This window comes from Flintibacter sp. SJQ-8 (assembly GCF_054108085.1).
Window position 1 is genome coordinate 336,303 of sequence record NZ_JBPJWR010000011.1, and the last position, 56,919, is coordinate 393,221.

Annotated in this window: 56 protein-coding genes, 4 pseudogenes and 1 riboswitch (1 of these 61 cut by a window edge); of the genes and pseudogenes, 54 read left to right on the plus strand and 6 right to left on the minus strand. The window is 63.4% G+C overall.

Annotation, left to right across the window (positions count from 1 at the left end):
- From ACSAMP_RS09925 to ACSAMP_RS09940, 4 genes are read left to right on the plus strand one after another with little or no spacing between them, the layout of a single operon-like run.
- On the plus strand, positions 1-1,023 hold the full coding sequence (locus ACSAMP_RS09925) for a M23 family metallopeptidase (RefSeq protein ID WP_457800354.1): 1,023 nt from the start codon (positions 1-3) through the stop codon (positions 1,021-1,023).
- Complete coding sequence (locus ACSAMP_RS09930) at positions 1,020-1,625, plus strand: zinc metalloprotease (protein ID WP_457800355.1); 606 nt, start codon at positions 1,020-1,022, stop codon at positions 1,623-1,625. Before ACSAMP_RS09925 ends, ACSAMP_RS09930 begins: the two co-directional genes overlap by 4 nt.
- 37 nt (positions 1,626-1,662) lie before the next feature.
- Positions 1,663-3,501, plus strand: a complete 1,839-nt coding sequence (locus tag ACSAMP_RS09935) for a TIGR03960 family B12-binding radical SAM protein (RefSeq protein WP_457800356.1) — start codon at positions 1,663-1,665, stop codon at positions 3,499-3,501.
- The gene (locus tag ACSAMP_RS09940; protein WP_457800357.1) at positions 3,494-4,159 is read left to right on the plus strand and encodes a TIGR03936 family radical SAM-associated protein; all 666 of its coding nucleotides are present in this window, start codon (positions 3,494-3,496) and stop codon (positions 4,157-4,159) included. The genes ACSAMP_RS09935 and ACSAMP_RS09940 overlap by 8 nt, the downstream gene beginning before the upstream one ends.
- Before the next feature lie 51 nt (positions 4,160-4,210).
- Here ACSAMP_RS09940 and ACSAMP_RS09945 read toward each other — a convergent pair whose 3' ends face one another.
- Positions 4,211-5,233 (minus strand): inorganic phosphate transporter, encoded by a 1,023-nt coding sequence (locus ACSAMP_RS09945; protein WP_457800358.1) that lies wholly within the window; start codon positions 5,231-5,233, stop codon positions 4,211-4,213.
- Between the two features lie 48 nt (positions 5,234-5,281).
- Positions 5,282-6,520 (minus strand): DNA polymerase IV, encoded by a 1,239-nt coding sequence (gene dinB, locus ACSAMP_RS09950; protein WP_457800359.1) that lies wholly within the window; start codon positions 6,518-6,520, stop codon positions 5,282-5,284.
- A 168-nt stretch (positions 6,521-6,688) separates the two neighbouring features.
- Here dinB and ACSAMP_RS09955 point away from each other — a divergent pair, with 168 nt between their 5' ends.
- Positions 6,689-7,315 carry a class I SAM-dependent methyltransferase gene (locus ACSAMP_RS09955; protein ID WP_457800360.1) on the plus strand — a complete coding sequence of 209 codons (627 nt, stop codon included), beginning with the start codon at positions 6,689-6,691 and terminating at the stop codon, positions 7,313-7,315.
- Positions 7,316-7,413: 98 nt separating this feature from the next.
- Here the strand turns inward: ACSAMP_RS09955 and ACSAMP_RS09960 are convergent, their stop codons facing one another.
- Entirely contained in the window at positions 7,414-7,992 is a 579-nt protein-coding gene (locus tag ACSAMP_RS09960; RefSeq protein WP_186878348.1) for an ECF transporter S component, read from the minus strand.
- 112 nt (positions 7,993-8,104) lie between these two features.
- Positions 8,105-8,230: riboswitch (FMN riboswitch) on the minus strand.
- A 409-nt stretch (positions 8,231-8,639) separates the two neighbouring features.
- Between ACSAMP_RS09960 and ACSAMP_RS09965 the strand changes: the two genes are divergently transcribed.
- The 15 genes from ACSAMP_RS09965 (at position 8,640) to ACSAMP_RS10035 (ending at position 24,972) form a co-directional block, all read left to right on the plus strand.
- Complete coding sequence (locus ACSAMP_RS09965; protein ID WP_147563279.1) at positions 8,640-9,632, plus strand: methionine ABC transporter ATP-binding protein; 993 nt, start codon at positions 8,640-8,642, stop codon at positions 9,630-9,632.
- Positions 9,632-10,330: a methionine ABC transporter permease gene (locus ACSAMP_RS09970; RefSeq protein ID WP_147563280.1), complete on the plus strand. Its 699-nt coding sequence runs from the start codon at positions 9,632-9,634 to the stop codon at positions 10,328-10,330. The genes ACSAMP_RS09965 and ACSAMP_RS09970 overlap by 1 nt, the downstream gene beginning before the upstream one ends.
- Before the next feature lie 81 nt (positions 10,331-10,411).
- On the plus strand, positions 10,412-11,296 hold the full coding sequence (locus tag ACSAMP_RS09975) for a MetQ/NlpA family ABC transporter substrate-binding protein (RefSeq protein ID WP_457800361.1): 885 nt from the start codon (positions 10,412-10,414) through the stop codon (positions 11,294-11,296).
- A gap of 311 nt (positions 11,297-11,607) precedes the next feature.
- The gene (locus ACSAMP_RS09980) at positions 11,608-15,678 is read left to right on the plus strand and encodes a pilus assembly FimT family protein (protein WP_457800362.1); all 4,071 of its coding nucleotides are present in this window, start codon (positions 11,608-11,610) and stop codon (positions 15,676-15,678) included.
- A gap of 36 nt (positions 15,679-15,714) precedes the next feature.
- Complete coding sequence (locus tag ACSAMP_RS09985) at positions 15,715-16,479, plus strand: type IV pilus modification PilV family protein (protein ID WP_441795667.1); 765 nt, start codon at positions 15,715-15,717, stop codon at positions 16,477-16,479.
- Complete coding sequence (locus ACSAMP_RS09990; protein ID WP_441795668.1) at positions 16,469-16,765, plus strand: type IV pilus modification PilV family protein; 297 nt, start codon at positions 16,469-16,471, stop codon at positions 16,763-16,765. Before ACSAMP_RS09985 ends, ACSAMP_RS09990 begins: the two co-directional genes overlap by 11 nt.
- Entirely contained in the window at positions 16,762-17,286 is a 525-nt protein-coding gene (locus ACSAMP_RS09995; protein ID WP_457800363.1) for a type II secretion system protein, read from the plus strand. Before ACSAMP_RS09990 ends, ACSAMP_RS09995 begins: the two co-directional genes overlap by 4 nt.
- Positions 17,287-17,302: 16 nt before the next feature.
- A complete protein-coding gene (locus ACSAMP_RS10000; RefSeq protein WP_457800364.1) occupies positions 17,303-18,997 on the plus strand; it encodes a GspE/PulE family protein in 1,695 nt (564 codons plus the stop codon).
- Positions 18,987-20,069 carry a type IV pilus twitching motility protein PilT gene (locus tag ACSAMP_RS10005; protein WP_457800365.1) on the plus strand — a complete coding sequence of 361 codons (1,083 nt, stop codon included), beginning with the start codon at positions 18,987-18,989 and terminating at the stop codon, positions 20,067-20,069. The genes ACSAMP_RS10000 and ACSAMP_RS10005 overlap by 11 nt, the downstream gene beginning before the upstream one ends.
- A 12-nt stretch (positions 20,070-20,081) precedes the next feature.
- Positions 20,082-21,290: a type II secretion system F family protein gene (locus ACSAMP_RS10010; protein ID WP_457800366.1), complete on the plus strand. Its 1,209-nt coding sequence runs from the start codon at positions 20,082-20,084 to the stop codon at positions 21,288-21,290.
- A 95-nt stretch (positions 21,291-21,385) separates the two neighbouring features.
- The gene (locus ACSAMP_RS10015) at positions 21,386-21,769 is read left to right on the plus strand and encodes a type II secretion system protein (protein WP_457800367.1); all 384 of its coding nucleotides are present in this window, start codon (positions 21,386-21,388) and stop codon (positions 21,767-21,769) included.
- Between the two features lie 148 nt (positions 21,770-21,917).
- Positions 21,918-22,727, plus strand: a complete 810-nt coding sequence (locus tag ACSAMP_RS10020) for a prepilin peptidase (protein ID WP_457800368.1) — start codon at positions 21,918-21,920, stop codon at positions 22,725-22,727.
- A gap of 26 nt (positions 22,728-22,753) precedes the next feature.
- On the plus strand, positions 22,754-23,776 hold the full coding sequence (pilM, locus tag ACSAMP_RS10025; protein WP_441795675.1) for a pilus assembly protein PilM: 1,023 nt from the start codon (positions 22,754-22,756) through the stop codon (positions 23,774-23,776).
- Positions 23,777-23,782: 6 nt separating this feature from the next.
- Positions 23,783-24,379: a hypothetical protein gene (locus ACSAMP_RS10030; RefSeq protein ID WP_457800369.1), complete on the plus strand. Its 597-nt coding sequence runs from the start codon at positions 23,783-23,785 to the stop codon at positions 24,377-24,379.
- Entirely contained in the window at positions 24,379-24,972 is a 594-nt protein-coding gene (locus ACSAMP_RS10035; RefSeq protein WP_457800370.1) for a molybdopterin-binding protein, read from the plus strand. The genes ACSAMP_RS10030 and ACSAMP_RS10035 overlap by 1 nt, the downstream gene beginning before the upstream one ends.
- A gap of 91 nt (positions 24,973-25,063) precedes the next feature.
- Here ACSAMP_RS10035 and ACSAMP_RS10040 read toward each other — a convergent pair whose 3' ends face one another.
- The 3 genes from ACSAMP_RS10040 to ACSAMP_RS10050 are packed head-to-tail and all read right to left on the minus strand — an operon-like array spanning position 25,064 to position 26,257.
- Entirely contained in the window at positions 25,064-25,576 is a 513-nt protein-coding gene (locus tag ACSAMP_RS10040; RefSeq protein WP_457800371.1) for a hypothetical protein, read from the minus strand.
- A complete protein-coding gene (locus ACSAMP_RS10045) occupies positions 25,536-26,081 on the minus strand; it encodes a DNA-methyltransferase (RefSeq protein ID WP_457800372.1) in 546 nt (181 codons plus the stop codon). The genes ACSAMP_RS10040 and ACSAMP_RS10045 overlap by 41 nt, the downstream gene beginning before the upstream one ends.
- Complete coding sequence (locus tag ACSAMP_RS10050; RefSeq protein WP_457800373.1) at positions 26,060-26,257, minus strand: hypothetical protein; 198 nt, start codon at positions 26,255-26,257, stop codon at positions 26,060-26,062. The genes ACSAMP_RS10045 and ACSAMP_RS10050 overlap by 22 nt, the downstream gene beginning before the upstream one ends.
- 346 nt (positions 26,258-26,603) lie before the next feature.
- On the opposite strand from ACSAMP_RS10050, the gene ACSAMP_RS10055 reads away from it, so the two are divergent.
- The 34 genes and pseudogenes from ACSAMP_RS10055 to ACSAMP_RS10220 form a co-directional block, all read left to right on the plus strand.
- Entirely contained in the window at positions 26,604-28,130 is a 1,527-nt protein-coding gene (locus ACSAMP_RS10055; protein WP_457800374.1) for a DUF3794 and LysM peptidoglycan-binding domain-containing protein, read from the plus strand.
- Between the two features lie 79 nt (positions 28,131-28,209).
- Positions 28,210-29,686: pseudogene (gene spoIVA / locus ACSAMP_RS10060) on the plus strand (stage IV sporulation protein A).
- A 151-nt stretch (positions 29,687-29,837) separates the two neighbouring features.
- Entirely contained in the window at positions 29,838-30,044 is a 207-nt protein-coding gene (locus tag ACSAMP_RS10065) for a DUF1858 domain-containing protein (RefSeq protein WP_147562397.1), read from the plus strand.
- Positions 30,045-30,144: 100 nt separating this feature from the next.
- Complete coding sequence (locus tag ACSAMP_RS10070) at positions 30,145-30,852, plus strand: tRNA (adenine(22)-N(1))-methyltransferase (RefSeq protein ID WP_441795682.1); 708 nt, start codon at positions 30,145-30,147, stop codon at positions 30,850-30,852.
- Positions 30,840-31,508, plus strand: a complete 669-nt coding sequence (locus tag ACSAMP_RS10075; protein WP_457800375.1) for a Nif3-like dinuclear metal center hexameric protein — start codon at positions 30,840-30,842, stop codon at positions 31,506-31,508. Before ACSAMP_RS10070 ends, ACSAMP_RS10075 begins: the two co-directional genes overlap by 13 nt.
- Positions 31,478-31,636 carry a Nif3-like dinuclear metal center hexameric protein gene (locus tag ACSAMP_RS10080; RefSeq protein WP_457800415.1) on the plus strand — a complete coding sequence of 53 codons (159 nt, stop codon included), beginning with the start codon at positions 31,478-31,480 and terminating at the stop codon, positions 31,634-31,636. The genes ACSAMP_RS10075 and ACSAMP_RS10080 overlap by 31 nt, the downstream gene beginning before the upstream one ends.
- Positions 31,637-31,801: 165 nt before the next feature.
- Positions 31,802-32,151: pseudogene (gene rplS, locus ACSAMP_RS10085) on the plus strand (50S ribosomal protein L19).
- 95 nt (positions 32,152-32,246) lie between these two features.
- Positions 32,247-33,116 (plus strand): ribosome biogenesis GTPase YlqF, encoded by an 870-nt coding sequence (gene ylqF / locus ACSAMP_RS10090; RefSeq protein ID WP_457800416.1) that lies wholly within the window; start codon positions 32,247-32,249, stop codon positions 33,114-33,116.
- Between the two features lie 13 nt (positions 33,117-33,129).
- A complete protein-coding gene (locus ACSAMP_RS10095) occupies positions 33,130-33,744 on the plus strand; it encodes a ribonuclease HII (RefSeq protein ID WP_441795686.1) in 615 nt (204 codons plus the stop codon).
- Entirely contained in the window at positions 33,741-34,112 is a 372-nt protein-coding gene (locus tag ACSAMP_RS10100; RefSeq protein ID WP_441795687.1) for a YraN family protein, read from the plus strand. The genes ACSAMP_RS10095 and ACSAMP_RS10100 overlap by 4 nt, the downstream gene beginning before the upstream one ends.
- Before the next feature lie 124 nt (positions 34,113-34,236).
- On the plus strand, positions 34,237-35,721 hold the full coding sequence (thrC, locus tag ACSAMP_RS10105; protein ID WP_441795688.1) for a threonine synthase: 1,485 nt from the start codon (positions 34,237-34,239) through the stop codon (positions 35,719-35,721).
- Positions 35,722-35,724: 3 nt separating this feature from the next.
- Positions 35,725-36,417: pseudogene (locus ACSAMP_RS10110) on the plus strand (metallophosphoesterase).
- Between the two features lie 137 nt (positions 36,418-36,554).
- A pseudogene (tig, locus tag ACSAMP_RS10115) lies at positions 36,555-37,277 on the plus strand (trigger factor); the annotation flags it as partial.
- A 92-nt stretch (positions 37,278-37,369) separates the two neighbouring features.
- Positions 37,370-37,945: a trigger factor gene (locus tag ACSAMP_RS10120; RefSeq protein WP_457800417.1), complete on the plus strand. Its 576-nt coding sequence runs from the start codon at positions 37,370-37,372 to the stop codon at positions 37,943-37,945.
- A gap of 161 nt (positions 37,946-38,106) precedes the next feature.
- Positions 38,107-38,688, plus strand: coding sequence for an ATP-dependent Clp endopeptidase proteolytic subunit ClpP (clpP, locus tag ACSAMP_RS10125; protein ID WP_441795691.1), 582 nt, complete (start codon positions 38,107-38,109; stop codon positions 38,686-38,688).
- Positions 38,689-38,769: 81 nt separating this feature from the next.
- A complete protein-coding gene (gene clpX, locus ACSAMP_RS10130) occupies positions 38,770-40,101 on the plus strand; it encodes an ATP-dependent Clp protease ATP-binding subunit ClpX (protein WP_457800376.1) in 1,332 nt (443 codons plus the stop codon).
- 108 nt (positions 40,102-40,209) lie between these two features.
- Entirely contained in the window at positions 40,210-42,633 is a 2,424-nt protein-coding gene (gene lon, locus ACSAMP_RS10135; RefSeq protein ID WP_457800377.1) for an endopeptidase La, read from the plus strand.
- A gap of 9 nt (positions 42,634-42,642) precedes the next feature.
- A complete protein-coding gene (yihA, locus tag ACSAMP_RS10140; protein ID WP_441795694.1) occupies positions 42,643-43,239 on the plus strand; it encodes a ribosome biogenesis GTP-binding protein YihA/YsxC in 597 nt (198 codons plus the stop codon).
- A gap of 153 nt (positions 43,240-43,392) precedes the next feature.
- The gene (locus ACSAMP_RS10145) at positions 43,393-44,181 is read left to right on the plus strand and encodes a segregation and condensation protein A (protein WP_457800378.1); all 789 of its coding nucleotides are present in this window, start codon (positions 43,393-43,395) and stop codon (positions 44,179-44,181) included.
- A gap of 22 nt (positions 44,182-44,203) precedes the next feature.
- Positions 44,204-44,818 carry an SMC-Scp complex subunit ScpB gene (gene scpB, locus ACSAMP_RS10150; protein WP_457800379.1) on the plus strand — a complete coding sequence of 205 codons (615 nt, stop codon included), beginning with the start codon at positions 44,204-44,206 and terminating at the stop codon, positions 44,816-44,818.
- Complete coding sequence (locus ACSAMP_RS10155) at positions 44,815-45,447, plus strand: DUF2953 domain-containing protein (protein WP_441795697.1); 633 nt, start codon at positions 44,815-44,817, stop codon at positions 45,445-45,447. Before scpB ends, ACSAMP_RS10155 begins: the two co-directional genes overlap by 4 nt.
- Before the next feature lie 2 nt (positions 45,448-45,449).
- Positions 45,450-45,863, plus strand: coding sequence for a GerW family sporulation protein (ytfJ, locus tag ACSAMP_RS10160; RefSeq protein WP_441795698.1), 414 nt, complete (start codon positions 45,450-45,452; stop codon positions 45,861-45,863).
- 141 nt (positions 45,864-46,004) lie between these two features.
- Positions 46,005-47,129, plus strand: a complete 1,125-nt coding sequence (locus tag ACSAMP_RS10165) for a D-alanyl-D-alanine carboxypeptidase family protein (RefSeq protein WP_457800380.1) — start codon at positions 46,005-46,007, stop codon at positions 47,127-47,129.
- 3 nt (positions 47,130-47,132) lie between these two features.
- Complete coding sequence (locus tag ACSAMP_RS10170; protein ID WP_441795700.1) at positions 47,133-47,843, plus strand: pseudouridine synthase; 711 nt, start codon at positions 47,133-47,135, stop codon at positions 47,841-47,843.
- Positions 47,844-48,028: 185 nt separating this feature from the next.
- The gene (locus ACSAMP_RS10175) at positions 48,029-48,892 is read left to right on the plus strand and encodes a MurR/RpiR family transcriptional regulator (protein ID WP_457800381.1); all 864 of its coding nucleotides are present in this window, start codon (positions 48,029-48,031) and stop codon (positions 48,890-48,892) included.
- Positions 48,889-50,142 carry a BaiN/RdsA family NAD(P)/FAD-dependent oxidoreductase gene (locus ACSAMP_RS10180; RefSeq protein WP_457800382.1) on the plus strand — a complete coding sequence of 418 codons (1,254 nt, stop codon included), beginning with the start codon at positions 48,889-48,891 and terminating at the stop codon, positions 50,140-50,142. Before ACSAMP_RS10175 ends, ACSAMP_RS10180 begins: the two co-directional genes overlap by 4 nt.
- Before the next feature lie 26 nt (positions 50,143-50,168).
- Positions 50,169-50,846 carry a (d)CMP kinase gene (cmk, locus tag ACSAMP_RS10185; RefSeq protein ID WP_457800383.1) on the plus strand — a complete coding sequence of 226 codons (678 nt, stop codon included), beginning with the start codon at positions 50,169-50,171 and terminating at the stop codon, positions 50,844-50,846.
- Positions 50,843-51,472: a lysophospholipid acyltransferase family protein gene (locus ACSAMP_RS10190; RefSeq protein ID WP_457800384.1), complete on the plus strand. Its 630-nt coding sequence runs from the start codon at positions 50,843-50,845 to the stop codon at positions 51,470-51,472. The genes cmk and ACSAMP_RS10190 overlap by 4 nt, the downstream gene beginning before the upstream one ends.
- Positions 51,469-53,400 (plus strand): bifunctional 4-hydroxy-3-methylbut-2-enyl diphosphate reductase/30S ribosomal protein S1, encoded by a 1,932-nt coding sequence (locus ACSAMP_RS10195; protein WP_457800385.1) that lies wholly within the window; start codon positions 51,469-51,471, stop codon positions 53,398-53,400. The genes ACSAMP_RS10190 and ACSAMP_RS10195 overlap by 4 nt, the downstream gene beginning before the upstream one ends.
- Before the next feature lie 199 nt (positions 53,401-53,599).
- Positions 53,600-54,079, plus strand: a complete 480-nt coding sequence (locus tag ACSAMP_RS10200) for a CarD family transcriptional regulator (protein WP_441795706.1) — start codon at positions 53,600-53,602, stop codon at positions 54,077-54,079.
- Positions 54,080-54,168: 89 nt separating this feature from the next.
- Complete coding sequence (gene ispD / locus ACSAMP_RS10205) at positions 54,169-54,900, plus strand: 2-C-methyl-D-erythritol 4-phosphate cytidylyltransferase (protein WP_457800386.1); 732 nt, start codon at positions 54,169-54,171, stop codon at positions 54,898-54,900.
- A gap of 2 nt (positions 54,901-54,902) precedes the next feature.
- Positions 54,903-55,382 carry a 2-C-methyl-D-erythritol 2,4-cyclodiphosphate synthase gene (gene ispF / locus ACSAMP_RS10210; protein WP_457800387.1) on the plus strand — a complete coding sequence of 160 codons (480 nt, stop codon included), beginning with the start codon at positions 54,903-54,905 and terminating at the stop codon, positions 55,380-55,382.
- A 185-nt stretch (positions 55,383-55,567) separates the two neighbouring features.
- Complete coding sequence (locus tag ACSAMP_RS10215) at positions 55,568-55,822, plus strand: putative Se/S carrier protein (protein ID WP_186878378.1); 255 nt, start codon at positions 55,568-55,570, stop codon at positions 55,820-55,822.
- Positions 55,819-56,919 carry the 5' portion of an aminotransferase class V-fold PLP-dependent enzyme gene (locus ACSAMP_RS10220; RefSeq protein ID WP_457800388.1) on the plus strand. The gene runs 48 nt beyond the window's last position, so 1,101 of the gene's 1,149 nt are visible here — the first part of the coding sequence; its start codon is at positions 55,819-55,821; its stop codon lies beyond the right edge, outside the window. The genes ACSAMP_RS10215 and ACSAMP_RS10220 overlap by 4 nt, the downstream gene beginning before the upstream one ends.

The window sequence follows — 56,919 nt, forward strand, 5'->3', positions numbered from 1 at the left end:
ATGTACGACGGGACGAGGGGGAGCGGTCAGCGAAGACAGGCACGCCGGAGCGGGAAGCGGACGGAGGACCGGCGGGACCGGGTGCGGCTGGGGCAGCTGCTGGTGTGCCTGGCGCTGTTTCTCACGGTGTTTTTGGGCCGGGGCATCTTCCCGGACCGGCTGGCGGATCTGGGCGGGCGGGTGCGCCGGGCTATTTCGGCGGACACGGATTTTGCCGCCGTGTTCTCCCAACTGGGGGAGGCCCTGGCGGGCCAGGGTTCCGTGGCGGGGGAGCTGGGGGACTTCTGCATTCAAGTTTTCGGCCCCCAGGACGGCAAAACCCAACAGACCGGGGCGGGGGAGCGCCCCCAGGTGGCCGACCTGTTGGACCGGGAGAGCCGCTTTCTCACCCAGCGGCCCGACGGGCAGAAGCTGGCCCAACACTATTTCTCCGCGGAGGACGGCCCGGTGGTGACGCCCCTGAAACTGCAGGAGGCCAAACCGGCCCAGAGCGCCGCGGAGCAGGCGGAGACGCCGCCGGAGCCTCAGGCGGTCCCGGCGGCGGGGACGGTGGTGATCAAGTCGGACTACAACGGCCAGGTCCTGCCAGAGGGCTACACCATGGACCAGCTTTCCCTGGGGGACCTGGACACGGTGACGCCGGTGCTGGGGCGGATCAACTCCGTCTATGGCTATCGGGACCATCCCATCAACGGGGTCTATCAGTTCCACGGGGGCGTGGACATCGGCGGGCAGATGGGGGACCCAATCGCGGCCTTTGCCGCCGGGACGGTGGAGTATGTGGGTCAGGACGACTCCTATGGCCTGTATCTCCAGCTGGACCACGGCAACGGGGTGAAGTCCTTTTACGCCCATTGCAGCAGCCTGTGCGTGAAGAAGGGCCAGCAGGTGGCCAAGGGGGAGAAGATCGGCCAGGTGGGCTCCTCCGGGGCGGCCACCGGGCCCCATCTGCATTTAGAGCTGAAATATGGCAAGACCCACGTAAACCCCATCTACTATATTCAATACCGGAGCAGTACGTGAGACTGGGCCGGGTGGAGGTATCCGCCGGGTGTCTGCTGCTGCTGGCCTGGCTGAACTATTGGGACACTCAGGGGGTGGTGGCCTTGGGGCTGCTGGCCTGCCTGCTCCACGAGCTGGCCCATTATGGGGCCCTGCGGCTGGCCGGGGCGGGAGTGCGCCGGGTGCGGCTGACGGCGGTGGGGGCGGAGATGGAGGTGGAGGGGAACCTGAGCTATGGCTGGGACTGCCTGGCCGCCCTGTCGGGGCCGGGGTGTAATCTGCTGCTTGCCCTGCTCTGCTGCCGCCAGCCCTGGGGGCGGCTGTTCGCCGGGCTGAGCCTGGCCCTGGGCTGCTTCAATCTGCTGCCCGTGGGCCGCCTGGACGGGGGACGGGCCCTGTATGCCGGGCTGGCCGCAGCCTTTGGCCCGGGTATGGCGGGGACGGTCTGCCGCTGGGTGGAGGGCGTGGCCGGGGCGGCGCTGGCAGCTGCCGGGGTCTGCTTTTTCTGCCTGGGCAGAAACGTGACCCTGCTTTTGGTGGCGCTGTGGATCGGTGCCGGAGCGATCCCACTGAAAAAGAGGGGAAATAGGGCTTGTCATCTGGGCTGGAAACGAGTACAATAACCTGTATGTGTCATAGAGAGAAGACCGGAGGAAGAACATGAATCGCACATTGGAACATATCCTGCCCAACGTACAAAAACCCGCCCGCTACACCGGCGGAGAATATAATGCGGTGGTCAAAGACAAAAAGCAGATCAAGACCCGCTTTGCCCTGTGCTTTCCCGACACCTATGAGATCGGCATGTCCAATCTGGGCTGCCGCATCCTGTATGGGGTGATGAACCAGCGCAGCGACGTGTGGTGCGAGCGCTGCTATGCCCCCTGGGGGGACATGGAGGAGGAGATGCGCCGGGAGGGCCTGCTGCTCTATGGACTGGAGAGTGGCGACGCCATCGCGGACTTTGACATCATCGGCTTTTCCCTGGGCTATGAGATGGCATATACCAATGTGCTGAACATGCTGGATCTGGCCGGAGTGCCCCTACGCTCATCGGACCGGCCTGAGCTGTCCCCCATGATCGTGGCGGGGGGGACCTGCTGCTATAACCCGGAGCCCCTGGCCCCCTTCATGGACCTGTTTATTTTAGGCGAGGGGGAGGAGGTCACCCTGGAGTACATCGACCTGTATCAGCAGGCCAATGAGGAGGGCTGGTCCAAGGAGGAGTTCCTCCAGGAGGCCGCCAAGATCCCCGGCATCTACGTCCCCTCCCTGTACGAGGTGACCTATCGCCCCGACGGCGTGGTAGAGGCGGTGACCCCCAAGGGGGACGCCCCCGCCACCGTGACCAAGCGCATCATCCAGGACATGAACAAGGCCTATTTCCCCGTGAAGACCATCATCCCCTCCACCGAGATCGTCCACGACCGGGTGATGCTGGAGCTGTTCCGGGGCTGCATCCGGGGCTGCCGCTTCTGCCAGGCGGGCTATGCCTATCGCCCGGTGCGCAACCGGGACCCCAAGCTGCTGGCGGAGTATGGCAAGGCGGCCTGCGAGGACTCGGGCTATCAGGAGATGACCCTGTCCAGCCTGTCCTCCACCGATTACCCCTGTCTCATGGAGCTGTGTGACGACCTGCTGGACTATTGCAGCCCCCGGGACATCGGCCTGTCCCTGCCCTCTCTGCGGGCGGACACCTTCTCCATGAGCTTGATGGAGCGCCTTCAGCGGGTGCGCAAGGGCGGACTGACCTTTGCCCCCGAGGCGGGCACCCAGCGTCTGCGGGACGCTATCAACAAAAATCTGCGGGAGGAGGACCTGCTCCAGTCCTGCCGCACCTGCTTCTCCGGCGGGTGGAACGGCGTGAAGCTCTATTTCATGCTGGGCCTGCCCACCGAGACGGACGAGGACGTGCTGGGCATCGCCGACCTGGCCCGAAAGGTCTATCAGACCTGGCGGGAGTACACGCCCAACCGGGCCCGGGGGGTGCGCATCACGGTGTCCACCTCCTGGTTCGTGCCCAAGCCCCACACGGCGTTTCAGTGGGACGCCCAGATCCCGGTGGAGGAGTATCAGCGCCGGGTGAATCTGCTGCGGGACACCCTGCGCCGGGACAAGTCCATCACCTATAACTGGCACGACCCGGAGACCAGCTATCTGGAGGCCATCTTCTCCCGGGGGGACCGCCGCCTGGCCGACGTGCTGGAGTACGCCTGGGCCCACGGGGCCAAGCTGGACTCCTGGAGCGAATATTTTGATTTTCAGCGCTGGATGGACGCCCTGTCCGCCTGCGGCCTGGACGGGGACTTCTATGCCCACCGGGTGCGGGAGAAGGACGAGGTGTTCCCCTGGGCCGTCCCCTCGGTGGGGGTCCGGCGGGAATTTTTGTGGCACGAGCGGGAACTGTGCTATCAGTCCATCACCACGCCGGACTGCCGCACCCGTTGCTCGGGCTGCGGCGCCAATCTGCTGCTGACAGGAGGTGGCCGCTGTGGCTGATCGTCTACTGTTTTCCAAAACGGGCCGGGCCAAGTATATCTCTCACCTGGACCTGATGCGCACCTTTCAGCGGGCCTTTGCCCGGGCCCACATCCAGATCAAGCACACCGAGGGCTTCAATCCCCACCCCTTCGTGTCCATCGCCCTGCCCCTGTCCGTGGGCTACTCCAGCCAGTGCGAGATCCTGGAATTCGGCCTGATGGGGGATATGCCCTATGACCAGGTGCCAGAGCGGCTCACCGCCGCCATGCCCGAGGGCATCGTCATCCACCAGTGCTATCCGGCGGAGCGAAAGCTGAAGGAGCTGGCCTCCATCAACTATATCATGAACTTTGAATACTCCGAGGGCCGCCCCCAGGAGGCCGAGCCCGCCATGCAGGCTCTGCTGACCCAGGAGAGCCTGGTGGTGCAGAAGAAGTCCAACAAGTCCAAGAAGGGCTATACCGAGGTGGACCTGATCCCCCTCATCCGGGGCTGGAACCTGGAGTGCCAGAGCGACACCATGACCCTGGACGCGGTGCTGTCCGCCCAGAATCCAGGCCTGAACCCGGAGCTCCTCCGGGCCGCCTTCTGCCGGGCCTACCCCGAATACGCCCCCGACTTCGTCACCTTCCACAGAAGAGAAGTGCTGGACGAAGAGGGGAAAGTATTTCGATAACACGATCAAGCGCCCTGTCCTTCTGCCTGTGCGGGAGGACAGGGCGCTTTTTCACAGCCGGGCCAAAAAGAGCCGTCCGGCCCCCCACCCCAGCAGGGCGCAGCAGGGAAAGGTGAGCAGCCAGGCCAGGGCCACCTGACCGGCCACAGACCAGTCTGTCTGTCCGCCCCCGGCGCTGCCTGCCCCCAGCAGGGCGGCGGTGCGGGTGTGGGTGGTGGAGACGGGCAGACCCAGCAGGGTGGCCGCCCACAGGCTCAGCACCCCGGCCAGGTCGGTGGACAGGGCCCGGCAGGGGTCCAGAGCCACCATGTCCCGGCCCATGCGGTGGATGATCCGCCGCCCGCCCAGAGCGGTGCCCCCGGACATGGCGGCGGCGCACAGAAGGGACAGCCACAGGGGGACCGGTCCCGGCGGCGCATCCCCCTGTCCCCGGGCCAGGGCCAGCCCCAGGAGAAAGACCCCCAGCAGCTTCTGCCCGTCCTGAGCTCCGTGGAGAAAGGCGGCGGCCGCCGCCCCGGGAAGCTGGGCCAGGCGGAGGGCGTGCGGATCGGCGTTCAGCCGGGACAGCCGCCGCTGTACCGCCCGTCCGGCCCAAAAGGCCAGGAGAATGGACAGGATCAGTCCGCCCAGCACCCGTCCCCAGGCCCACCAGCGGATACAGGACAGTTCACCCGCCTGGGCCACGGCGGCCCCGGAGAGACCGGCGGCCAGGGCGTGGCTCTCGCTGGTGGGGATGCCCAGCGCCCAGGCGGCCACCGCCCACAGGACAACGGCGGCCATGGCGGCGCACAGGGCGCACAGGGCCTGGCGGGGCGTTCCGCCGAAGCGGGCCATGGAGTAGACGGTCCGGGCCACCGGAGCCGCCGCCGTGACGGACAGCACCCCGGCGCAGTTGCACAGAGCGGCCAGCGCCGCAGCGGCCGGGAAGGGGAGCGCCCCGGAGACCACCACCCCGGCGATGGCGTTGGGGGCATCCGTCCAGCCGTTCACCACCAGCACCGCCAGGGTGAGGAGCACGGTGACGGCCAGGGCGGGGCTGCGGGCCATGTGGCAGAGCAGGTCGGAAAAAGCCATGGGCGAGGGATCACCTCCATGGCAAAGGCTATGCGGAGGCGGCGTGGACTATGTCCCCTCCCGGTCCGGGAAGGGGGCGTGGCCGGTGGAGGCCGTGTTCCGGGGGGCGGAGGCGGGCTGGATGGCCCTCCCGCCGTATTTGGCCCGGATGGCATCCATGGTCTGCTCCAGCCGCTCCCGGCGCTCCCGCTGGTGCTGCCGGGGGGCATCCCAAAGCTCCAGCTGGGCGGCGGCCTCCTCCGCCGGGATGAGATAGATGGCCGTGACGGTGAGGGCCCGCACTGGGCGGTCCATGGACCAGCACTGGTCGGCCAGGGCCATGGCAGACCGGGCCAGCTCCCGGCCCAGATAGGTGGGGGTGTCCAGGCGGGTCTGGCGGCTGATGTCGTGAAAATCCGGGTCCCGGATGGCAAGGGAGATCCCTTGACACTTCATGCCGCACAGCCTGAGCCGGGCGGCCACATGGTCAGACAGTTGGGTGATGCCGCCCCGGATCTCCTCCCAGCCCTGCAGATTCCGGGGAAAGGTGAAGCCGTTGCCCACCGACTTGGGCGGGGTGTACTGTCCGGCGGGAGCGACGGGGGAGCGGTCCAGACCGCAGGCGTAATCGTGGAGCTGAACGCCGTGCTTGCCCAGCAGGGTAAACAGAGCCTGGCGGTCAAAGGCGGCCAGGTCCCCGATGGTCTTCACGCCGAAGCGCTGAAAGGTCTGCTCGGCGGCCCGGCCCACATACAGCAGGTCGGACACGGGCAGGGGCCAGACGATGCGCCGGAAATTCTCCCGGGTGATGACGGTGGTGGCATCCGGCTTTTTATAGTCGCTGCCCAGCTTGGCAAAGACCTTGTTGAAGGAAACGCCCACGGAGATGGTCAGCCCCAGCTCCCGGCGCAGCCGGTCCCGCAGCCGGTCGGCCAGGGCAGCGGCATCCCCGCCGAAGAGGTGGAGGGAGCCGGTGAGGTCCAGCCAGCTCTCGTCGATGCCGAAGGGCTCCACCAGGTCGGTGTACTCCCGATAGATCTCTCCCACCTGGCGGGACAGGCGGCGGTATTTGTCGTGGTGGGCAGGGAGGAGGACCAGCTCCGGGCACTTTTTCCGGGCCTGCCAGATGGTCTCCGCCGTCTTGACCCCAAAGCCCTTGGCGGGCTCGTTTTTGGCCAGGATGATGCCGTGGCGGCTCTCCGGGTCGCCGCACACCGCCACAGGCAGGTGGCGCAGCTCCGGGTGGTCCAGCAGCTCGGCGGAGGCGTAAAAACAGTTCAGATCGCAGTGAAAAATGATCCGGTCCACAGCCCAGCGCCCCTTTCCCATCGGTTTGGTAAGGCCATTATACCGGTTCCTGGCTGAAAAGTCAAACGGATGTTCTAAACTGACAAAAAGAACAAAAGTGACCGGGAAACTATTTTAAAATTTCAACGGATATGCTATACTGGGCGAAGAAAGGAAGTGCATTGTCCCATGATCACGGAGAGAGATTTTTGGAACCACCGCTCCCATAATTATGACGAGCAGATCGGCCCCCAGTACGAGCGGGCCTATCAGCTGACGGCGGAGCGGACGCTGGCCTATTTAAAGCCGGAGGACCGGGTGCTGGACTTTGCCTGCGGCACGGGCATCGTCACCCTGGAGGAGGCCCCCCATGTGAAGTACATCCGGGCCATCGATATTTCGGATGAGATGGTGGTCAAGGCCAAACAGAAGATGGCCGATCATGGCGTGACCAATGTAGAGGTGACCCAGACCGACCTGTTTGACCCCTGTCTGGAGCCGGCCAGCTTCGATGTGGTCACTGCGTTCAACGTGCTGTGCTATGTGGAGGACAGCGCCGCCGTGCTGGCCCGGATCAAAAGCCTGTTAAAGCCCGGCGGACGGTTTCTCTCTGCCACCGACTGCCTGGGGGAGAAGCTGACCAAGGTGGGCGTGAAGAAGTGGTTTAAAAGCCGCACCGGTTCCATGCCCTATGTGGCCTTCTATAAGATGAAGGGGCTGGAACGGCGCATTGCCGACGCAGGCTTTACCGTGGTAGAGAGCAAGAACCTGTTCCCCGCACCGCCCAACCTGTTTGTGGCGGCAAAAAAAGTGTGACAATGACTGGGGTATCATGAAAAATAAGGACAAAAGTCCTGAATCACTGTGAAAACCGCCGCAGGAAGCCCTGCGGCGGTTTTGTGACTGGTTGCGGATCAGACCTTCTGTGCGGCGGGCTTCTGCCAGCCCTCGCCGTGGACAATGTAGCGGGACACGGTCTTATAGAGCAGGAAGGTGACCCCGGAGTTCAGTCCGGCCTTGATGAGGTTGAAGGGGAGAATACCGGGCAGCAGCAGGGCATCCACCGCCTCCACGGGCCAGCCGGTGAAGTAGGGGGTGATGATGTGGTTGGCGGGCATCATGATAAGACCCATGGCCAGGGTGCCCAGCAGCAGGCCCAGGACCCCGCCGGAGCGGGTGCGGCGGAAACGGTAGATGGAACCGGCCACCAGTACCAGGGTGGAGGTGGCGATGATGTGCATCACAATGCCATAGAGGCCGCTGCCCGCGCTGACAGTGACGCCCTGGATCAGGCTGGCCACCACGGTGAGGGCCACGCCGGCCAGAGGGCCATAGGCCAGAGCGCCGATGAGAATGGGGATGTCTGCCGGGTCATACTCCAAGAAGGCGGCGGCGGGGATCAGGGGGAAGTGGACCGCATAGATCAAAACTACAGATACGGCCACCAGAAGGGCCATTACGGCCAGCTTGCGGATATTCGTGGTGCGGGACATAAAAAACAACTCCTTCGATTTGTCTTGAAACACCTGAAAAGCCATGCCTTCCAGGTGTCAAAACGATCAAAGGAGGAGGGAGATCGGCCGCAAAGCGACATGGATCGTTTCCACACATCTTCTTCCATCCGGACTATACCGTTGGTCCCGGAGTTTCACCGGGTCAGCGGACCTGCGAACAGATCCGGTCGCGGACTATACCGCCAGTGGGGAATCACACCCCGCCCTGAAGACATTGAATTCAGTTGTTCGTTGTTTTTATTATAAGCGATGACGGGAGGAAATGCAAGTGTTTCTTTCCTGCAGGTGACTGTGGAGAAATGGGGAAAAAGTATTGACAGAGGCGGTATTTGGGTGCTATGATACACAGGTATCTGACAGAAAAGAGGAGGCTGACCCATATGGAGAGCGTCCACCGCACCCGCTGCATGATGATGGAGGGGATGCGCATGGTTTCCATGCGTATGATGCGCTGCGCTCAAAACATGGGCTCGTTCGGTCTCCGCTTCGTCTGCTGATAGGCAATGAGCGCAACCAAGACCTGAGAAACGGGCGTGTTTCTCAGGTCTTTTTTCACGGGATCGGACCTGAGCGTCTGGACCCTGCTGATCAGTGTGTATATGTGTATAAAGGAAAGGGGCGTCCCCATGATCGAATTAAAGCATTTGGGCAAGACCTATGAGACCTCCTCCGGCAGCGTCACCGCCCTGCGGGATATCGACCTGACCATTCAGGACGGGGAGATCTTCGGCGTGATCGGTCTGTCCGGCGCGGGCAAGAGTACCCTGGTGCGGTGCATCAATCTGCTGGAGCGGCCCACCCAGGGCGAGGTGTGGATCGACGGCCAGGAGCTGACCCGGCTGCCCCAGAAGCAGCTGCTGGCCATGCGGCGGAACATCGGCATGATCTTTCAGGGCTTTAACCTGCTGGAGCAGCGCACGGTGCTCAGCAACGTGGCCTTCCCCCTGATGCTGGCGGGGGAGAAGAAGGACAAGGCCCAGGCCCGGGCGGCGGAGCTGCTGGGGCTGGTGGGCCTGTCTGACAAGGCCAGGTCCTATCCCAGCCAGCTCTCCGGCGGCCAGAAGCAGCGGGTGGCCATTGCCCGGGCCCTGTCTACCAGCCCCAAGTATCTGCTGTGCGACGAGGCCACCAGCGCCCTGGACCCCAACACCACCCGTGCCATTCTGGAGCTGCTGCGGCAGATCAACCGGGACCTGGGCGTGACGATTATCATCATCACCCACGAGATGAAGGTCATCGACCAGATCTGCGACCGGGTGGCGGTGATCGACCACAGCTCCATCGCTGAGGAGGGCAAGGTGAGCGACGTGTTCACAAACCCCCAGTCCCAGATCGCCCGGGAGCTCATCCTGCCCCAGGATATCAGTGCCGCCCAGACCAGCGGCGGAGCCCAGCTGCGCATTATCTTCAGCGGCGAAAGCGCCAAGCAGCCCGTGCTGTCTCAGCTGACCCTGGAGTGCCAGGTGCCGGTGAATATTCTGTTTGCCGACACCAAAGAGGTGGAGGGCAAGGCCTATGGCCAGATGCTGCTGGAACTGCCCTGTGACGAGAACCAGGCGGAGAAGGTCCGCGCCTGGCTGCGCAGCAGCGGCATCCAGTGGAAGGAGGAGAGCAAGTGATGTCTGAAATGCTTGTAAAACTGTGGGACAACGGCCTGCTCCAGCTGGGCGTGTGGGAGACCATCTACATGACCCTGCTGTCCACCGGCTTTGCCTATCTCTTCGGTCTGCCCATGGGCGTGATCCTGTGGGTAACGGATAAAAACGGCCTGCCCCAGGTGGGGAAGGGGAAGCAGATGGCCTGCCGCATCATCAACTGCGTGCTGGGCTTTGTGGTCAACTTTTTCCGCAGCATCCCCTGCATTATCCTGATGGTGGCTATGATGCCGGTGGCCCGGCTGATCCTGGGCAAGAGCCTGGGCAACGGCTCGGTGATCGTCACCTTGATTATTGCCGCCGCTCCCTACATCGCCCGGATGGTGGAGTCCTCGGTGAAGGAGGTCCCCAGCGGGGTCATCGAGGCCGCCCAGTCCATGGGCTGCACCAACTGGCAGATCGTGTGGCATGTGCTGCTGCCCGAGGCCAAGCCCTCTCTGATCCACGGCTCGGTCATCGCCACTGTCACCGTTCTGGGCTACACCGCCATGGCCGCCACCCTGGGCGGCACCGGCCTGGGCCAGGTGGCCATCATCTATGGCCACCAGCGCAGCAACGCCGACGTGATCTGGGTGTGCGTGGTGCTTATCTGGATCGTGGTCCAGGTCATCCAGTTCATTGGCGAACTGGTGGCCCGGAAGACGGACAAGCGCATCCGATAACGGGAGGACCGGCGCGGCTTTTTCCGCACCGTTCACCATATTTTATTGAAGCAAATTCAAGCAAAAAGGAGATCATTCTAAATGAAGAAGAAATTTGCTCTTGCCCTGGCCCTCGTGCTGGCCCTGGGCGCGTTCACTGGCTGCTCCGGCAAGGGCGGCAGCTCCGCCTCCGTGTCCGGCTCCGGCTCTGATGCCGCCAGCAGCTCCTCCGCCCAGACTGGCGACCTGGAGACCATCACCGTGGGTGCCAGCTCCACCCCTCACGCCGAGATCCTGGAGCAGGTGAAGGACAGCCTGGCCCAGGAGGGCTACGACCTGAAGATCGTGGTCTATGACGACTATGTGCTGCCCAACCGCGCCCTGGCCGACGGCTCTCTGGATGCCAACTACTTCCAGCACACCCCCTATCTGAACAGCTACAACGCCTCTAACGGTACCGACCTGGTCTCCGCCGCCAAGATCCACTACGAGCCCTTCGGCCTGTATGGCAATGGCGTGGCCAGCGTGGCCGACATCCAGCCCGGCGCCACCATTCTGATCCCCGCCGACGACAGCAACGAGACCCGCGCCCTGTTCCTGCTGGCCCAGGAGGGCCTCATCGACCTGCCCGAGGAGGCCAGCGCCGAGACCGGCGTGACCACCCTGGATATCAAGGATGACCACGGTTTTGACATCCAGGCTGTCCAGGCCGACACTGTGCCCACCCAGCTGGCCAACAGCGCCCAGGGCACCGTGGCCGTCATCAACGGCAACTATGCCCTCCAGGCCGGTCTGCACACCGAGGATGCCCTGGCTGTGGAGGATGCCTCCGGCGATGCCGCTCAGACCTATGCCAACGTGATCGCTGTGCGCAACGGCGACGAGAACACCCCCAAGATCAAAGCTCTGATCTCCGCGCTGGAGACCGACTCTGTGAAGCAGTACATCGCCGACAAGTATCACGGCGCTGTGGTCGCCATGTTCTGATCGCCTTTCCAACGGAAAAGCAGCCAAAAGAGGGACGCGAGCTCGCGTCCCTCTTTTCTTTTCAGAAAACAGCCCGCGGAGAGAGCGCCCGGTGAAATGACGGAAAAGTATAGAAGTGAAAAATATTTTTGTTACATTAGTCAATTTTCGTTGAGAGGGGGTTGAAACGATTGAAATTTTGAGAATCTGGTATTAAAATCTATATGTCAGTCGTTAAAACACCGAAAATGTAAAAATATGTAACGTTTTAAGGCGGATACGCTTCTGAAAAGAAGCTTGACGTTCGGGTTACGCACAGCGAGGTGAGCGGAGTGAAGGAGAAGCGGCGCAGCCGGGGTTTTACCCTGACGGAGATGCTGGCGAGTATCGCCATGCTGGCCATCCTGGCGGGGCTGCTCATCCCCGTCAGCGCCTCGATGTACCGCCGGTTCCGGCTGACGGAGATGGACGACTTTGCCCGGCAGATCTGTGTGGCGGCCCAGAACGAGCTGACCGCCATGAAGGCCACCGGGCGGTTAGAGGCCTTTGCCAAGCAGACGGACCAGCGTCTGACCCAGCAGCCCCAGGACTACCCTAAGACGGACAACGACGGCTGGAAGGATCTGTACACGGTATACAGCGCCGATCAGGCGGCGGAGGATTTTCTCCTGCGCGCCGGCGACTCCCTCAGCCAGGCCACCGAACACGGGGGCTATTTCCTCCTGGAGCTCAACCCCCTCACCGGGGACGTGTACAGCGCCTTTTATTCCGAGCAGCCCTTCACCTATGAGCAGATCAGCGCCTGGGCGGACCGGAGCCGGGAGACTCGGCTGGGGGAGAAGGACCTCACCGGCTATTACAGCGCCGCCTCGGCAGACTATGGCGCCGTTGGCGTGCCGGAGAAGTTCTGCCCCACCATCGAGCTAATCAACGGGGAAGAGCTGTATGTGAAGATCGACTGCGGCGGTTTGATGGCCCTGCGCCGCACCCAGCGGAACCTGACCGTGACCCTGACGGTGAAGGGCGCGAGCGGGGGCGAGGTGCCGTTCACCTATCGGGGCGGAACGGACTTCTTTGTGGAGCGCGACAGCATCACGCTCTATAAGGTGCTGGACAGCCTGGACGAGGATAACGCCTTTGCAGCGGTGTTCAAAAACAGCGGGATCAAGGCCGGGGACGACATCACCGTCCAGGCCGCGATCACCTATGATGACCCCAACCAGGGTCTGAACATCACCGGAGAGACCGGCCTGGCGCAGGGCAACAGCCTGTTCGGCGCAGTGGTCACCGGTGATGACGGCAGCGGACAGATCCAGGTCTCCCGGGTGCGCCACCTGAACAACCTGCAGGACAGCATTCTGACCGGCGATGCCGCCGACGCGGCAAAAGCCTGCCGCAAGGTGGTCCAGACCGCGCCCATCTCCTTCTTATTCCGGGACTGGAAGGACGGAGACTGGTGTCCCGCGTCCAAGTGGACGGGGAACCCCATGGACGAATTCCGGCCCATTCAGAACCAGGCGCTGTTCGGAGCGGAGGAGAGCGAGGCCCCGGCAGTGCGGGCCTGCTATGACGGACAGAACAATGTGCTGAAGGGCTTTGTATTCGGCATGAACGACTATGGCAGATCCGCCCTGTTTGGCACTGCCAGCCATACGGACTTTCAAAATATCCGCCTGGCGGACTGTCAGGCAAACGGAATGTATGCCGCCATGCTGGGGGCATATCTGTCCCAGTGCAGCATAGAAAACTGCGGCGCATATCTGAATACTCAGGATGAGAACGGCTCTTATTATAATGATATGGACGCCCGGCGGGCTAAATATATGGTAAAAGGCGACCCCAGCCTGTCTTATTGCTATGCCGGTGGCCTGATCGCTACGGCGGACCGCTGCATCATCACGGCGTCTTTTGGCGCAGTTGATGTGGAGAGCAAGGGCGAGTATATGGGTTACGCCGGTGGCCTGGGCGGCTATTTTATCAGTTGTGAATTGAAAGATTGCTATGCCTCCGGCAATGTAAATGCCACGAACGGTACGGGTGGTCTGGTTGGTGTGGCAGATAAGTATAACGACAGGATTCAGGGCAGTATGGAAAACTGCTATGCCACCGGAAATGTGATATCGAACAGCAGAGGCGGCGGCCTGGTTGGTGCCGCAGATGGAACAATCACGGATTGCGTTTCTTATGGAAAGGTAACGACCAGCGAGGGAACAGAAGATACCAATACCAGTGGTGGCTTTGTTGGCTTCCGTGATAGTGTCACCATCAAAAACTGCTGCTATCTCAGCCAGGCAAAATACAACGCGACCTATCATGCCCCCAACGGGGTGACGGCCTCGGGGTACAGCGCCCTGAAGGAGACGGCCCATGTGGGGGAGAGCCACCCCTATTCCGTGGGCCTGCGCGGCCTGGGCATCCCTTTCCCCCTGTGCCAGTATCAGGGCAAGAGCATCGATCATTACGGCGACTGGCCGGAGGCCTATCAGCTTCAGACCTCTCTGGTCTACTATGAGAAGTACGCCGACAATACTTATGGCTATTATGCCCGCACCAGCCTGACCAGCGGCGGCCAGAGCGCGGGCAGCAACTGGATCGCCGACACCCTGCAAAACCAGCCCTGCGTGGAGGACGGCTATGCCCTGATGACCGTGTATGAGCTGAACCGCTTCTCCTACACCCTGGACGTGGGTGTCAGAGACGAAGCCTTGAGGAAGGGCAGCGTTGAGATCACCAATGACCCGACGAATTGTAACGAAAGCCAAGCCGCCCTGCTGCGCCAGGGCGAGGTGGTGGAATTTGTCTCTGACGGACAGATGGTGGAGATCCAGAATGCCAAGCTGTACCGGCTGCCTTTCGACCTACAGATCAACAAGCGGGAGTCGGCCTACACCTTCTGGGAGACCCTGACCATTACCGGTTATGGCCCGGAGAGCAGCGACCCCGTGGTGAAGAACGAGATCTTCTATTACTGCCCGGACTTTGCCCGGAATGCGGTGAACCCGGAACCCGGCGTGAAGAGCAGTCTGCCCGAGGAGCCCGGCGGCTCAGAGCGCCCCGTCTACGTCCGCTCCGCCCGCCAACTCAACGGCATGTCCCGCTCCACCTACTATTGGAACCTGCGGGGCGGCGGACAGCAGATCCAGTTCGTCCAGGAGACGGACCTGAATTATCAGCTGTACACCAAGAACTACTGCGGCGTGACCTATAACCTGATGGACACCAGCGAGAGCAACCCCTATAAAAACCAGCCCATCGGTACGCCCAATGTGAAAAAAGGCAATAGCTTTGAGGCATGGAATTTCCGCAACTCCTATGACGGCCAGGGCCACAAGATCATCGACTATTGCTGCGAGACCTACAACAAAGCGGGGAGCGCTGTCTACCGCTTTACCGGGCTGTTCGGCGAGGCGGAGCAGTGTACCCTGAAAAACATTGTCATGGTGGCCTCTGACCCGGCAAAAAAATCGGGCTATGTGATCGTCAGAAACTTTGAAGGACAGTGGAATCAGGAGCCCGCTGTGGGTGCGCTGGCAGGACTGATATACAAAGAGAAAGTCGACAGCGGCGAAAAGAAAGCAGAGGTCATCAACTGTACCGTCTCCGGCTATGCCGTGGAGTTCTACAGAAAGGGTGCCAGCTCGACCCCTGCTTTGGGCGGCCTGGTAGGTATCAACTTCGGCGATATCAAGAACAGCTCCGCTACCTGCAACGTGTACAACGGGAACAACGACGGTATCGTTGGCGGCCTGGTTGGCAGCTTGAACGGTACAGGAACCATTGACCAGTGCTATGCGGGCGGAACTTTAGGGTATAAGCAGAACGGAAAGAGCGGCGGCTTAGTGGGCGGCTTTGTGAACGTCTGGGGTTATGGACAGGATAACGTCAGCCAGCGGGATATGCGGGTGTCCAACAGCTACGCCGCCAACGCCCGGCTGAGTAGCAACATGCCAGACTCGGCAAAATGGAACTTCACTGTGGTCGCCCCAATGTATGACGACAATATCTGGAACACCCAGGTCAAAATCAGCAACTGCTACTATCTCGATGGCTCCGGCATTGTGGACATCACCTTGAAAGATGACGGTTTCAGCCAAAGGCTGACCAGTCAGCAGCTGTCTCACCAGGAGATAGACGGCTTCAACTGGGCCGATGCCGGTCACACCTTCCCCTGGAGCGCCGGACTCATCGGCAAGGCATATCCCTATCCCACGGCGACCACCGGGGCGGACGGCCAGCCTATCCACTATGGCGACTGGTACAGTTCCAGCACGGCGACCTATGATGCGCCGGATGTGCCGGATGTATCGGAGGAGGAAAGACCTGTGGCCGACGCCATTCCGCCGGAGCCGGAGGAGAACCAGGAACCGGACCAGTCTCAGTCCAACGAGGAGGCCACAGACTAAAGCAAGAGCAGCAGACGGCAGAGAGGAGGGACGCGCATGAGAGAAAAGCTAAACAGCCAGCGGGGCGCGTCTCTGCTCATCGCCCTGCTGTATTTTCTGGTGTGCGGTTTAGTTGCGGCGGTGATCATCGGCGCGGCCATGACCAACGTGCAGAAGCTGAAGGGAGCCCACCAGCGGCAGCAGGCATACAACTCCGTCAGCTCCGCCGCCCAGCTCATCCGGGACGAGATGACCCGGGTGCAGTATCAGGGCGTGGAGCGGTGGAAAGCGTATGAGTGTAACCGTGTCAGTGCGGAAATCACGATCAAAGAGCCGGGTCGACACTCTGACGAGTATGACTACGAGAGCTTTCAGGCGACTTCGGAAGAGGACAAGTCCTTAACTAAGCTGATCCTGCCCGGAGTGGAGAAGGTATATCACAGTTATGCCAAGTTCCAAGAAAATCGAGAAAGTTTTAATGGCTGGCAGAGCAGCTTCACCGTGGACGACGGGGTGTGCCCCGTGGAGGTGAACGTGAAGCTCAACCGGGACTATACGCTGACCTTCACCCTGGCCCCCCAGCAGGCCGACCTGGCAGAAGATTATCGCATGACCCTGGTCAGCAAGGGACAGGCCGGTGAGCCAGTGGAAAGTTCGACCAATGAAAATTGCTATCATGAGAAGGTAACATATTGGGATAGCCTTGCCAACAAGTACGTGACAGAAGGACGAAATTTCCCCGTTGAAGTCCATCACTACACCACTACGATCCAATGGACCCGTGGGACCATTTCCAAGGGGGTGAGCCGGGATGAGAGCTAAACGCACCAGCCGGGGGGAGACCCTGGTGGAGACCCTGGCCGCCATTCTGGTGGTGTCCCTCACCAGCGTGTTCCTGCTCACCTCCGTCATGGCCGCCCAGCGGGTGAACCGTCAGGCGGGGGAGGGGGACGAGCAGCTCCGCCTGGAGCAGGACGTGGTGGAGCGCCGGTCAGACGGCAAACAGAGCACCGTTCAGATCGGCGGCGGCTCCTATCCCGTGATCCGCTACGGAGAGGGGGAGGCCCTCCAGGGCTATGTCCTCCAGAGCGAGGAGGGAGCCGGATGAAGCGTCAACGAAACAGACGGGGCTTTACCCTGGCGGAGACCCTGGCGGCGCTGGTCATCGTGGTCCTGCTGGCCATGTCGGTGCAGATGGGCACCATGACCGCCCTGCGCACCAGAACGGCCTCTCGCTTTCAGTCGGAGAGCGAGATCTTGGCCGCCACCCTGAACAGCGCCCTGGGGGACATGCTCCACTATGCCACCTGTGCTAAATATATTGCCACCAGCGGGCTGGTCTATATCAACAACCCGGGCTATGGCATCGTCAATGGGCAGATCCTGGACAGGGGCGGACGGCTGTATGTCAATGCTACCGCCAATATTTCCGTCGACAGCGAGGATGCTACCCTGCTGACCCTGACGGGGGCGGGGGCATACACCGATTTGACGGTGAGTGGCTTTAAGATGCTTTACGACAAAGATAACTGCCTGTTCTACGGAAGCTATGAGATCAACGGACCGGAGCAGGCGAAAAAAACCATTGATTTTGCCTTTCGTTCCCTGAACGAGGAACCGAGAGAATAATAGGAGCTGATTCATCATGGCACATCCACGGCTGGGCGACCTGCTGGTCTCCTCCGGGGTCATTTCTCAGGAACAGCTGGGCCAGGCCCTGGCCCGGCAGAAGGAGACCAAAAAGCGGCTGGGCGAGGAGCTCATCGATGACGGGATCATCACCGAGCAGCAGCTCATCGACACCCTGCGTTTGCAGCTGGGCATTGAATTTGTGGACCTGTCCACCGTAGAGCCCGACCCCCAACTGGTGGACGTGCTGCCCCGGAACATCGCCAAGAAATATGGCGTGACCCCGGTGCGGCTCCACGGCAACACCCTGTACCTGGCCATGAGCGACCCCCTGAACTTTATGGCCCAGGAGGAGGTGCGGGTGGCCACCCACCGCCGGGTGGTGCCCATGATCACCACCGCCGACGGCATCGAGCGGGCCAACGCCAGCCTGTATGGCGGCGAGGGCGCCCAGCGGGCCATCCAAGATATGCGCCGGGAGGCCCCCGCCACCCAGCAGGAGAGCACCGCAGACGCGGTGGTGGAGCTGAACGAGACGGCGGCCCCTACCGTCCGTTTGGTCAACTCCATCATCGAGCGGGCGGCGGCGGAGAACGCCAGCGACATTCATCTGGACCCCTGCGCCGACTGCATCCGGGTTCGGATGCGCGTTGACGGCGTGATGTGCCCGGTGATGACGGTGCCCAGCGACCTGTATGCCTCGGTGCTGGCCCGACTGAAGATCATGGGCGGCATGGACGTGACCGAGCGCCGGGTGCCCCAGGATGGCCGCGCCGGAGTGCGGCTGCGCAATCGCAGCTTCGATTTGCGTATGTCCACCCTGCCCACCATTTACGGCGAAAAGTGCGTCATCCGTGTGCTGGATAAGAACTCCGCCTTTCTCAGCCGGGACGGCATCGGGGTGGAGGGCAAGCAGCTGGAGCAGTATGAATATCTCATGGGCCGCCCCAGCGGGACCATTTTGATCGTGGGACCCACGGGCAGCGGCAAGACCTCCACCATGTACACCATGATCCACCAGCTCAACAGCGAGCAGGTGAACCTGATGACCCTGGAGGACCCGGTGGAGTATAACATCGACGGCATCAATCAGGTGCAGATCAACGAGAAGACGGGCATGACCTTCGCCAGCGGCCTGCGGTCTATCCTGCGCCAGGACCCGGACATCATCGCCATGGGCGAGATCCGGGACGGGGAGACGGCGGAGATCGCCATGCGGGCGGCCATCACCGGCCACTTAGTTCTGTCTACCGTCCACACCAACGACGCCCTGTCCACCGTGGAACGGCTGAAGGACATCGGCGTGCCCAACTATCTCATCGCCGGGGCCCTGAACGGGGTCATCTCCCAGCGCCTGGTGCGCACCATCTGCCCCGACTGCAAACAGGCCTATGACCCCACAGCCCAGGAACTGGCCGAGTTGGGTCTGCCCGCCGACAGCAAGCAGAAGCTGTTCCGGGGCAAGGGCTGCCCCAACTGCTTTGGCCGGGGCTATCGGGGGCGCACCGCCGTATTCGAGATGCTGGTGCTCAGCCGCCGGATGCGCTCGGCCATCGCCAAGGGCATGGACCGGGAGGACCTGCGGGAGATCCTGCGCCAGGAGGGGGACTATGCCACCCTTCAGGAGAACTGCCGCCGCCTGGTCCAGGACGGCGTGACTACCATAGAGGAGGCGCGGAGACTGGGCAGCTCCGTGGAGTATGATGAGTGAGATCGAGATGAATGTGGAGGAGATCGTCCGCCAGGCCGACCAGCTGGGGGCCTCGGACGTACACCTCATTAAAGGCCTGCCCCCCTATTTCCGGGTGGTGGGCCAGCTGGTCCCCCAGCGGGAGGGCCGGCCCCTGACTGAAGCCGACTGCGACCAGGCCGCCGCCCAGTTGGCGGGCTATCAGCTGGAGCAGCTGAAAGCGGTGGGGGAGGTGGACCTGGCCCGGACCATGGTGGGCCGCCGGGTCCGGGTGAACCTGTTCCGCCAGCAGGGCAGCTTTTCCGCCGCCATCCGTCTGCTGGCCGACGAGATCCCGGCTTTAGAGAAGCTGGACCTGCCCCCAAAAGTGCTGGAGCTTACCGATCTGCACCAGGGCTTAGTTTTGGTCACCGGCGAGACGGGCAGCGGCAAGTCCACCACACTGGCCGCCATAATCGACAAGATCAACCACACCCGGGCCGCCCACGTGCTGACATTGGAGGACCCGGTGGAGTATCAATACACCCCGGACCGGTGCATCTTCAACCAGCGGGAGATCGGGCGGGACACCGCCAGCTTTGCCAGCGCCCTGCGCTCGGCCCTGCGGGAGGACCCGGACATCATCCTGGTGGGGGAGATGCGGGACCGGGAGACCATCGAGACCGCCATGACGGCGGCGGAGACGGGCCATCTGGTCCTGGGCACCCTGCACACCAACTCCGCCGTGGACACCATCGACCGCATCGTGGACGCCTTCCCGGCGGACCGGCAGCAGCAGATCCGGGTGCAGCTGTCCATGACCCTTCAGGCGGTGCTCAGCCAGCAGCTGCTGCCCACCACCCTGGGCACCAGCCGCACGGCGGCCTGCGAGCTGCTGGTGGTCACCGCCGCGGTGCGCAACCAGATCCGGGAGGGCAAGACCCCCCAGATCGCCGGGACCATGGCCGTGTCCGCCCAGGAGGGCAGCGTGACCATGGACGCCAGCGTCCTGCGCCTTTATCAGCGGGGCCGCATCAGCGCCCAGATCGCCGCCCAGGCCGCCCGGGACAAAGATTTTGTGAAAAAGCATCTGCCCCAGAGCATGGGGATCTAAGGGGGTGTTCCCTTGCAGACCTATAAATACAGCGCCATTTCCAAGGACGGGGCCAAGGTCAGCGGCGTGATCGAGGCGTTCGACGAGTTCGCCGCCGTGGCCACCATCAAAGAGACCTGCTCCGTGGTCACAAAAATTCAGGCCGTGGAGCAGAAGGGCCTGCTGACCCGGGACGTGTTCACGCCGAAAATCAAAGAGCGAGACCTGGCTGTGATGTGTTCCCAGTTCGCCATTATCTTAGGGGCGGGCCTGCCCATGGTGCGGGCGGTGGAGCTGATCGCCAGCCAGACGGAGGACCGCCGCCTGAAGGAGCTTTTGAACCAGGTGGCCGGGGACGTGGCCGGGGGTGTGAGTCTGGCCCACAGCTTTGAGACCCGCAGCAGCGTTTTGCCCGTCACCTTTGTAGAGACGGTGCGGGCAGGGGAGACCTCCGGCACGCTGGACAGCTCCTTCCGGCGGCTCCACGACTATTATGACCGGGCGTCCAAGCTGAAGGGCAAGGTCCAGGCCGCCATGGCCTATCCCATCTTCACCATGATCGTGGCCGTCATCGTGGTGGCCATCATCATGGTCAAGGCCGTGCCGACGTTCGTCACCAGCTTCTCTGAAATGGGCACGGCCCTGCCATGGCCCACCCAGATATTGATCGCCACCAGCAACTTCTGTTCCGCCTGGTGGCCGGTGATGGCCGCCGTGCTTATCGGGGCCGTCCTGGCCTGGAAGCTGTGGGGCCACTCCGAGGACGGGCAGATCAAGCAGCACCGCTGGCTGCTCCGCATCCCCGTGATGGGCAAGCTGAGCCTGATGCGCACCGCATCCCAATTCGCCGGGACCACGGCGGCCCTGCTGGCTGCGGGCTTGCCCGTGCTGAACGCCATGGACATCGTCTCCCGTGTGCTGGACAACCGGGCCATGGGCCGGGACCTGAGCTTGCAGCTGCCCCGCCTGGAGGAGGGCAAGCCCCTGGCCGCCTGCCTGCGGGACTGCCCCGATTTCCCCGACCTGCTGGTGGAGATGACCGGCGTGGGTGAGGAGACCGGCACCTTAGAGCACACCCTGGACGTGGTCAGCGACTATTACGACAACGAGACCCAGCTCCGGGCCCAAAAGGCCGTCAGCCTGCTGGAGCCCGCCATCATCTGCGTCCTGGCCGTCATCGTGGTCGTCATCCTGCTGGCCGTGTATCTGCCCATGTTCTCCATGTACGGCTCCATTATGTAAGTGACATTTTGGTCGTCCGCTGGGTTTGACCCGCCCGGTTTGATGATAGATATGCTCCCTTCCGGGAGCGAAAGAAAATAAGGAGAGTGAACATCATGTTCAAAAAGCTTTCTAAGAAAAAGGGCTTCACCCTGATGGAAATGATGATCGTGGTGGCCATCATCGCCATTCTGATCGCCATTATTATTCCTACTTTCAAGGGTGCCCTGGATCGCGCTAAGGCTGCGGCTGATGAAGCCAACCTTCGTGCATATTATGCTGAGGTTGTAGCGAAGAAACTTTTGGATGAGGGCGATTTACCTGCCGCTGGTACTATTGACAAGATTACTGTGGACGGTGTTGAATATAAGCTGTACGGTACTGCTACCATTGAGAAGAGCGGTACTGATAGCATCAAAATTACGTATAGTGGTCCTGGCAACACTAGTGCCACCATTCCTGGTGTTGGTAACACTGAAACTAAGAGCGATAAGAGCTGATTATAGTTGCATTTTTCCCGCCGTTGGGTCACGGTGAGGAGTTACCCCGGCAATGAACCCCTGTGCCGGGACCCGGGCTGATTTTGCGGTCCGGGTCCCGGAGAGGTAAATTTCTGCATCAAGTACACCGAAAGGGGAGCGAGACAACATGAACGACCTGTTTTCTGTGGCCCCTTTGGTGGTGATCGAGTGTCTGGCGCTGGCCGCCCTGTTGGGGGCGGTGCTGGCCAGCTTTGTGGGCTGCGCCGTGGCCAGGAGCCTGGCGGGGCAGTCCTTTTTGACGGGCCGCAGCCGCTGCGATTCCTGCGGCCATGTTTTGGGACCCTTCGAGCTGGTCCCCATCTTTTCCTGGCTGCGGCAAAAGGGCCGCTGCCGCTGGTGCGGGGCGGAGATCCCCGCCCGCTGCCCCATCACTGAGGGGCTGACCGCCGCCGCCTTTGGGGCCTTTGTGTGGCGGCATGGCGTCTCTTTGCAGACGCTGGAATATCTGATCTTCACGCTGATCTTACTGGCCGTGGCCTTAGTTGACTGGGACACGGGCTTTATCCCCGACGGGCTGCTGCTGGCGGGGATACTGGACTTCGTGCTGCTGACCCTGCTGCGCGGGGAGGGGGCAGCCGCCCTGGGCCGGGGAGTGTTGGCCGGGGCCGCGCTGGCGGTCCCTTTGCTGCTGATCGTGCTTGTGATGGACCGTGTGCTGGGCCGGGAGAGCATGGGCGGCGGCGACATTAAGTTGTTTTTTACGGTGGGACTGTTCGGTTCGCTGCGGACGGACCTTTTGGTGGTGCTGCTGGCCTGTGTGATCGGCATCGGCCTGGCCCTTCTGCCCCAAAAGACCGCCCACGAGGGGGAACCCTCCGGCGCGATCCCCTTCGGCCCCGCCATTTCCGCCGCGGCGGTGCTGTCCCTTCTGTGGGGAGAGCCCTTCGTGGCGGCATATCTGAGCCTGTTTGCTTGAAAGTTTGATATAGGGGAAGGGAAGCTATGAGTACATTATTGGGACTGGACCTGGGCGCCAGCGCCATGAAGCTGGCCGTGGGCGACCAGAGCGGCGTGAGCCAGATCGCCTCTGTCCTGCTGCCCAGCGACCTGATCCGGGACCGGAAGATGGTCTCGGAGGAGGCGGTGGCCCAGGAGGTCAAAAACGCGCTGCGGGAGCAGCACATGAAAAAGCGCCCCTGCGCCGTGGTCATCCCGGCGGAGAGCGCCATCGTCCGCCGGCTGACCGTGCCCTATATGAGCCCGGAACAGCTGCGGGTGAATCTGCCCTATGAGTTCCACGACTTTATCCAGGGGGATAAGGACCAGTATTTCTATGACTACGCCGTGGTCTCGGTGATCCAGGGCCGGAAGGACGACAGCGGCAAAGAGGAGCCGCCCACCCTGGACCTGCTGGCGGCGGCCACCCGGAAGGAGACCATCGCCGCCTATCGCCGGATGCTGCGCCTGGCGGGGATGAAGCTGGTGCGGGCGGTGCCCGAGTGTCTGGCCTATGGCAATCTGCTGCGGGCCAAGCTGGAGCAGAAGCCGGAGGAATACCGGGGGGAGTGCGCCGTGGTGGACCTGGGCCACCAGTCCATCCGCCTGCACATCTATCAGAACGGCGTGTACGACACCACCCGGACCATCGAGCTGGGCGGGCGCTCCCTGGACGCCATCATCGCCGACGCCGCCGGGGTGGACCCCCACCTGGCCACGGGCTATAAGATGTCCAACTATCAGGGGGCCCAGGAGATCCCCGCCTGCCGGGAGCTGTATTCCCGGGTGGCGGTGGAGATCATGCGGGCGGTGAACTTCTATGGCTTCAACACGCCGGACGCCGACCTGAGAGACCTGTATTTAAGCGGCGGTCTGGCCAACGTCACCGCCCTGGGGGAGGAACTAGAGCGGACCCTTCAGCTGACCCTGCACCCCATCGACGAGCTGTGTCCCAGCGGCCTGTCCGGCCCGGAGACCAGCTATTGCGCCGCGGCCATGGGCGTGCTGCTGCAAGGAAACGGGAGGTGACGGAAGGTGAGCGCCAAGAAAAAACAGCCGATGGCCCTGAAACGGGACATCAACCTGGCCCAGACGGACCGGAAGGGGACGCCGCCCAAGACCGCCGCCGCCGTGGCCGTGTGCCTGGCCCTGTTTGTGGGCCTGTTCTGCAAATTCGCCGTGCTGGACCAGCTGGACCGGGTGTGGTCCAGCCAGCGCGCCGCCGACCAGGCCGCCCAGCAGCTGGCCCAGCTGCGCCAGGCCACCGAGAACTATGACCAGGTGCTGGAGGAGTATCAGAGCTATACCATCGCCCGGGACGCCCTGTCCAGCGACGCCGACCCCATGGCCTGCCTGGACCTGGTGGAGCGCTATCTCATCCAGCACGCCACCGTGAAGTCCTTCACCGTGGCCGACGGGCTGATCTCCGCCCAGATCTCCGGCGTGACCCTGCACCAGGTCTCTGACATCTATCAGGACCTGATGGCCAACGACTTGGTCAAGTCCGTCCAGGTGTACACCGCCAAGACGGAGGAGGACAAGACCGACGGCCAGGTGAACGCCGCCCTGACCATCGACCTCACGGGAGACGAGACCGGCGACACCGGCAGCGAGGAGGTGACTGCGCCGTGATGGATCGGGAATTTACCCCCCGGGAGAAGGGGATGCTGCTGGTGCTGGCGGTGCTGCTGCTGGCCCTGGGCTATATGAAGCTGTTCTACGCCCCGGTGCAGCAGGCCGTGGAGGACAACCAGCAGCGCCAGACGGAGCTTCAGGACCAGGCCCTCATCGAGCAGAGCCGGGCCCTGAAGATGCAGGTCATGGAGAAGGAGCTGGAGGAGCTGAAGGCCGGAAATGCCGTGCCAGACGCCCAGGTCCCCGACTATGACAACGTGCAGCGGGTGATGATCGAGCTCAACGCCATCCTGGCCCGGGCGCAGGAGTATAGCCTGGCCTTTGACGACGTGTCCCTGGATGACAGCGGCCTGGTCCGCCGCCCGGTGGAGCTGACCTTTAAGACGGCGGACTATGCCGCCGCCCGGGAGATCATCAACGACCTGTACCACTGCCGCTACCGCTGCTCCATCCAGGACGTGTCCATCTATGCCGACGAGGACGGCACCGACATCACCGCCGCCCCCGGCGCCGTGACCCAGCTCACCGCCGTGTTCCTGGAGCGCAACGACGGCACCGTGAAGGCCGGCCAGACGGACGGAAATTCGTAAATCAATTTAACAGCGCATATGACAACAGCCCGCCGAAGGTTTCTTATCCCTCCGGTGGGTTGTTCGCTTTATGTTTGATGGTATTTGTATGTTATTTGACAAAATTCCAGATGTCCTCTGTAAGCAGATGGTCCAGGGAGCGGATCTGGCTGGACAGGATGGGGTCGGTCTCCATGTTGGGGCGGAGGTCGCAGTAATAGACGCCGTCCAGGGGGTTCAGCTTAACGGTATAACCCTTGAAGTGGCCGGACAGGAAGGTGGTGTTCACGCCGAAATGAGGTTCACGACCCTTGCGCTGCACGTCGTTGAGAAAGATGGCGAAGTGGGGCGTGTCCGCGTTTGTCAGCTTGTTATAGAGAAATTTGTCGATGAAGATCTTGTCCAGCCTGTCCTTGCTGGAGGTCTTCACCGAGCCGATGGCCCGCAGCTGGCCTCCGGACTCCACGATCAGGTCGTGCTGATAGGACATACGGAAGAGCTCCTCGCCGTTCACCACCACCGGGACGGGCACAACGCCGTCGTGGACCGAGACGCCGATGGTGGTCAGAATGACCCGGAGGGATTCATCGGATGGACTCCCTTCGTTTGGCGTTCTCCCGGTCAAAAGCGGTCCACTGGTCGATGGTCCGGGGGATCACGTGGTCGATGCGGTCAATGGCCCAGGAGTTGTACTCCGCGCTCAGGTCGCAGCCCAACCAGACGCGCTGGAGCTGCTCCGCCACCACTGCGGTGGTGCCGGAACCGGAAAAGGGGTCGAGCACGACGTCGCCCACGCTGCTGGCGGCCAGGACCAGCTTCCGCAGCAGCTCCTCCGGCTTTTGGGTGGGGTGCTTGGTCTTCTCGCCCATGCCGTTGCAGGTGGTGGGGATCTCAAAGACGTCCTTGGGCTTGGCCCCCAGGGGGTTGGGCACCCAGACGGAGGAGGCCTTTTTCCCGTTGGAGTACAGGCTGCTGTCCGCCTGGGGGTGGACGGGATATTTTAAGGTGTGTTCCCCATAGGGGACCCGGACGGCGTCGATATTCAGACCGAACTGCTTTGTCTTGCGCAGATGGAGGATGCTCTCGTGGGAGCGACCCCAGTCCTTACCTACTGAATGGTCTTCAGCCACTCCAGGCTGTCGCCGGTGAACAGAAGACCGTTTTTCCTGACATAAGAGGGCAGAAAGACCGGGTCCTGCTGAAAGATATGGCGGCGGTATGGCGCGGACTCCCCAAGGGGGCATTCCGTGGGCGGGGTCATGGGAAATTGCAGCTGCTCTGCGATTTGGGTGCTTTTTCTAGGCATAGAACTTCCTCCGAAGTGGGGCGATATTTTATCAAATTATAGCATACATCGGCAAAGCGTTCAACAATTGCCGCAGAAAGTCTCCCCTGTATCAGGACGACCCGTTCCGGCATAGAGTACATCAGCCGGAGACGGCGGAGCTTTTGGGAAGGGAGGGGTAGCATGGGCATCGTGGTGGTGCGCTCGCCCAAGTGTCTGCGGGGGCTGCTGCGCAGGCTGTTTGGGGTGAAGTGACATAGCGGGCGCGGTCCGGGCATATAGTGTCCCAAAGACCGGGCCGCGCTTCCAGCCGGGCCGGAACGTCAGAATAATGCCGGAATGCCGGGATAAGGAGAGGACAACGACCATGGAACTGGAATTTGAACGGGACACCTTGCAGGGCTATGACACGGTGGCGGAGCTGACGCTGTGCCAGGAGGAGACGCTGGAGAGCATCGTCCCTGACGCCTGCCCGGATATTTTGCGCATCGTGGACGTGTGCGGCCAGGCCATGCTCCACAGCAAGCAGATCAAGGCCGGGGCGGTGGAGCTGGGGGGCATGGTCCGGGCGGTCATTTTGTACGAGCCGGACGGGGGCGCGGGGCTGCGGCGGATGGAGGTGGGGCTGCCCTTCCGCTGCCAGGCGGAGGCCCCCGGTCTCACCGAGCAGGGCCGGGTGCTGGCCCGCCCCAGGCTGCGCTGCGCCGAGGCCCGGGCGCTGAACTCCCGAAAAGTGCTGCTGCGGGTGGACCTGGCCGTGGACGTGACGGCCTGCCAGAGCGTGGAACAGCCCCTGTGCCGGGGGGTGCTGGACCCGGAGAAGAGCGCCGTGTGCCAGCGCTGCCAGAGTCAGAGCTGCGGCCTGCTGTCGGCGGTGGAGGAGAAGCCCTTCACCTTCTCTCAGCGGGTACGCCTGCCCGCCGGTCAGGGGGAGCCGCCCCAGGTCATGGCCCTGTGGGCCGAGACGGAGTGCGGCGAGTGCAAGCGGGTGGGGGCCAAGCTCATCTTCAAGGGGGAGGCGGAGCTGCACATGCTCCTCCAGGAGCCGGGGGGCGGGCTCACCGCCGACGTGGAGCGGCTGCCCTTCTCCCAGGTGCTGGAGGTCCCCGAGGGGGACGAGACGGGGGACAGCCGGGTGTGGGTGGAGGTCACCGACGTGAGCTATCAGGCCGAGACCGCCGACCCCAGGGAGCTTCAGGTGGAGCTGGAGCTGCTGGCCCAGGCCCAGCTGCGGTGCAGCCGGACCGTCACCCTGCTCCAGGATCTGTACAGCACCGCCTGGCAGACTCAGCTGGACCACCGGCCTCTGGCCCTCCAGCGCTTCGGCCCGGGCTCGATCCGCCCCCAGGCGGCGCGGGAGCTGCTGGAGACGGGGGAGAGCGTGCGCAGCGTGGCCGACAGCCGCCTGGCCATCGGCCAGGTGAGCCAGAGCCGGGAGGGGGAGCAGCTGGTGCTCACAGCGGAGGCGTGGCTGACGGTACTCTATCAGGACGGGGAGGACCGGCTCCAGTGCGTCCACCGCACCGTGCCCGTCACCTGCCGCTTGGACTGCCCGGAGGGCTGCCGCTGTCTGTGTACCGTCCGCCGCCAGGGGGAGGTATACGCCGCCCCCGCCGCCGGAGGGGTGGAGGTTCGGTTCACCCTGGAGTTTGACTGTCTGCCGGTGCAGACCCTGTCCGTCCCCGCCGTGTGCGGCGGCTCGCTGGGGGAGGCCCGTGGGGCGGACGGGGAGAAGCGGCCTTCGGTGGTCCTGCGCTTCGCCGCTCCGGGGGAGGAGGTGTGGGACATCGCCAAGGCCTATGGTGCGACGACAGCCCAGATCCTCCAGGCCAACGAGCTGGAGGAGGAGACGCTGCCCGCCGGGCGGATGCTCCTTATCCCCAACGCCCGGTGAAGCACATATTTCAGGGCTTATCCTCATAGAGTAAAAGCAAATACCGGCTTGACCCGAAAAGGCCGAAGGAGGAATCGCAGTGCAAGAGGGAAAAATCTATGAGGATATCGCCCTGCGGACAGAGGGCGACATCTACATCGGCGTTGTGGGGCCGGTCCGAACGGGAAAATCCACCTTCATTAAGCGCTTTATGGAGACGCTGGTCATCCCCAACATCGAAAACGTCTACCGCCGGGAGCGGGCCAGGGATGAACTGCCCCAGAGCGGCTCTGGCCGGACCATCATGACGGCGGAGCCCAAGTTCGTCCCCGAGGAGGCCGCCAGCGTGACGGTGGAGGGGGGCGCGTCCTTCCGGGTGCGGCTCATCGAGCTGCGTGGGCTATATGGTCACCGGGGCGGTGGGGCAGATGGAGGGGGAGCTAGAGCGGATGGTGACCACCCCCTGGTTCGACCACGAGATCCCCATGGCCGAGGCGGCGGAGGTGGGCACCCGGAAAGTCATCTCCGAGCACTCCACCATCGGCGTGGTGGTGACCACAGACGGCACCGTCACCGACATCCCCCGGGAGGACTATCAGCAGGCGGAGGAGCGGGCCATTCAGGAGCTGAAGGAGCTGGGCAAGCCCTTTGTGGTGGTGCTAAACTCCGCCCAGCCCGCCTCTGACCGGGCCCAGGCCATCCGGGCGGACATCGCCCAGCGGTATGACGTGACATGCATCGCCGTGAACTGCCTGGAGCTGGGCGGGGAGGAGATCTGCCAGCTGCTGAAAAGCGTGCTGTATGAGTTCCCCCTGAAGGAACTGGACCTGTTCCTGCCCCCTTGGGTGGACGCCTTACCCCAAGAACACCCCATCAAGGCGGCGGTGTTTGCCGCCATCCGGGCGGGGGCGGAGCAGCTGCGGCGCATCCGGGACGCGGAGCGGGCGGTGGCCGGGTTCGAGAGCTGCGAGTCGGTGAGCCGGGCCAGTCTCACCGGGGTGGACCTGGGCTCCGGCGTGGCCCAGGGGGAACTGGAGCTGCCACGGGCATTGTTTTACGACACCCTGTCCCAGCAGTCCGGCTTCCCCGTGGGGGACGACGGGGACCTGATGGCCCTGCTCACCCGCCTGGCCGGGGTGCAGGCGGCCTATGACAAGGTGGCCGACGCCCTGCGGGAGGTGGAGGAGACGGGCTATGGCATCGTGGTGCCCACCATCGACTCCCTCACCCTGGAGGAGCCGGAGATCGTCCGCCAGGGGGGCCGCTATGGGGTGCGCCTGCGGGCCAGCGGCAGCTCCATCCACATGATCCGGGCGGACATCCAGACGGAGGTGTCCCCCATCGTCGGCGAGAAGCAGAGCGAGGACATGATCCGCTATCTGCTCCAGGAGTATGAGGGGGACTCCAGCAAGATATGGGAGGCCAACATCTTCGGCAAGTCCCTCCACGAGCTGGTGAACGAGGACCTGAACGCCAAGCTCAAGCGGATGCCCCAGGACGCCCGGGAGAAGCTGCGAGAGACCCTCCAGCGCATCATCAACGAGGGCTCCGGCGGACTGATCTGCATCATTTTGTAAAACCAGATATTTTCCCGCGTGTTCCCGCCTCTGTAAGGGGGCGGGAACACAGACTTTTTTCGAAGAAACACAGAAAATGAAATTGGGAGTTGAAAAACAGCGGGGGATGGGATATACTAAGGCTAACCATTAAGAATGGAGGAATCCCCACATGACCATTACCAAAGACACCATCATCGGTGATATCCTGACCATCGCCCCCCAGACTGCCCCCCTGTTCATGAACATCGGGATGCACTGCCTGGGCTGCCCCGCTTCCCGGGGTGAGACGGTGGAGCAGGCCTGCATGGTCCACGGCGTGGACCCCGACGACCTGCTGGCGAAGGTCAACGAGATGATCGCCGCCGCAGAAGGCTAAAAAAGCTGCACGAAAAGACGGGGGCGGACATTCCGCCCCTGTTTTTCTGCCCCCGGCGGCTAGCCGCCGGGGCGCCTGAGCATATGACAGGGAGGAGCCCATGAACAAAAAAATCGAACTGTCCCCCCGGCTGCGCATGGTGGCCGGACTGGTGCCTCCGGGCAGCCGCCTGGCCGACGTCGGCACCGACCACGCCTATCTCCCCGCCGCCCTCATCCAGGAGGGGACTATCCCCGCCGCCATCGCCGCCGACCTGCGTCAGGGTCCCCTGAACCGGGCCAAGACCACGGTGCGGGAGTGCGAGCTCACCGGAAAGGTGGCCTTTCGCCTGTGCAGCGGTCTGGAGGGCATCCGCCCGGAGGAGGCGGACGCCGTGGCCATTGCAGGCATGGGGGGAGAGACCATCGCCGAGATCTTAGCCGCCGCCCCCTGGACCCGGGAGAGGGACGTGCCCCTGGTGCTCCAGCCCATGTCCTCTATGGACGACCTGCGCCTGTGGCTGGAGCGGCACGGCTATGCCATCGTGAAGGAGGACCTGGCCCGGGAGGGGGATGTCCTTTACACCGCCCTGCTGGTACGGGCCGGGGCCATGGAGCCGCTGACGGCGGCGGAACGGCTGGCGGGGAAGAACACCGGCCACCCCCTGCGGGGTGCTTGGCTGGACCGGTGGCTGGACAAGACGGACCGGGCCCTGAACGGCCTGGCCCAGTCCCAAAAGCCGGAGGCGGCGGCGCGCCGGGAGGAGCTGGAGCAGCTGGAACATGAGCTGCGGGACATGAAAAAGGAGTGGGAGACATGGCAACGGTAAACGAGGTATATGGCTTTTTGGACAAGCTGGCCCCCTTTGACCTTCAGATGGATTTTGACAACGCCGGTTTTCTGGTGGGCCGGGGGGAGACCCAGGTCAAGCGCCTGCTGGTGGCCCTGGACGTCACCCTGCCCGTGGCGAAGGAGGCGGCGGAGAAGGGCTGTCAGCTGATCGTGTCCCACCACCCGGTGATCTTCCACCCGGTGAAGGCCCTCACCGACCAGAGCGCCACAGGCCGGGTGCTGCTGGCCCTGGCGGAGGGCCGCATGGCCGCCATCTGCGCCCACACCAATCTGGACGCGGTGATGGAGGGGGTCAACTGCTGTCTGGCCCGGCGGCTGGAGCTGAGCGATCTGGAGCAGCTCCATCAGGACGGCCTGGACCATGAGGGCCGCCCCTATGGCATCGGCCGGGTGGGCACGGCGCACCGGCCCGGCATGACGGCGGGGGAGTACGCCGCCTTTGTGAAGGAGAAGCTGGGCGCGGCCTCGGTGCGCTATGCCGACGGGGGCAAGCCCGTCCGCCGGGTGGCGGTGGGGGGCGGCTCCTGCGGCTCCATGCTCGCCGACGCGGGGCCAGGGGCTGCGACACCTTCGTCACCGCCGACGTCAAGCACGACCAGTACATCGAGGCGAAGGCCATGGGCATCACCCTGATGGACGCGGGGCATTTTGCCACCGAGAACGTGGTTTGCGCCCCCCTGGCCGAAAAACTGGCCCGGGCTTTCCCAGAGATCCAGGTGGAGCTGGCCGGGCAGAACCGGGAGCCCTATGGGGCGGTGTGATCCCGAAAAAGTTTTTGCGGAGAAAAAAGGAAAAACCGCTTGCAGAGGAGAAATTTCTGTGGTATAATTCCAAGGTCTGAAAACGGGCGGTCCTCTGCTGGGGACCTGGGGAGGGCCCCGGGTCCGCATCCCGCACGAACGCCTATATAACAGGAGGAAAAAATTATGGATCTGATGCAGGCTTTTACCGAGAAGTACAAGAAGGCTGAGCCCCCCGTTGTCGCCGTGGGCGACACCGTCCGCGTTCACCTGAAGGTCAAGGAAGGCAACCGTGAAGAAGCGGGTTGCTCCAGGTGTTCGAGGGCACCGTGATCGCCAAGAAGCACGGCGGCATCGAGGAGACCTTCACCGTCCGCCGCGTTTCCTACGGCGTCGGCGTGGAGAAGGTGTTCCCCGTTCACGCTCCTTCCATCGAGAAGATCGAGCTGGTGCGCCACGGTAAGGTGCGCCGCGCCAAGCTGTATTACCTGCGCAGCCGCGTGGGCAAGGCGGCCAAGGTCAAAGAGGCCCTGTGATCCCACAGAAGGGAGCGGCGTTCAGCCGCTCCCTTCTTCTATATTTGACCAGCCCCGCTCACCGGGGCAGCAGAGAGGAGGAGGACCCTTAGAACATTCAACGGCACCCCGGACACATGACCAAGACCCGCCGCCAGATCGAGGCGGACCTGAAAAACGTGGACATCGTGGTGGAGATCATCGACGCCCGCATCCCCATGTCCAGCCGCAACCCGGACATCGACGCCATCTGCGCCGGCAAACCCCGGCTCATCGTTCTCAACCGGGCCGACCAGGCCGACCCCGCCCGGAACAAACAGTGGGCCGCCCTTTTCCGCAGTCAGGGCCACGCCGTGCTGGAGACGGACGCCAAAACGGGAAGCGGCGTGAACCAGTTCTCCGCCATCATTCAGAACGTGCTGAAGGATCAAATCGCCAAATGGCGGGAGAAGGGCCAGGTGGGCCGTCCGGTGCGGGCCATGGTGGTGGGGGTGCCCAACGTGGGCAAGTCCACCTTCATCAACAAGGTAGCCCGGAAGAAATCCGCCAAGGCGGGGGACCGGCCCGGTGTCACCCGGGGCAAGCAGTGGGTAAATGTGGACCAATCCCTGGACCTGCTGGACACCCCTGGCATCCTGTGGCCCAAATTTGACGACCAGACCATCGGCATGAACCTGGCCTTTACCGGGGCGGTGAAGGACGACATCATGGACGTGGAGACCCTGGGCTGTCACATGATGACCCTGCTGGCCGAGCGCTATCCCAAGACGCTGACGGACAGCTATAAGCTCCCCGAAGTCCCCGCCCGGGAGGAGGGGGAGAACGACATCGCCTATGGCTATCGGCTCCTTCAGGCCTGCGCCCAGAAGCGGGGCATGCGCATCTCCGGCGGAGAATTCGACACCGAGCGCATGTCCCGGGTGCTGCTGGACGAGTATCGCTCTGGCAAGCTGGGACGCTTTACCCTTGAGATACCCCAGGCCTAAGGAGGGAGACACCGTGGAAGAGATCGACCTTTGGCAGTATGAGCGCCAGGCCCTGGGGGAGGGGCACGTCCACATCTGCGGCTGCGACGAGGCGGGGGCAGGGCCCCTGGCCGGTCCGGTGTACGCCGCGGCGGTGATCCTGCCCATGGGCGCGGACATCCCCGGCCTGAACGACTCCAAAAAGCTGACGGAGAAGCGGCGGGAGGCCCTGTTCCCCGGGATCCAGGCCACCGCCCTGGCCTGGTCGGTGGCCAGCATCTCCGCCCAGGAGATCGACGAGAGCGACATCCTCACCGCCCGGATGCGCGCCATGCAGATGGCCATCGACGGCCTGTCCCTCCCGGCGGACTTCGCTCTGATCGACGGCAACCGGGACCACGGCAGGGGAGGGGGCGTGAACACGCCCCACCGCTGCATTGTAAAGGGAGACAGCCTGTCAGCCTCTATCGCGGCGGCGTCCATCCTGGCCAAGGTGAGCCGGGACCACTTCATGCTGGAGATGGCCAAAGAATATCCCCAATACGCCTTTGAACGCCACAAGGGCTATGGCACCAAGCTGCACTATGAGCGTCTGCGGGAGTATGGGCCCAGCCCCATCCACCGCAGGAGCTTTTTGAAAAATCTATGAGCGGCCAGGAGAGCCGTCTGCTGGGGCGATGGGGGGAGGCCCTGGCGGCGGAGCACCTGCGCCGGGCGGGCTATCAGATCCTGGCGGCCAACTGGCGCAGCCGCTTTGGGGAGATCGACCTCATCGCCGCCGATCAAAACTACCTCTGCTTTGTGGAGGTGAAGCTGCGCAAAAGCGCGGCCTTCGGCGGGGCGGGGGAGTTTGTGGACCGGCGCAAGCAGAACAAGCTGCGCTTGACGGCGGAGCTGTATCTCAGCTGTCATCAGACCCGGCTCCAGCCCCGGTTCGACGTGATCGAGGTTTATGCTCCCCAGGGGACGGACACAAAAGCGCCCCGTGTCCGTCACATAGAAAACGCCTTTTTCTGACGGAGGGTTTTGGGGGCTTTTTCCCGCCAATCCCTTGACCTTCCGCCGGGAAGCTGTCATAATGGAGTATCGCCATTGCGATTCGTTTCTTGGCATAAGTTTCAAATAGATAGGAATGATCGAGATGCAATATACCAGTACCAGAGATTCGTCCGTCCGCTTCACCGCGTCCCAGGCCATCACCCAGGGCCTGTCCGCTGACGGCGGTCTGCTGACCCCCTATTATATCCCCAAGCTGCCGGGCAACGCCCTGGACGAGCTGAAGGACATGCCTTATCAGGCTCGGGCCGTCTATGTGATGAAGCAGTTTTTGGAGGAGTTCACCGTCAAGGAGCTCACCGACTTTGCTGCCGCCGCCTATGGCCCGGAGAAGTTCGACACCCCCGCCGTGGCCCCTGTCCACACCCTGAACGAGGGCACCCACTGCCTGGAGCTGTGGCACGGCCCCACCTGCGCCTTCAAGGACATGGCGCTGCAGATGCTGCCCCACCTGCTGACCGCCTCCCTGACCAAGACGGAGGAGTTCCGCACCGTGTGCATCCTGGTGGCCACCTCCGGCGACACCGGCAAGGGCGCTCTGGAGGGCTTTAAGGACGTGAAGGGCACCCGCATCCTGGTGTTCTATCCCAAGGACGGCGTGTCCGCCGTGCAGGAGCTGCAGATGGTCACCCAGGAGGGCGACAACGTGGGCGTGGCCTCCGTGGTGGGCAACTTCGACGACGCCCAGACCGGCGTGAAGCGCCTGTTCTCTGACGAGGCCCTGCGGGAGGAGCTGAATAAGCGGGGATTCTTCTTCTCCTCCGCCAACTCCATCAACTGGGGCCGGGTCCTGCCCCAGATCGTCTACTATGTCTCCGCCTACTGCGACCTGCTGCGGGACGAGAAGATCCAGCCCGGCCAGGCCATTAACGTGTGCGTGCCCACGGGCAACTTCGGCAACATTCTGGCCGCCTACTACGCCCGGGAGATGGGCGTGCCCATCGACAAGCTCATCTGCGCCTCCAACAGCAACAACGTCCTCACCGACTTTATCCGCACCGGCGTGTATGACCGCAACCGCAAGTTCTATAACACCGAGTCCCCCTCCATGGACATCCTGATCTCCTCCAACCTGGAGCGGCTGCTGCTGACCCTGACCCAGGACGTGGATGAGGTGAAAGGCTACATGCAGCAGCTGAACGCCACCGGGCGCTATCAGGTCAGCGACAAGGTGAAGGAGAAGCTCCAGCAGCGCTTCTTCGGCTATTGCTGCGATGACGCCGAGACCGAGAAGGTCATTGGCCGCATCTATGCCAAGGACCACTATCTGGTGGACCCCCACACCGCCGTGGCCTTCTCCGCCCTGGAGCAGTACCGCGCCGAGACGGGGGACGAGACCCCCTGCGTGGTGGTCTCCACCGCCAGCCCCTTCAAGTTCTGCGGCAGCGTCCTGTCCGCCCTGGGGGAGAAGGACATCGCCAGCGGTCTGGACGTGCTGGATCAGCTCTCCGAGAAGACCGGCCTGGCCGCCCCCGCCCCTCTGGCCGGGCTGCGCGGCAAGGAAGTCCGCTTTACGACCACCGTGGAGAAGGAGCACATGGTGGACGCGGTGCTGTCCATGTTGGAGTGATCCATGGCCCTTTATGCGATTGGAGACACCCATCTGTCCCTGACCAGCAACAAGCCAATGGACGTGTTCGGCGGCGGCTGGACCGGGTATGTAGACAAGCTGCGTCAGGGCTTTGCCTGCGTTGGGCCGGAGGACACCGTGGTCCTGTGCGGTGACCTGTCCTGGGGCATGAGCCTGCAGGAGGCGCGGGAGGACTTCGCCTTTCTGGACGCCCTGCCCGGGAAAAAGCTGCTGATGAAGGGCAACCACGACTACTGGTGGACCACCGTGTCCAAGATGCACCAGTTTTTTCAGGAGAACAACTTTACCACCTTTGAAATATTGCACAACAACTGCGCCCTCTATGGGGACGTGGCGTTGTGCGGCACCCGGGGGTGGTTTTATGAGGAGGACCGGGGAGACACAGCGCCAAGATCTTCAATCGGGAGCTGATCCGCCTGGAGACCTCTCTGAAGGCGGCGGGAGAGCGGGAGAAGTTCTGCTTTCTCCACTATCCGCCCCTGTATCAGGGCTATCGCTGTCAGGAGATCATCGACCTGATGAAGCGGTATGGCGCTGACCCTGGTGTCACGATGGCCATCTCCACGGCGGCAGCCACCGCCTGGCGGTGTCCGGGGACCAGGACGGGGTGGAATACCACCTGGTACGCCTGCCGATTATCTGGGCTTCAAGCCGGAATTGCAACCCCTGCCCTGACGAAAAAATATCGAAATTTCTAAAAAATAGTCTGGTCAAACGATAGGATATCTGATAGAATATCGTGACGAAAGTAAAAAGGCGATGTCGTTCCGCCGTCGGAGCGTATGACACGCCGACAGGAGGAATTTGACAAAATGAAGGTCACCAGTGTTGAGAAGAAAGAGAAGAGCACCGTCGAGCTGACCATCGAGGTGGAGGCCGACGCGTTCGAGGCTGCCGTTCAGAAGGCCTATGAGAAGGACCGGAAGAGCATCAGCGTCCCCGGCTTCCGCAAGGGCAAGGCCCCCCGGAAGATCATCGAGGGCATGTATGGCACCGGCGTGTTCGACGAAGAGGCCATCAACCAGGTCTATCCCGGCGCTTATGCCCAGGCCGTGGAGGAGCAGAAGCTGGATGACGTGGGTTACCCCAAGATCGAGATCGTTGAGGTGGGCAAGGACGGCCTGACCTTTAAGGCTCTGGTCTCTGTCCGTCCCGAGGTGAAGCTGGGCACCTATAAGGGCCTGACCGCCGCCAAGGACGTGGCCAAGGTCACCGACAAGGACGTGGATGAGGAACTCAAGCCCTACATCGACCGGGCCACCCGTCTGGTCAGCGTGGACCGCGCCGCCCAGAACGGCGACACCGTGGTCATCGACTTTGAGGGCTTTGACAATGGCGAGGCCTTTGAGGGCGGCAAGGGCGAGAACTATGACCTGAAGCTGGGTTCCGGTTCCTTTGTCCCCGGCTTCGAGGAGCAGCTGGTGGGCACCAAGGCCGGCGACGAGAAGGACCTGGACATCACCTTCCCCGAGAACTATCACCCCGGTCTGGCCGGCAAGGCCGTTGTGTTCCACGTGAAGGTCAAGGAGGTCAAGGAGCCTCAGGCCCCCGTGGTGGACGACGAGTTTGCCAAGGACGTGTCCGAGTTCGAGAACTGGCCGACTTCCGCAAGAGCCTGGCTGACCGGATCACCGAGCGCCGCACCAAGCAGGCTGAGGCTGATTTCGACAATCAGATCATGGAGCAGCTGGTGGAGAACATGGAGTGCGAGATCCCCGACGGCATGGTGGACGTGCAGCTGGACCGCATGATGGAGAACTATGCCATGGAGCTGCAGAGCCAGGGCTTCTCCATGGAGGACTATCAGAAGATGATGGGCGTCAGTGGCGACGTGATCCGTGACTCCGCCCGTCCCTCTGCCCTGCGCCAGGTCCAGATGCAGCTGGCTCTGACCGCCGTGGCCGACGCCGAGAACATCGAGATCAGCGACGACGAGCTGGAGGCCGAGGTGAACCGCCTGGCCGAGCAGTATAAGATCAAGCCCGAGCAGGTGAAGGCCGCCGTGAACGACGCCGACCTGATCCGCGACCTGCGCCTGAGAAAGGCCAGCGACCTGGTCATCGCCGAGGCCAAGGTGGGCAAGGCCAAGAAGAAGGCCGCCGCCAAGAAGACCGAGAAGGCTGAGGAGGCCGAGGGCGAGGAGAAGCCTAAGCGCACCCGCAAGAAGAAGACCGAGGAGACCGAGGAGCCCAAGGCCGAGTAAGCGCAGCTTACCCAGTCTCAAGCGTAACATGATCACGTCCCGGGGCGGCCCTGCACCGCCCCGGGCGCGTGCGTATTTACATATTGACGGGCACAGGGAGGAATCAACGGCTCTCGCCGGGGGTATACTTTGGTATCACGACCCAAAAAGGAGTAAAAATTATGAGTTTAGTTCCCTATGTAGTAGAGCAGACCAACCGGGGCGAGCGCTCTTACGACATTTTTTCCCGGCTGCTGAACGACCGGATCATTATGCTGTCTGAGGAGGTCAACGACACCACCGCCTCTCTCGTTGTGGCCCAGCTGCTGTATCTGGAGGCCCAGGACCCCGACAAGGACATCCAGTTCTACATCAACAGCCCCGGCGGCTCCGTCACCGCCGGCATGGCCATTTACGACACCATGCAGTATATCAAGTGCGACGTATCCACCATCTGCATCGGCATGGCCGCCTCTATGGGCGCGTTCCTGCTGTCCTCCGGCACCAAGGGCAAGCGCCTGGCGCTGCCCAATGCGGAGATCATGATCCACCAGCCCTCCGCCGGGACCCAGGGCCAGATCACCGACATGGCCATCCACCTGAAGCGGCTGGAGATCGTCAAGACCCGGCTGACCGGCATCCTGGCCGCCAACACCGGCAAGCCTCTGGAAGTGGTGCGGGCCGACTGCGAGCGGGACAACTTTATGACCGCCCAGGAGGCCATGGAATACGGCCTGATCGATAAGGTGATCGACCACCGATAACATAACAGCGGCACGCTGCGGCGTGGGGGAGGGGGTAGCTCTCCCGCGCCCGCGGCGATCTCTCATAGGAATTTTTAAGAGGTGTATCCATGGCACGTAACGACGAGAAGAAAAAACATCCGCTGTTCCTTTTGCGGCAAGCATCAGGATCAGGTCCGGCGGCTGATCGCCGGGCCGGGGGTCTATATCTGCAACGAGTGTGTGCAGCTGTGCATGGGCATTCTGGACGACAACTACGAGCCGGTGGACGAACCCGGCAGCAGCGGAATGCCCGACGTGATCCCCACGCCCCAGGAGATCCACACCGTTTTGGATCAGTATATCATCGGCCAGGAGCAGGCCAAGATCGCCCTGTCCGTGGCCGTATATAACCACTATAAGCGCATCTACTTCGGCGACGCCGAGGGGGTGGAGCTGCAAAAGAGCAACATCCTGCTCATGGGCCCCACCGGCTGCGGCAAGACTCTGTTCGCCCAGACCCTGGCCCGGGTGCTGAAGGTGCCCTTCGCCATTGCCGACGCCACCACCCTCACCGAGGCTGGCTATGTGGGCGACGACGTGGAGAATATCCTGCTGCGACTGGTCCAGGCCGCCGACTATGACATCGAGCTGGCCGAGCGGGGCATCATCTACATCGACGAGATGGACAAGATCGCCCGGAAGAGTGAGAATACCTCCATCACCCGGGACGTCTCCGGCGAGGGCGTGCAGCAGGCTCTGCTGAAGATCCTGGAGGGCACCGTGGCCAATGTGCCGCCTCAGGGCGGGCGGAAGCACCCCCACCAGGAGTTCATCCAGATCGACACCAAGAACATCCTGTTCATCTGCGGCGGCGCCTTCGACGGCATCGACAAGATCATCGAGAACCGCCTGGATAAGCGATCCATGGGCTTCGGCGCCGAGATCCAGAGCAAGAAGGAGCGGAACGTGGGCCAGCTGATGAAGGAGATCCAGCCCCAGGACCTGCTGAAGTTCGGCATCATCCCCGAACTGGTGGGCCGTCTGCCCGTCATCACCACCCTGGAGTCTTTGGACCGGGACATGATGGTCCAGATCCTCACCGAGCCCAAGAACGCCCTGGTGAAGCAGTATCAGAAGCTGATGGAGTATGACCAGGTGGAGCTGGACTTTGACGCCGAGGCCCTGAAGGCTGCGGCAGACCGGGCGGTGGAGCGCGGCATCGGAGCCCGTGGCCTGCGGGCCGTGCTGGAGGAGGTCATGACGAAGGTGATGTATGAGGTCCCCTCTGACCCCACCATCACCAAGGTGACCGTCCACGCCGACTGCTTTACCGGCCACGCCGCCCCCGAGCTCACCCACGACCCGGAGCGCACCCAGCGCCCCCGGCTGGGCCGGGCGGCCCTGATGGCCAAAAACGGCGGGACCGGCATCCCCGGCTCCAACGTGGGCTGATCGGGCTGACAGAAGCGCAAACAAGCAGAAGAGACGTCCCGCAGCGCCCCCGGTACGGCGGGCCCGGGACGTCTTTTTGCCATACCCCTGAAGGGAAGTGAATCGACAATGAGTCAAGAATTTGAATTATCCAACGTGTCCACCATGCCGGTCATCGCGCTGCGGGGCATCACCGTGTTCCCCAACGTGATGATCCACTTTGAGGTGGCCCGGGAGATCTCGGTGAAGGCCCTGGAGGACGCCATGTCCGCCGGGCAGCCAGTGTTCCTGGTGGCCCAGAAGGACATCTCGGTGGAGGAGCCCTCCAGCCGGGACCTGTACACCGTGGGCACCATCTCCAACATCCGGCAGATCCTGCGGATGCCCGGGGACAACATGCGGGTGATGGTGGAGGGACACAGCCGCGGGCGGCTCATCCAGCTCACGGAGTCCGTCCCCTATTTAAAGGCCCAGGTGCAGGAGATCCCGGAGGAGGAGGCCCCGGACCGGCCCACCCCCCGGCAGGAGGCCCTGATGCGGGCCACCTATGACCTGTTCCAGGAGTACAGTGAGCTGGCCCCGAAAGTTTCCCCCGACCTGATCGTCCACCTGCTGGCCAGCCAGGAGCCGGGCTATATTGCCGACTATATCGCCCAGAACATCGCCATGCGCAGCGCCGACAAGCAGAAAATTCTGGAGGAGCTGCACCCGGTGCGCCGGTTGGAGAAGCTGTATAAGCTGCTCCAGCGGGAGGTGGACATCCTCTCTCTGGACGCGGAGATCCAGAGCAAGGCCCGGGAGCAGATGGCCGAGCAGCAGCGGGACTATTTCCTGCGGGAGCAGATGAAGGCCATCCAGAACGAGCTGGGCGAGGGGGAGGGCGGCGACGAGATCGCCGAGTACCGGCAGAAGATCGCCAAGGCCAAGCTCCCCGACCAGGTGCGGGAGAAGCTGAACAAGGAGCTGGGCCGTCTGGCCAAGCAGCCCTTCGGCAGTTCGGAGTCCAGCGTGCTCCACAGCTATCTGGACGTGTGCCTGGAGCTGCCCTGGGGCAAGACCACGAAAGAAAAGGTCAGCGTGGCGGCCGTGAAGAAGGCCCTGGACCGGGACCACTATGGTCTGGACAAGGTGAAGGAGCGCATTCTGGAGTTTGTGGCCGTCAAGCAGCTGGCCCCGGAGCTGAAGGGCCAGGTGCTGTGTCTGGTGGGCCCCCCCGGCGTGGGCAAGACGTCCATCGCCATGTCCATGGCGAAAGCCATGAACCGCAAGCTGGCCCGCATCTCTCTGGGCGGCGTCAGCGACGAGGCGGACATCCGAGGCCACCGGAAGACCTATGTGGGGGCCATGCCCGGCCGGATCATCAACGCCATCAGCCAGGCGGGCAGCTGCAACCCCCTGATCCTGCTGGACGAGATCGACAAGCTGGGCCACGACCACCGGGGCGACCCCTCCTCGGCATTGCTGGAGGTGCTGGACGGGGAGCAGAACGCCACCTTCCGAGATCACTTCTTAGAGGTGCCCTTCGACCTGTCCGACGTGCTGTTCATTACCACGGCCAACACCCTGGACACCATCCCCCGGCCCCTGCTGGACCGGATGGAGGTCATCGAGCTGCCCAGCTATACCGACGAGGAAAAATTGCAGATCGCCAAGCACCACCTGCTGCCCAAGGAGCTCAAGCGCCACGGGCTGACCCACGCCCAGCTGAAGGTGTCCGACGGGGCGGTGCGGGAAATTATCGCCGCCTATACCCGGGAGTCGGGCGTCCGCGTGCTGGAGCGCAAGCTGGCCGCCATCTGCCGCAAGGCCGCCATGAAGATCGTGGACGGGGAGAAGACGGTCAAGATCACGGAGAAGGACCTGCACGAGTATCTGGGCGCGCCCCGGTATTTCCCGGAGCGCCAGGCCCTGGAGGAGCGGGTAGGCGTGGTCAACGGCCTGGCCTGGACCTCCGTGGGCGGCGAGCTGCTGGAGGTGGAGGTGAACGTGGTCCCCGGCTCCGGCAAGGTGGAGCTGACGGGCAACCTGGGGGACGTGATGAAGGAGTCCGCCCACGCGGCATTGAGCTTTATCCGCAGCCAGGCCGAGCGCCTGGGCATCCCCCAGAACTTCTATAAGGAGAAGGACATCCACGTCCACTTCCCGGAGGGGGCCGTGCCCAAGGACGGGCCTTCCGCCGGTATTGCCATCACCACCGCCATCGTCTCCGCCCTCACCGGGACCCCGGTGCGCCGGGGGCTGGCTATGACGGGAGAGGTCACTCTGAGAGGCCGGGTGCTGCCCATCGGCGGCCTGAAGGAGAAGACCATGGCCGCGTTCCGAAACGGCATCCGCACGGTCATTATCCCGGCGGACAACGGCAAGGACCTGGAGGAGATCGACCAGACGGTGCGGGGCGCCCTGCAATTCCATCTGGTGGAGCAGGCCGACCAGGTGCTGGCCATCGCCCTGCCCACCCTGATGGCGGGGGAGAAGGAGAACACGCCCAAGGCGGAGCCCGAGGCCATGCTGCCCCCGGAGCGGGGGAGCGCGGCCTCCCGCCTGCGCCAGTAAGGAGGAGCCATGGCTGTCAATTTACAAAAGACGGAGTTTATTCTCTCCGCCGCCTCCCCCAAGGACTTCCTGCGGGACGGACTGCCCCAGATCGCCTTTGCCGGGCGGTCTAACGTGGGCAAGTCGTCGGTGATCAACCGGCTGCTGAACCGGAAGAACTTCGCCCGGGTGGGGGCCGCCCCCGGCAAGACCATCCACATCAACTATTTCAAGATCGACGGGGCCTTCTATCTGGTGGACCTGCCCGGCTATGGCTATGCCAAGGTGTCCAAAAGCGAGCGGGATCGGTGGGGCAAGCTGATGGAGACCTATTTCGCCCACCCGGAGCTGATGACCATGGGCGTGATGATCGTGGATTCCCGGCACAAGCCCACGGCGGACGACTGCACCATGGCCCAGTGGTTCAAGGACACGGGCCGCCCCATGGTGGTGGTGGCCAACAAGCTGGACAAGCTGAAAAAGAGCGAGATCCAGCCCAACCTGGACCAGATCCGTCTGACCCTGGAGCTGGAGGAAGATGTGCCCGTCATTCCCTTCTCCGCCGAGAAGGGGGACGGACGGCAGGACCTGCTGAGCGCCATCTTCGCCGCCGCTGAAGTGAACTGAGCAAAAAGAGATCGCGCCGCCCCGGCGTCTGGAAGCAGATACCGGGGCGGCGCTTGCCGCCTGGAGAAATGATTCTTGTGTTCAGCGGCCGTTTCTGGTATACTATTTTGTGATTTATCCGCTGTTTTTGCGTTTTGCGCTGGAGGTGAGCCGTTGGACGGACCGGTCTACCACCTGGAAGGGGTGGTGAAGGCGAAGGAAGCCGGAATGGAGGACTTTGTGGGCCCCCTGGACCTGATCCTCCATCTGCTGGCCAAGAACAAAATGGAGATACAGGACATTCAGCTCTCCCTGATCCTGGACCAATATCTGGCCTGGATGGACCGGCGGCGGGAGCTGGACCTGGAGGTGGCCAGCGAGTTTGTGGCCATGGCCTCTCACCTGGTGTATATCAAGACCCGGATGCTGCTGTCCATCCACGACGAGGAGGCTCTGTCCGAGCTGGAACAGCTCATCGCGACCCTCCAGGCCCACCAGCGGCAGGAGGACTATTTCCGCCTGCGAAAGGTCCTGCCCCAGCTGGAGGAGGACTTTCAGCACGGCCAGGACTATCTGACCAAGACGCCGGAGGTGCTGACGCCGGACCGGAACGTGCGCTATGGCCACTCCGGGCAGGACCTGTATCGGATCATGGTGAATATCCTCCGCCGGGGCGGGGATAAAGTGCCCCCCATGAACGCCTTTCAGGGCATCGTGGGCCGGGAACCCTATCCTGTGGCCCAGAAGGCGGGGGAGGTGCTCCGCCGGTTATGGGAGCTGGGCTCGGCGGGCCTGCGGGCCCTGTTTCGCCAGGCCCGTAGCCGCACAGAGGTGGTGGCCACCTTTTTGGCGGTGCTGGAGCTGTGCAAAAACCACCGGCTCCATCTGTCCGGCGACGGGGCGGACTGCACCGTGACCTATGTGGAAGACCAGCCGCCGGAGGAGCCGGAGAACCCCGGCTGACCGAAGAGAGGAGGCCGCCTGAATGGAATACGGACAACTGAAGCGCGCCCTGGAGGGCGTCCTCTTTGCCGCCGGGGAGCCGGTGACCGCCCAGCGGCTGTGCCTGGGGCTGGAGACGGACAGGACCACCCTGGACCAGGCGGCCCGGGAGCTGGCGGAGGAGTATGAGCGGGAGAAGCGGGGCGTCCGACTGCTGCGGCTGGAGCACAGCTATCAGCTCTGTTCCGCCCCGGAACAGGCCGCTATTATCCGCCGGACATTGGAGAGCCGAAAGCCCCCCAAGCTGTCTCAGCCCGCCCTGGAGGTGCTGGCGGTGGTGGCCTATTTCCAGCCGGTGACCCGGGCCTATATCGACCAGATCCGGGGGGTGGACAGCGCCTACACCGTGGGCCTGCTGCTGGAACGGGAGTTGATCGAGGAGGCGGGGCGGCTGTCCGTCCCCGGGCGGCCCGTGCTGCTGCGCACCACCAAGACCTTTTTGCGCTCCTTCGGGCTGAGCGATCTGGATGAGCTGCCCACCCTGCCAGACCTGTCCAAAGAGGGGGAGCAGACCACCCTGGATCTGAAGGCAGCCATCCACCGCCTGGAGGAGGAGCAGGAGCTGGAGGCGGGGGCGTCCCCCGGACAGGACCCGTGAGGGGACTGGCCATCGCCGCCGTCATCCTGGCGTTGCTGCTGCTGATCGGGTTCATCCCCCTGGGCGGCGGCGGGACATATGACAGCGGGGGAGCTACGTTGTGGCTGCGGCTTGGCCCAGTGCGGGTGACGCTGCTGCCCCGAAAGCCCAAAAAGCAGAAGAAAGCAAAGCCCAAAAAGACGAAGCAAGAGCCGGAACAGCCCAAGCAGGCACAGTCGGAGAAACAAAAGCTCACCCTGGGCGGCAGCCTGGCCTATGCCAAGGCCCTGCTGCCCCTGGCCCTGGAGTGTGCCCGGCGGGTGTGGGGGGCCATCTATCTGAACACCCTGTATCTGGAGCTTCAGGTGGGGGCGGAGGACCCAGGGGAGGCCGCCATGGCCTATGGCCGGGCCAACGCCGCCCTGGGGGCCATTTGGACGCCCTTGGTCCGGGCCTTTCATGTAAAGGACGGCCACGCCCGGGTGAATCTGGATTTTGACCGGAAAGAGCCCGCCCTGTACGCCAGGGCGGAGCTGTCCATCCGGCTGGGCCAGGCCCTGTGGCTGGGGCTGTATTTCGGCCTGAAGGCCCTGAGAGCGCTCCTGCGGGTGAAAAACGAGAAAAAACAGCAGCAGAGAAAGGCGGCTTAAACATGGAAAACAACCATCCTCTAAGCGAACTGATGCGCACCACCCTGGACAGCGTCCGGGCTATGGCCGACGCCAACACCATTGTGGGCGCGCCCATCCAGGCGGACGGGGTGACGCTGATCCCCGTGTCTAAGCTGTCCTTCGGCGTGGCCGGGGGCGGCACGGAGTTCACCACCAAAAAGCAGCCCGCCGGAGACAACTCCTTCGGCGGCGGCAGCGGAGCCAGCGCCAAGCTGGAGCCGGTGGCCTTTCTGGTGGTGCGGGAGGGCGGCGTGAAGCTGCTGCCCGTGGCCCCGCCCCCCGCCACCACGGCGGACCGGGTCATCGAAGCGGTACCCGAGGTGGTGGACAAAGTGACCAGCTTTATCAAGGACCAGCAGGACCGCAAGGACAAGGCGGCGGACCTGGCCGACTGAAACTGCCTGCAATAGAAGAGCCGCCGCCCCGCCATACTAACCACATCTGGATCGCTCCCAATTTTTTGGATATCCCGCCCCGCAGGGGAATGGGAAACCAGAGAATATCACGGGAGCTGGATCGAAAAGGATGTGAGCGCGTTGAAGCGATATGTGTATGCCGCGGCGGCCCTTTTGCTGCTGTGGACCGGGGTACCCCAGGCGGTGGCGGTGGATTGCTCCGCTATATCTGCCGTGGTGATGGAGGCGGAGACCGGGCGGGTGCTGTATGAAAAGCAGGCCCACCAGCGGCGGCCCATTGCCAGCATCACCAAACTGATGACTGCCCTGGTCGCCCTGGACTCGGGGCACGGCCTGGAGGAGGAAGTGACCATCCAGCCAGAGTGGACGGGGATCGAGGGTTCCTCCCTCTATCTGGCCCCGGGGGAGAAGATACGCCTGGAGACCCTGCTGTATGGGCTGATGCTCCGCTCGGGCAACGACGGGGCGGAGGCCATCGCCGGGTGGTGCGGCGGCAGCCGGGAGGAATTTATTGCCCGGATGAATCAAAAGGCCGCCCAGCTGGGCATGGGGGACAGCCAGTTTGCCGACCCCAGCGGCCTGTCGGATGAAAACCACTGGTCCAGCGCCTATGACATGGCCCTGCTGGCCCGGGCCTGTCTGGCACAGCCGGAGCTTGCCAAGATCGTCGCCACCAAGGCCATCACCCTGGAGGGGCGGGCTTTTGTAAACCACAACAAGCTGCTGTGGCGCTATCCCGGCTGCGTGGGGATGAAGACGGGCTTTACCAAGCAGGCGGGGCGGACGTTAGTGTCCGCCGCAGAGCGGGAGGGGATGACCCTCATCTGCGTCACCCTCCACGACCCGGACGACTGGGCCGACCACGCCGCCCTGCTGGACTGGGCCTTTGCCCGCTTCTCCATGCAGACGGTGGTCCAGGCGGGGGAGACGCTGTGCCGTCTGCCCGTGACCGGCAGTCTGCTGCCCTTTGGTCCCGCCGTGGCGGGGGAGGGGGCGATTCTCTGCCTGGCGGAGGGGGAGCAGCCCCGGCTGCGGCTGGAGCTGGACCGGACTACGCTTGCCGCTCCGGTGGCGGCGGGGGAGAGGCTGGGCCGGGCCATATACGAACTGAACGGCGCGGAGCTTGCCGCCGTCCCTGTGGAGACGGGGTGTGCTCTGCCCGACCTGACCCCGCCCAGGCGGGGGCCGCTGGCCTGGCTGCAAGGGCGGCTGGGCGGCGCTGGGAAAACGATGACCGGAGGATGAACCATGGAAGAGCGGCTGCAAAAACTGATCTCCGCCAGCGGACTGACCTCCCGCCGGGGGGCGGAGGACTGGATCACGGCGGGCCGGGTCACGGTGAACGGCCAGGTGGCCGCCCTGGGGGACAAGGCCGACTTAGCCCACGACCAGGTGCTGGTGGATGGCCGCCCGCTGCCCCAAAAGCAGACGGACCGGCGGACCTATCTCATGCTGAACAAGCCGAGGGGCTATGTGTCCACCCTGTCTGACGAGAAGGGACGGAGGACGGTGGCCCAGCTGGTGTCCGGCTGCGGCTGCCGGGTGTGGCCGGTGGGGCGGCTGGACATGGACTCGGAGGGTCTGCTGCTGCTCACCGACGACGGGGAGCTGACCCATCGCCTCATCCACCCCAGCCACCAGGTGGAGAAGGAATACCTGGTGTGGGTGACGGGGGACGTGGACCGGGCCCTGCCCATCCTGTCCGGGCCCATGGAGCTGGACGGAGAGCCTTTGGCCCCCGCCCAGGTGCGCCGGGGCAGGACGGGCGGCGGCGTGAGCCAGCTGTCCATCGTCATCCACCAGGGGAAGAACCGCCAGGTGCGGCGGATGTGTGCCCAGGCGGGGCTGACGGTGAAGCGGCTCAAACGGGTGCGGGAGGGCCGGGTGACCCTGGACCGGACCCTGGCCCCCGGGGCCTGGCGCAGGCTGACGGAGGAGGAGCTTGCGCTGCTGCGGTGAAGGCCGGAACGAAATTTTACCGGACACCATGAACAAAACAGCGGCCCATTTCGGGCCAAAAGGGTGCTTTTTGCAGAGAAGATGGAATTCCTGCAAAAAGCACTTGCATTTTTCTGGGGAACACGGTAAGATAACAGTGAGCACTTTTTTGTTTTGTTTTGGAGAAAGTCTGGAGATGATGAAACATGAATCAAGATATTCTTGTGTTGATTCAGGAAAATATGAACACCTTTTCCAAGGGCCAGAAGCGCATCGCCGCCTTTATTCTGGACTCCTATGACAAGGCCGCCTTTATGACGGCCAGCCGCCTGGGAAAGAAAGTGGGCGTGAGCGAGTCCACCGTGGTGCGTTTTGCCGCCGAGCTGGGCTATGACGGTTACCCGGATATGCAGAAGTCCTTGCAAAAAATGATCCGCAACCGGCTGACCTCCGTCCAGCGCATCGAGGTGACCAACGACCGCATTGGCGACCAGGACCTGGTGTCCATGGTCCTTCAGTCGGACATGGAGAAGATCCGTCTGACCCTGGAGGAGCTGGACCGCAGCGCCTTTGACAACGCGGTGAAGGCCATCGTGTCCGCCAAGCGCATCTACATCATCGGCGTGCGCTCCTCCGCCGCCATCGCCTCCTTCCTGGGCTTCTATTTCAACCTGATCTTTGACAACGTGGTCAATGTCACCGCCGGCACCGCCAGCGAGATGTTCGAGCATCTGCTGCGGGTGGGGGAGGACGATGTGGTCATCGGCGTCAGCTTCCCCCGGTATTCCAGCCGCACCGTCCAGGCCATGAGCTTTGCCCGGGACCGGAAGGCCACCACTGTGGCCATCACCGACAGCGAGGCGTCCCCGCTGGCCCCCATCTGCAAGTATACCCTGAAGGCCCGCAGCGACATGGCCTCCTTCGGCGACTCGTTAGTGGCCCCCCTGTCCCTGGTGAACGCCCTGCTGGTGGCGGTGAGCCGGGCGAAGAACGACGACCTGGCCAACACCTTCCAGACCCTGGAGCGCATCTGGGAGGACTATGGCGTGTATGAGAAGGTGCAGGAGTGACGGGCGGACATGATCTAATCGTGGTGGGCGGCGGCGCCGCCGGGATGATGGCCGCCATCTCCGCCGCCCGACTGGGGGCGGACGTGTGCCTGGTGGAGCGCAACCAGAAGGTGGGGCGCAAGCTGTACATCACCGGCAAGGGCCGCTGCAACGTGACCAACCACTGCACCCCGGAGGAGGCCCTGGCCGCCACCCCCCGGAACAGCCGCTTTCTGTTCAGCGCCATGAGCCGCACCACCCCCGCCGACGTGGAGCGCTTTTTCACCGACCTGGGGGTGAAGCTGAAGGTAGAGCGGGGTAACCGGGTGTTCCCCGCCTCCGACAAGGCCGCCGACATCATCGACGCGCTGTTTTTCGAGCTGCGGCGGCTGAAGGTCCCCGTGGTCCAGGCCCGGGCCACCGGCCTGAAAACAGAAGAGGGGAAAGTGACCGCCCTTGTCACCGACCAGGGGGAGTTCCCCTGCCGCGCCCTGATTTTGGCCACCGGCGGGGCGTCCTATCCCGCCACCGGTTCCACGGGGGACGGCTATGACCTGGCCTGCCAGGCGGGGCACACTGTTGTCCAGCCCGCCCCGTCTCTGGTCCCCCTGGAGTCTCCCGACCCCTGCTGCGGACAGATGCAGGGCCTGGCCCTGAAAAACGTGGTCTTGACGGTGAAGAACCGGAAAGGTAAAATAGTATACCGTGAGCTGGGTGAGCTGCTGTTCACCCACTTCGGATTGTCCGGCCCCCTGGTCCTGTCCGCCAGCGCCCACATGCGGAGCTTTGACAAGGACCAGTACACCTGTGTCATCGACCTGAAACCCGCCCTGGAGGAGTCCGCCCTGGACGCCCGCCTGGTGCGGGAGCTGACGGCCAACGCCAACCGGGACATGGCCAACGTCATGGGCACGCTGCTGCCCCGGCTGATGATCCCCGTGGTGCTGGAGCGGGCGGAGATCCCCCCGGACCGCAAGGCCCACGACCTGACCAAAGGGGAGCGCCACCGTCTGCTGGAGACCCTGAAGGGCTTTCGTATTCCCGTGTCCGGCCCCCGGCCCATCACCGAGGCCATCATCACCGCCGGAGGCGTGAAGGTGGGGGAGGTGGACCCCAAGACCATGGCGTCGAAAAAGACGGAGGGTCTCTACTTTGCCGGGGAGCTGCTGGACGTGGACGCCTACACCGGGGGCTTTAACCTTCAGATCGCCTGGGCCACCGGCCGGGCGGCGGGGGAGAGCGCCGCGGAGCGGCTGCGGGACAGCCAGTAACACAATAAAATTTGGAGCGAAAAGGCATGAAGCATATCAGCATTGCCATTGACGGTCCCGCAGGCGCGGGAAAGAGCACCCTGGCCCGCCAGGCGGCCCAGCGGCTGGGGTTTTTGTATGTAGACACCGGGGCCATTTACCGCACTGTGGCCCTGAAGGCCCTGGAGTCGGCGGCGGACCCCGCCGACCCGGAGCAGGTGGTCCCTCTGCTGAGCGGTCTGAACGTGAAGATGGACCACGGCCCCGACGGGGGACAGCGGATGTTTCTGGACGGGGCGGACGTGTCCGACGCCATCCGGCAGCACCGGGTGTCCGGCGCGGCCTCTCAGGTGGCGGCCATCCCCCAGGTGCGGGATTTTCTGCTGGACTTTCAGCGCCGCCAGGCCCGGGAGCACGACGTCATCATGGACGGGCGGGACATCGGCACGGTGGTGCTGCCCAACGCCGACGTGAAGATCTTCCTCACCGCCGCGCCGGAGGCCCGTGCCCACCGCCGGGCCCGGGAGCTGGAGCTGCGGGGGGAGCAGGCCGACTATGAGACCATCCTCCACGACATCATCCGCCGGGACGAGCAGGACCGGAACCGCCCTGTGGCCCCCCTGCGCCAGGCGGAGGACGCGGTGCTGGTGGATACCACCCGGCTGAACCTGGAGGAGAGCCTGGAGGCCCTGCTGGCCGCCATAAAGGAGCGGACGGGCCGATGAACGAGATGGAAAAGAATCCTCAGGACCGGGCCACAGACCGCTGGTTCCACTTCCTCTATGCGGTGATCTGGCCCTTCTTCAACCTGTTCCGGCCCCTGAAAGTCATCGGCCGGGAGAATATCCCGGATGGTGCGGCGGTGCTGTGCCCCAACCACACCACCATCGGCGACCCCTTCTATGTGGTGTTCGCCTTTGGCCGCCGGTACCCCATGCGGGCCATGGCCAAGATACAGATCATGCGGGTGCCCTTCATCGGATGGATCCTGGGCAAGGGCGGCGTGTTCGGCGTAGACCGGGGACACGCGGATATGCATGCGGTGAAGACCGCCCTGAAGCTGCTCAAGGACGGAAACAAGCTGCTCATGTTCCCCGAGGGGACCCGGGTCCGGGAGGGGGAGGATGTGGCGGCTAAAACGGGAGCGGCCATGTTTGCCACCCGCACCGGCGTGCCCCTGGTGCCCATCTATATCCAGCGAAAAAAGCGGCTGTTCGCCCGGAACGCAGTGGTCATCGGCCAGCCCTATCACCCCCAGTACGCCGGGCGCAAGCCCACGCCGGAGGAGTTGGATGCCATCACCGGGGACCTGATGGACCGGGTCCGCGCCCTGGGGGAGGGACAGCCGTGAGCGTCGTGTTAGCCAAATCTGCCGGCTTCTGCTACGGTGTACGCCGGGCGGTGGAGCTGGCGGAGCGGACGGCAGAGGAGGGGCGGCCCTGCGTGATGCTGGGTTCCATCATCCACAACAAGGATGTCATCGCCCGTCTGGCCGAAAAGGGCCTGACGGCGGTGGAGCGGCCTGAGGACGTGCCCGAGGGCAGCGCCGTGATCATCCGCTCCCACGGGGAGGGCAGAGCGGTCTATGACCAGCTCCGGGCCCGTGGGGTGGAGATATTGGATGCCACTTGCCCCAACGTCACCCGCATCCATCAAATCGTGGCTCAGGCTGAAGAAATGGGCCGTCAGCCGGTGATCGTGGGCACGCCGGACCACCCGGAGGTGACGGCCATCGCCGGATGGTGCAGCCACCCAGTTGTGGTTTCTGGGGCGGAAGAGTTGGAAAAATGGCTGGTTCAGGACGAAAAACGCCGGAATTTGCCCCTTACTTTTGTATCTCAAACAACGTCCACCCGGAAAATTTGGGATGACTGCGTGAAAAAAGCAAAAAAAGAGTGTACAAACGCAGAATTTTTTGATACAATATGTGGAGCGACATCCAAACGCCAGGAAGAGGCCCATCGGCTGGCCCAACAATGTAGCCTGATGGTGGTCATTGGCGACGGAAAAAGCTCTAACACCAAGCGTCTGGCAGAGATCTGCAAAGAGGTCTGCCCGGACGTGCGCCTGATCGAACGGGCGGCGGACTTAGAGCCATCCGCCTTATCCCAGGCGAATGTGGTCGGCATCACGGCGGGCGCCTCGACGCCTGCGTGGATAATAAAGGAGGTCTATGACAAAATGAGCGATGAAAACATGGAGATCGAAAAGTCCTTTGCTGAAATGCTGGAGGAGTCGATCAAAACTTTAAATACGGGGGATAAGGTCAAGGGCAAAGTCGTTGCGATCACTCCCACGGAGATTGAGGTGGAGCTGGGCGTGAAGTACCCCGGCTACATCCCCCTGTCCGAGCTGAGCGACGATCCCAGCGTGAAGCCCGAGGACGTGGTGAAGGTCGGCGACGAGATCGAGACCTACGTCATGCTGGTCAGCGACCGTGACTGCATGGTCAAGCTGTCCAAGAAGCGCCTGGACATGGTCAAGGGCTGGGAAGAGATCGAGGCCGCCAAGGACAACGAGACCGTGATGGAAGGCTTCGTCACCGAGGACAACAAGGGCGGCGTGGTCGTCTCCGTCAAGGGCGTGCGCGTGTTCGTTCCCGCCTCTCAGACCGGTCTGCCCCGCGAGACTCCTATGAGCGAGCTGGTCAAGCAGAAGGTCCGCCTGATCATCACCGAGGTCAACCGTGCCCGCCGCCGCGTGGTGGGTTCCATCAGCCGCGTCACCCGTGCCGAGCGGGCCGCCGCCGCTGAGAAGGTCTGGGCCGAGATCGAAGAGGGCAAGCACTACACCGGCACCGTGAAGTCCCTGACTTCCTACGGCGCTTTCGTTGACATCGGCGGCGTGGACGGCATGGTCCACATCTCCGAGCTGTCCTGGAGCCGCATCAAGCACCCCTCCGAGGTGGTCAAGGTGGGCGACACCGTGGACGTGTATGTCATCTCTGCCGACAAGGAGAAGAAGAAGATCTCCCTGGGCATGAAGGACCACAGCCAGGACCCCTGGTCCGTGTTCACCTCCACCTATCAGGTGGGCGACGTGGCCAACGTCCGCATCGTCAAGCTGATGACCTTCGGCGCCTTTGCCGAGGTCGTGCCCGGCGTGGACGGCCTGATCCACATCTCCCAGATCGCCGATCACCGCATCGACAAGCCCAGCGACGTGCTGGCCGAGGGCGATAAGGTGGACGTGAAGATCACCGACGTGGATATGGAGAACAAGAAGATCTCCCTGTCCATCCGCGCTCTGCTGGAGGAGCAGGGCCAGGACGAGGAGTAATTCTCTCCCGGCTTTTCCAACAAAACACAAAATATCCCGGCTGTTGTCACGACAGCCGGGATATTTTTTCCTCTTTTTCGCCAAAATTTCGTTCATTCATGTAAAATTTTTAGTTTTGCTTGCAAAAATCGGTTTAAATTGCTATAATAAAGGAGAAAATTCAGGTAGTTTTGGCTGTTGGACGAAGTGGAGGTGCAAAATGTCGTTCCAAATTGGGGACAAGGTCGCGCATCCGATGTACGGTGCCGGCGTGTTAGAGAGCGTGGTGCAGAAGAAAGTAGGCGGCGTGGTGCAGGAGTACTACATTATGAAGCTGGCGAAAAGCTCCATGATCGTGATGATCCCCACCCAGGGCAGCGAGGAGATCGGCGTGCGTCCGGTGGTAGACCCGGACCAGGCTGACCGGGTGCTGGCTGCCATCCCGTCGATCCAGGTAGAGATGACCGCCAACTGGAACCGCCGCTATCGGGAGAACATGGAGCGGCTGAAAAGCGGCGACCTGCTGGAGGTGGCCCGGGTGGTCAAGGGCCTGACCCTGCGGGACGCCAAGCGCAGTCTGTCCACGGGGGAGCGGAAGATGCTCCACTCCGCCCGGCAGATCTTGATCTCGGAGCTGGTGCTGTCCAAAAGCCTGAGCTATGAGACGGTGGAGGCCCAGCTGGACACCGCCCTGGCATAACGCCGGGCCGCGGTGCATAGTGTGACGCAAAGAAAAGGAGCCGACGGCTCCTTTTCCGCTGTCTCGACCCTAATTTGGAGGAAAACGATATGGCAGGACTGAAGTCCATCTTCGCGAAAAAACAGCCCGCCCAGACCTGCGCCGCGGTGATCGTGGCGGCGGGCTCCGCCCGGCGGATGGGGGGCATCGACAAGGTGCTGGCCCCGTTAGGCGAGCTGCCTGTGCTGGTCCACACCCTGTATGTCTTTCAGGACAGCCCCGCCGTGGACGAGATCGTGGTGGTCACCCGGCCCGACCTGCTGGTGGAGGTGGGCCGCCTGTGCCAGGAGTATGGCCTGGACAAGGTGAAAAAGGTGGTGGCCGGGGGCAGCGAGCGGACCAACTCCGTGCTGGCCGGGCTCCACGAGGTATCCCCGGAGGCGGAGCTGATCGCCATCCACGACGGAGCCCGGCCCCTGCTACCGCCGGAGGTGCTGGCCGAGACGGTGGCCCAGGCCGCCCGGACGGGGGCGGCGGCCCCCGCCCTCCCGGTGACGGACACCATCAAGCGCATGAAGGACGGCGTGTCCACCGGCACGGTGGACCGGGAGGACCTGCGGGCGGTGCAGACCCCCCAGATCTTTGAGGCCGGACTGATCCGGGCCGCACTGGAGAAGGCCATTGCCGACGGGGAGAACCTCACCGACGACTGCGCCGCCGTGGAGCGGCTGGGGATGCCCGTCACCCTGACCCAGGGCAGCCGGGAGAACATCAAGATCACCACCCCCTTTGACCTGCTGCTGGGGCAGGCCATTTTAGAGAACCGAGTGAAAGGAAGCTGAACATGCGCATCGGACACGGCTATGACGTACACAAGCTGGTGGAGGGGCGAAAGCTCATCCTGGGCGGGGTAGAGGTCCCCTTTGAAAAGGGCTTGCTGGGCCACTCTGACGCGGACGTGCTCACCCACGCGGTGATGGACGCCCTGCTGGGGGCCGCCGGGCTGGGGGACATTGGCCGCCACTTCCCGGACAGCGACCCCGCCTATGCCGGGGCGGACAGCCTGGTCCTGCTGGACCATGTGGTGGCCCTGCTGGGGGAGAAGGGCTGGCAGGTGGGCAACGTGGACGCGACTATCCTGGCCCAGCGGCCCAAGCTGGCCCCCCACATCGGCCAGATGCGGGACAACCTGGCCCGACACATGAATGTGACAGCGGAGCAGGTGAACGTGAAGGCCACCACCGAGGAGGGCCTGGGCTTTACCGGCCTGGGCCAGGGCATGGCCGCCCACGCGGTGGCTCTGCTGGAGCCGTCAGAAAAGTAAATCGAGCTGTTTCGGCTGCCCTGCGGGAATACGACCCCCGGGGCAGCCGTTTTTCATCTCTGGTTTTTCTGGGAGACACGGGACGGAACAAAGCGGCATAGCATGAGAGCGGAGAGGAAACTCTTCCGCGCAGCCCCTTCCACAAAAGGGCGGCACAGGCCGCCCCGCAGAAAGGAACCAGAGTTATGCTCTATTATCTCATTGTATGCCGCTCCCTGACCTATGCCCAGCGGACCGCAGCCGCTTTGGAGCGGACGGGAATCACGGCCCGGGTCCTGCGTTCGCCAAAGAGCATTGCGGGGGAGGGGTGCAGCCATTCTGTGAAAATTTCCCAGCGCAGCCTGCCGGAGGCCCTTCTGGTGCTCCAGCGGGCGGACCTGACCCCAAAACGCATTTTCATCACCGCCGGAGCGGGCAGCTATCAGGAGGTGGAGCTGTGATCTATTTGGACAGCGCGGCCACCACCCTGCAAAAACCGCCGGAGGTGGCCATGGCCGCCACCCGGGCCATCCGCCAGCTGGCCAGCCCCGGGCGGGGCGGACACCGTCCGGCCATGGAGGCGGCCAAAGTTGCCTTCTCCTGCCGGGAGGAGGCCGCCGCCCTGTTTCATGTCCCCACCCCGGAACAGGTGGTCTTCACCGCCAGCGCCACCCACGGCCTGAATCTGGCCATTGGGACCCTGGTGCGCCCCGGAGCCAGGGTGGCCCTGTCCGGCTATGAGCACAACGCCGTCACCCGGCCCCTCCACGCCCGAAACGCCAAGCTGCTCGTCGCCCGTGCCCCGCTGTTTCGGCCGGAGGCCATGGTGGCCGCCTTTCGGGAGCAGCTGGACCTGGGGGCGGAGGTCGCGGTGTGTACCCACGTGTCCAACGTGTTCGGCTATATCCTGCCCATGGAAGAAATCGCCCGCCTGTGCCGGGAGCGGGGTGTGCCCCTGATCGTGGACGCCTCCCAGTCGGCGGGGGCCCTGCCCCTGGACTTTCAGGCCCTGGGGGCGGACTTTGTCGCCATGCCCGGGCACAAGGGGCTGTACGGCCCCCAGGGGACGGGCCTTCTGCTGTGCGCCCGAACGCCGGAGCCGCTGATCCAGGGGGGCACGGGCAGCGAGTCTGTCCGCCAGGAGATGCCCGACTTTCTCCCGGACCGGGCCGAGCCGGGGACCCACAACCTCCCGGGCATCGCCGGACTGCGGGAGGGCCTGCGCTTTGTCCGCCGTTTAGGGCCGGAGACCATCGCGCGGCGGGAGGGCCGCCTGCTCCGCCAGCTGGGGGAGGGCCTGGCCCGGCTGCCCGGCGTGGAGTGCTTCTATGCCCCCGAGGGGGAGCACCAGGCGGGGGTGCTGTCCTTCCGGCTGCCGGACCGGGACTGTGAGGAGGTGGGGGAGACCCTGGCAGACCGGGGCTTTGCCCTTAGAGCCGGGCTCCACTGTGCCCCCCTGACCCACGAGACGGCGGGGACCCTGGACACTGGCACCGTCCGGGCCAGCCTGTCCGCCTTCAGCCGGGAGTGGGAGGTGGGAGCGCTTTCTTCAGACAGT

Bases quoted from the DNA above. Each gene is read 5' to 3' on its own strand.
- ACSAMP_RS09925 (WP_457800354.1), top strand. From the start codon at position 1: ATGTACGACGGGACGAGGGGGAGCGGTCAGCGAAGACAGGCACGCCGG.
- ACSAMP_RS09935 (WP_457800356.1), top strand. From the start codon at position 1,663: ATGAATCGCACATTGGAACATATCCTGCCCAACGTACAAAAACCCGCC.
- ACSAMP_RS09945 (WP_457800358.1), bottom strand. From the start codon at position 5,233: ATGGCTTTTTCCGACCTGCTCTGCCACATGGCCCGCAGCCCCGCCCTG.
- ACSAMP_RS09955 (WP_457800360.1), top strand. From the start codon at position 6,689: ATGATCACGGAGAGAGATTTTTGGAACCACCGCTCCCATAATTATGAC.
- ACSAMP_RS09960 (WP_186878348.1), bottom strand. From the start codon at position 7,992: ATGTCCCGCACCACGAATATCCGCAAGCTGGCCGTAATGGCCCTTCTG.
- ACSAMP_RS09965 (WP_147563279.1), top strand. From the start codon at position 8,640: ATGATCGAATTAAAGCATTTGGGCAAGACCTATGAGACCTCCTCCGGC.
- ACSAMP_RS09970 (WP_147563280.1), top strand. From the start codon at position 9,632: ATGTCTGAAATGCTTGTAAAACTGTGGGACAACGGCCTGCTCCAGCTG.
- ACSAMP_RS09975 (WP_457800361.1), top strand. From the start codon at position 10,412: ATGAAGAAGAAATTTGCTCTTGCCCTGGCCCTCGTGCTGGCCCTGGGC.
- ACSAMP_RS09985 (WP_441795667.1), top strand. From the start codon at position 15,715: ATGAGAGAAAAGCTAAACAGCCAGCGGGGCGCGTCTCTGCTCATCGCC.
- ACSAMP_RS09990 (WP_441795668.1), top strand. From the start codon at position 16,469: ATGAGAGCTAAACGCACCAGCCGGGGGGAGACCCTGGTGGAGACCCTG.
- ACSAMP_RS09995 (WP_457800363.1), top strand. From the start codon at position 16,762: ATGAAGCGTCAACGAAACAGACGGGGCTTTACCCTGGCGGAGACCCTG.
- ACSAMP_RS10000 (WP_457800364.1), top strand. From the start codon at position 17,303: ATGGCACATCCACGGCTGGGCGACCTGCTGGTCTCCTCCGGGGTCATT.
- ACSAMP_RS10005 (WP_457800365.1), top strand. From the start codon at position 18,987: ATGATGAGTGAGATCGAGATGAATGTGGAGGAGATCGTCCGCCAGGCC.
- ACSAMP_RS10015 (WP_457800367.1), top strand. From the start codon at position 21,386: ATGTTCAAAAAGCTTTCTAAGAAAAAGGGCTTCACCCTGATGGAAATG.
- ACSAMP_RS10020 (WP_457800368.1), top strand. From the start codon at position 21,918: ATGAACGACCTGTTTTCTGTGGCCCCTTTGGTGGTGATCGAGTGTCTG.
- pilM (WP_441795675.1), top strand. From the start codon at position 22,754: ATGAGTACATTATTGGGACTGGACCTGGGCGCCAGCGCCATGAAGCTG.
- ACSAMP_RS10035 (WP_457800370.1), top strand. From the start codon at position 24,379: ATGGATCGGGAATTTACCCCCCGGGAGAAGGGGATGCTGCTGGTGCTG.
- ACSAMP_RS10050 (WP_457800373.1), bottom strand. From the start codon at position 26,257: ATGCCTAGAAAAAGCACCCAAATCGCAGAGCAGCTGCAATTTCCCATG.
- ACSAMP_RS10055 (WP_457800374.1), top strand. From the start codon at position 26,604: ATGGAACTGGAATTTGAACGGGACACCTTGCAGGGCTATGACACGGTG.
- ACSAMP_RS10065 (WP_147562397.1), top strand. From the start codon at position 29,838: ATGACCATTACCAAAGACACCATCATCGGTGATATCCTGACCATCGCC.
- ACSAMP_RS10070 (WP_441795682.1), top strand. From the start codon at position 30,145: ATGAACAAAAAAATCGAACTGTCCCCCCGGCTGCGCATGGTGGCCGGA.
- ACSAMP_RS10075 (WP_457800375.1), top strand. From the start codon at position 30,840: ATGGCAACGGTAAACGAGGTATATGGCTTTTTGGACAAGCTGGCCCCC.
- ACSAMP_RS10100 (WP_441795687.1), top strand. From the start codon at position 33,741: ATGAGCGGCCAGGAGAGCCGTCTGCTGGGGCGATGGGGGGAGGCCCTG.
- thrC (WP_441795688.1), top strand. From the start codon at position 34,237: ATGCAATATACCAGTACCAGAGATTCGTCCGTCCGCTTCACCGCGTCC.
- clpP (WP_441795691.1), top strand. From the start codon at position 38,107: ATGAGTTTAGTTCCCTATGTAGTAGAGCAGACCAACCGGGGCGAGCGC.
- lon (WP_457800377.1), top strand. From the start codon at position 40,210: ATGAGTCAAGAATTTGAATTATCCAACGTGTCCACCATGCCGGTCATC.
- yihA (WP_441795694.1), top strand. From the start codon at position 42,643: ATGGCTGTCAATTTACAAAAGACGGAGTTTATTCTCTCCGCCGCCTCC.
- scpB (WP_457800379.1), top strand. From the start codon at position 44,204: ATGGAATACGGACAACTGAAGCGCGCCCTGGAGGGCGTCCTCTTTGCC.
- ytfJ (WP_441795698.1), top strand. From the start codon at position 45,450: ATGGAAAACAACCATCCTCTAAGCGAACTGATGCGCACCACCCTGGAC.
- ACSAMP_RS10170 (WP_441795700.1), top strand. From the start codon at position 47,133: ATGGAAGAGCGGCTGCAAAAACTGATCTCCGCCAGCGGACTGACCTCC.
- ACSAMP_RS10175 (WP_457800381.1), top strand. From the start codon at position 48,029: ATGAATCAAGATATTCTTGTGTTGATTCAGGAAAATATGAACACCTTT.
- cmk (WP_457800383.1), top strand. From the start codon at position 50,169: ATGAAGCATATCAGCATTGCCATTGACGGTCCCGCAGGCGCGGGAAAG.
- ACSAMP_RS10190 (WP_457800384.1), top strand. From the start codon at position 50,843: ATGAACGAGATGGAAAAGAATCCTCAGGACCGGGCCACAGACCGCTGG.
- ACSAMP_RS10200 (WP_441795706.1), top strand. From the start codon at position 53,600: ATGTCGTTCCAAATTGGGGACAAGGTCGCGCATCCGATGTACGGTGCC.
- ispD (WP_457800386.1), top strand. From the start codon at position 54,169: ATGGCAGGACTGAAGTCCATCTTCGCGAAAAAACAGCCCGCCCAGACC.
- ispF (WP_457800387.1), top strand. From the start codon at position 54,903: ATGCGCATCGGACACGGCTATGACGTACACAAGCTGGTGGAGGGGCGA.
- ACSAMP_RS10215 (WP_186878378.1), top strand. From the start codon at position 55,568: ATGCTCTATTATCTCATTGTATGCCGCTCCCTGACCTATGCCCAGCGG.